The sequence below is a fragment of the Streptomyces sp. ALB3 genome, from assembly GCF_044385685.1.
GTDB lineage: Bacteria > Actinomycetota > Actinomycetes > Streptomycetales > Streptomycetaceae > Streptomyces.
On record NZ_JBISCE010000041.1, the window covers coordinates 1 to 57,671 of the forward strand.

The 57,671-nt window shown below is 72.9% G+C and carries 40 protein-coding genes and 1 tRNA gene (1 of these 41 running past the window's edge); 25 read left to right on the plus strand and 16 right to left on the minus strand.

The genetic code is table 11. The annotated features are described in order from the left end of the window. The first annotated feature begins 164 nt into the window (after positions 1 to 164). From ACHFIV_RS26560 to ACHFIV_RS26570, 3 genes are all read left to right on the plus strand, one after another. Positions 165 to 1,172, plus strand: a complete 1,008-nt coding sequence (locus ACHFIV_RS26560) for a hypothetical protein (protein WP_398973958.1) — start codon at positions 165 to 167, stop codon at positions 1,170 to 1,172. Between the two features lie 144 nt (positions 1,173 to 1,316). Next, a complete protein-coding gene (locus tag ACHFIV_RS26565) occupies positions 1,317 to 4,625 on the plus strand; it encodes a S8 family serine peptidase (protein ID WP_398973961.1) in 3,309 nt (1,102 codons plus the stop codon). 184 nt (positions 4,626 to 4,809) lie between these two features. Beyond that, a complete protein-coding gene (locus tag ACHFIV_RS26570) occupies positions 4,810 to 5,838 on the plus strand; it encodes an aspartate-semialdehyde dehydrogenase (protein WP_398973964.1) in 1,029 nt (342 codons plus the stop codon). 6 nt (positions 5,839 to 5,844) lie between these two features. On the opposite strand, the gene ACHFIV_RS26575 is transcribed toward ACHFIV_RS26570, so the two are convergent. Next, complete coding sequence (locus tag ACHFIV_RS26575) at positions 5,845 to 6,138, minus strand: hypothetical protein (protein WP_398973967.1); 294 nt, start codon at positions 6,136 to 6,138, stop codon at positions 5,845 to 5,847. Between the two features lie 25 nt (positions 6,139 to 6,163). Then, positions 6,164 to 6,667, minus strand: a complete 504-nt coding sequence (locus ACHFIV_RS26580) for a DUF1203 domain-containing protein (protein WP_398973969.1) — start codon at positions 6,665 to 6,667, stop codon at positions 6,164 to 6,166. Between the two features lie 113 nt (positions 6,668 to 6,780). Between ACHFIV_RS26580 and pepN the strand changes: the two genes are divergently transcribed. After that, positions 6,781 to 9,357: an aminopeptidase N gene (gene pepN / locus ACHFIV_RS26585; RefSeq protein ID WP_398973972.1), complete on the plus strand. Its 2,577-nt coding sequence runs from the start codon at positions 6,781 to 6,783 to the stop codon at positions 9,355 to 9,357. A gap of 82 nt (positions 9,358 to 9,439) precedes the next feature. Here pepN and alc read toward each other — a convergent pair whose 3' ends face one another. From alc to ACHFIV_RS26610, 5 genes are all read right to left on the minus strand, one after another. Continuing rightward, positions 9,440 to 10,582 (minus strand): allantoicase, encoded by a 1,143-nt coding sequence (alc, locus tag ACHFIV_RS26590; RefSeq protein ID WP_398973975.1) that lies wholly within the window; start codon positions 10,580 to 10,582, stop codon positions 9,440 to 9,442. Positions 10,583 to 10,641: 59 nt separating this feature from the next. Further along, positions 10,642 to 11,565, minus strand: coding sequence for a LysR substrate-binding domain-containing protein (locus tag ACHFIV_RS26595; protein WP_398973979.1), 924 nt, complete (start codon positions 11,563 to 11,565; stop codon positions 10,642 to 10,644). Between the two features lie 79 nt (positions 11,566 to 11,644). Beyond that, a complete protein-coding gene (locus tag ACHFIV_RS26600) occupies positions 11,645 to 11,875 on the minus strand; it encodes a hypothetical protein (protein WP_458575934.1) in 231 nt (76 codons plus the stop codon). 20 nt (positions 11,876 to 11,895) lie between these two features. Beyond that, complete coding sequence (gene malQ / locus ACHFIV_RS26605) at positions 11,896 to 14,034, minus strand: 4-alpha-glucanotransferase (RefSeq protein WP_398973982.1); 2,139 nt, start codon at positions 14,032 to 14,034, stop codon at positions 11,896 to 11,898. Beyond that, positions 14,035 to 14,367, minus strand: coding sequence for a hypothetical protein (locus ACHFIV_RS26610; protein ID WP_398973985.1), 333 nt, complete (start codon positions 14,365 to 14,367; stop codon positions 14,035 to 14,037). 305 nt (positions 14,368 to 14,672) lie between these two features. On the opposite strand from ACHFIV_RS26610, the gene ACHFIV_RS26615 reads away from it, so the two are divergent. After that, positions 14,673 to 17,681 carry a beta-N-acetylglucosaminidase domain-containing protein gene (locus ACHFIV_RS26615; protein WP_398973988.1) on the plus strand — a complete coding sequence of 1,003 codons (3,009 nt, stop codon included), beginning with the start codon at positions 14,673 to 14,675 and terminating at the stop codon, positions 17,679 to 17,681. A gap of 29 nt (positions 17,682 to 17,710) precedes the next feature. Here ACHFIV_RS26615 and ACHFIV_RS26620 read toward each other — a convergent pair whose 3' ends face one another. Then, positions 17,711 to 18,247 carry an HNH endonuclease gene (locus ACHFIV_RS26620; protein ID WP_104785722.1) on the minus strand — a complete coding sequence of 179 codons (537 nt, stop codon included), beginning with the start codon at positions 18,245 to 18,247 and terminating at the stop codon, positions 17,711 to 17,713. A 317-nt stretch (positions 18,248 to 18,564) separates the two neighbouring features. Here ACHFIV_RS26620 and ACHFIV_RS26625 point away from each other — a divergent pair, with 317 nt between their 5' ends. From ACHFIV_RS26625 to ACHFIV_RS26710, 18 genes are all read left to right on the plus strand, one after another. Further along, positions 18,565 to 19,635, plus strand: a complete 1,071-nt coding sequence (locus tag ACHFIV_RS26625) for a mechanosensitive ion channel family protein (protein ID WP_398974820.1) — start codon at positions 18,565 to 18,567, stop codon at positions 19,633 to 19,635. Between the two features lie 138 nt (positions 19,636 to 19,773). After that, positions 19,774 to 20,934: an ROK family transcriptional regulator gene (locus ACHFIV_RS26630; protein WP_398973991.1), complete on the plus strand. Its 1,161-nt coding sequence runs from the start codon at positions 19,774 to 19,776 to the stop codon at positions 20,932 to 20,934. Positions 20,935 to 21,044: 110 nt separating this feature from the next. Then, positions 21,045 to 22,385, plus strand: a complete 1,341-nt coding sequence (locus ACHFIV_RS26635) for an ABC transporter substrate-binding protein (protein ID WP_398973994.1) — start codon at positions 21,045 to 21,047, stop codon at positions 22,383 to 22,385. Positions 22,386 to 22,396: 11 nt separating this feature from the next. After that, positions 22,397 to 23,383 (plus strand): carbohydrate ABC transporter permease, encoded by a 987-nt coding sequence (locus ACHFIV_RS26640; RefSeq protein ID WP_398973997.1) that lies wholly within the window; start codon positions 22,397 to 22,399, stop codon positions 23,381 to 23,383. Position 23,384: 1 nt separating this feature from the next. Next, positions 23,385 to 24,287 (plus strand): carbohydrate ABC transporter permease, encoded by a 903-nt coding sequence (locus ACHFIV_RS26645; RefSeq protein WP_398974000.1) that lies wholly within the window; start codon positions 23,385 to 23,387, stop codon positions 24,285 to 24,287. A gap of 2 nt (positions 24,288 to 24,289) precedes the next feature. Next, a complete protein-coding gene (locus ACHFIV_RS26650) occupies positions 24,290 to 25,555 on the plus strand; it encodes a 6-phospho-beta-glucosidase (RefSeq protein ID WP_398974003.1) in 1,266 nt (421 codons plus the stop codon). Beyond that, entirely contained in the window at positions 25,546 to 26,514 is a 969-nt protein-coding gene (locus ACHFIV_RS26655; protein ID WP_398974006.1) for an N-acetylglucosamine kinase, read from the plus strand. Before ACHFIV_RS26650 ends, ACHFIV_RS26655 begins: the two co-directional genes overlap by 10 nt. 306 nt (positions 26,515 to 26,820) lie before the next feature. Beyond that, positions 26,821 to 28,209, plus strand: coding sequence for a hypothetical protein (locus ACHFIV_RS26660; RefSeq protein WP_398974009.1), 1,389 nt, complete (start codon positions 26,821 to 26,823; stop codon positions 28,207 to 28,209). A gap of 11 nt (positions 28,210 to 28,220) precedes the next feature. After that, positions 28,221 to 29,252, plus strand: a complete 1,032-nt coding sequence (locus ACHFIV_RS26665; protein WP_398974012.1) for a glutamate ABC transporter substrate-binding protein — start codon at positions 28,221 to 28,223, stop codon at positions 29,250 to 29,252. 47 nt (positions 29,253 to 29,299) lie between these two features. After that, on the plus strand, positions 29,300 to 30,637 hold the full coding sequence (locus ACHFIV_RS26670) for a hypothetical protein (RefSeq protein WP_398974019.1): 1,338 nt from the start codon (positions 29,300 to 29,302) through the stop codon (positions 30,635 to 30,637). After that, positions 30,634 to 33,372, plus strand: a complete 2,739-nt coding sequence (locus ACHFIV_RS26675; protein ID WP_398974023.1) for a serine/threonine-protein kinase — start codon at positions 30,634 to 30,636, stop codon at positions 33,370 to 33,372. Before ACHFIV_RS26670 ends, ACHFIV_RS26675 begins: the two co-directional genes overlap by 4 nt. A 2-nt stretch (positions 33,373 to 33,374) precedes the next feature. Further along, on the plus strand, positions 33,375 to 34,751 hold the full coding sequence (locus ACHFIV_RS26680) for a protein phosphatase 2C domain-containing protein (RefSeq protein ID WP_398974026.1): 1,377 nt from the start codon (positions 33,375 to 33,377) through the stop codon (positions 34,749 to 34,751). Between the two features lie 145 nt (positions 34,752 to 34,896). Continuing rightward, entirely contained in the window at positions 34,897 to 36,258 is a 1,362-nt protein-coding gene (locus ACHFIV_RS26685; protein ID WP_398974029.1) for a vWA domain-containing protein, read from the plus strand. A gap of 112 nt (positions 36,259 to 36,370) precedes the next feature. Beyond that, positions 36,371 to 37,837 (plus strand): FHA domain-containing protein, encoded by a 1,467-nt coding sequence (locus tag ACHFIV_RS26690; RefSeq protein WP_398974033.1) that lies wholly within the window; start codon positions 36,371 to 36,373, stop codon positions 37,835 to 37,837. An 84-nt stretch (positions 37,838 to 37,921) separates the two neighbouring features. Then, complete coding sequence (locus ACHFIV_RS26695) at positions 37,922 to 38,326, plus strand: globin (RefSeq protein WP_103515304.1); 405 nt, start codon at positions 37,922 to 37,924, stop codon at positions 38,324 to 38,326. Between the two features lie 149 nt (positions 38,327 to 38,475). Beyond that, complete coding sequence (locus ACHFIV_RS26700) at positions 38,476 to 41,793, plus strand: FtsX-like permease family protein (RefSeq protein ID WP_398974037.1); 3,318 nt, start codon at positions 38,476 to 38,478, stop codon at positions 41,791 to 41,793. A 1-nt stretch (position 41,794) separates the two neighbouring features. Next, a complete protein-coding gene (locus tag ACHFIV_RS26705; RefSeq protein ID WP_398974040.1) occupies positions 41,795 to 44,566 on the plus strand; it encodes an FtsX-like permease family protein in 2,772 nt (923 codons plus the stop codon). Continuing rightward, on the plus strand, positions 44,563 to 45,519 hold the full coding sequence (locus ACHFIV_RS26710) for an ABC transporter ATP-binding protein (RefSeq protein WP_398974043.1): 957 nt from the start codon (positions 44,563 to 44,565) through the stop codon (positions 45,517 to 45,519). The genes ACHFIV_RS26705 and ACHFIV_RS26710 overlap by 4 nt, the downstream gene beginning before the upstream one ends. Positions 45,520 to 45,570: 51 nt before the next feature. Here the strand turns inward: ACHFIV_RS26710 and ACHFIV_RS26715 are convergent, their stop codons facing one another. From ACHFIV_RS26715 to ACHFIV_RS26745, 7 genes are all read right to left on the minus strand, one after another. Beyond that, positions 45,571 to 46,269 carry a hypothetical protein gene (locus tag ACHFIV_RS26715; protein WP_398974046.1) on the minus strand — a complete coding sequence of 233 codons (699 nt, stop codon included), beginning with the start codon at positions 46,267 to 46,269 and terminating at the stop codon, positions 45,571 to 45,573. Beyond that, the gene (locus ACHFIV_RS26720; RefSeq protein WP_398974049.1) at positions 46,266 to 46,688 is read right to left on the minus strand and encodes an acyl-CoA thioesterase; all 423 of its coding nucleotides are present in this window, start codon (positions 46,686 to 46,688) and stop codon (positions 46,266 to 46,268) included. The genes ACHFIV_RS26715 and ACHFIV_RS26720 overlap by 4 nt, the downstream gene beginning before the upstream one ends. A gap of 5 nt (positions 46,689 to 46,693) precedes the next feature. Next, complete coding sequence (ettA, locus tag ACHFIV_RS26725; protein WP_398974052.1) at positions 46,694 to 48,358, minus strand: energy-dependent translational throttle protein EttA; 1,665 nt, start codon at positions 48,356 to 48,358, stop codon at positions 46,694 to 46,696. Positions 48,359 to 48,712: 354 nt separating this feature from the next. Beyond that, on the minus strand, positions 48,713 to 50,242 hold the full coding sequence (locus ACHFIV_RS26730; RefSeq protein WP_398974055.1) for an LAETG motif-containing sortase-dependent surface protein: 1,530 nt from the start codon (positions 50,240 to 50,242) through the stop codon (positions 48,713 to 48,715). A gap of 187 nt (positions 50,243 to 50,429) precedes the next feature. Beyond that, positions 50,430 to 50,855 carry a single-stranded DNA-binding protein gene (locus ACHFIV_RS26735; protein ID WP_398974057.1) on the minus strand — a complete coding sequence of 142 codons (426 nt, stop codon included), beginning with the start codon at positions 50,853 to 50,855 and terminating at the stop codon, positions 50,430 to 50,432. Between the two features lie 175 nt (positions 50,856 to 51,030). Beyond that, positions 51,031 to 52,989 (minus strand): YfjP family GTPase, encoded by a 1,959-nt coding sequence (locus ACHFIV_RS26740; protein WP_398974060.1) that lies wholly within the window; start codon positions 52,987 to 52,989, stop codon positions 51,031 to 51,033. Continuing rightward, a complete protein-coding gene (locus ACHFIV_RS26745; RefSeq protein WP_398974063.1) occupies positions 52,986 to 54,629 on the minus strand; it encodes a dynamin family protein in 1,644 nt (547 codons plus the stop codon). Before ACHFIV_RS26745 ends, ACHFIV_RS26740 begins: the two co-directional genes overlap by 4 nt. 318 nt (positions 54,630 to 54,947) lie before the next feature. Here ACHFIV_RS26745 and ACHFIV_RS26750 point away from each other — a divergent pair. Next, positions 54,948 to 55,020: transfer RNA gene (locus ACHFIV_RS26750), tRNA-Arg, on the plus strand. A 422-nt stretch (positions 55,021 to 55,442) separates the two neighbouring features. Here the strand turns inward: ACHFIV_RS26750 and ACHFIV_RS26755 are convergent. Then, positions 55,443 to 56,030: a hypothetical protein gene (locus tag ACHFIV_RS26755; protein ID WP_398974066.1), complete on the minus strand. Its 588-nt coding sequence runs from the start codon at positions 56,028 to 56,030 to the stop codon at positions 55,443 to 55,445. A gap of 388 nt (positions 56,031 to 56,418) precedes the next feature. On the opposite strand from ACHFIV_RS26755, the gene ACHFIV_RS26760 reads away from it, so the two are divergent. Further along, a protein-coding gene (locus tag ACHFIV_RS26760; RefSeq protein ID WP_398974069.1) for a phosphoribosyltransferase family protein crosses the window boundary here: on the plus strand, positions 56,419 to 57,671 show its 5' portion. The gene runs 49 nt beyond the window's last position; the window shows 1,253 of its 1,302 coding nt (coding positions 1–1,253); the start codon lies at positions 56,419 to 56,421; its stop codon lies beyond the right edge, outside the window.

Genomic DNA, 57,671 nt, shown 5'->3' on the forward strand with positions numbered 1-57,671 from the left:
GCGCCCCCCCCCCCCTGGGGGGGGGGGCGCACGCCGTGCATTCCCCTCCGCGCCCGCCCTTTTCGACGCTCGAACTGCTGTGCTCGAGTACGGCGTTGTCCTGGAATGGCGACGGGCGTGTAACAGGGGTTAGCGGGCCGCGGGCCTGCGGGAACCTCCCCGGCATGAACCGGAACACCCCCCTCTCCCCGCGCCCCGTCCACCAGGTGAGCCACCGCGTGCAGTCCGCCGCGCAGCTGCGGGCCCACGGAGTGACGGCCGCGCAGACCGCCGCCCAGTGCCTGCCCGGCGGCCCGTGGCAGCAGCTCCTCCCCGGTGTGTACCTCCTGCACCCGGGGCCGCCCACGAACGACGACCGGGTGCGCGGCGCCCTGCTGTACGCCGGAAGGCCTCCGGCCGGTCGGCGGCGGACCGTGCCCGCCCAGCCCGGTCCGGGCTACGGCGAGGCCATGGTCACGGGCCTGGCGGCCCTCGCCCTGTACGGCTTCACGTCCGCGCCCCCCGTGATCGCGGCGCACCGGATCGACGTGCTCGTGCCGCGTACCAGGCGGTTGCGGTCCACCCGGTTCGTCCAGGTGACCCGGGCCGCCGTCCTGCCCCGGCCGCAGTGCCGCCTCGGGATGCCGCTGGCCCCGGTGGAGCGGGCCCTGGCCGACGCGGTGGCCTCGCTCACGGACGCCTCGACGGTGCGCGGGCTCCTCCTGGAGGCGGTGCGCGGCGGCCACTGCGAACCCGCCGCCGTCGTACGGGAGCTGAGCGCCGCCGAGCTGCTCGGCCGGGCGCATGTGGTGGACGCCGTCGACGCGGTGCTCGTCGAGGGCCGGGCGGTGGAGGAGGGCCGGCTGTACGAGGCGGTGCGCGTCCACGGTCTGCCCGAGCCGCTGTGGAACGTGGAGCTGTGCCTGCCGGGCGGCGGCTTCCTGGGAGGGGTGGACGCGTACTGGCCCGAGCAGGCGGTCGCACTGGAACTGGGCACGCGCTCACCCCGGGAGGAGCACGTCGCCTTCGCCGCGGAACGGGAACACCTGGAGAGGCTCGGGGTCACCGTGGTGCGCGTGACGCCGAAGCAGGTGCGCGGGTCGGCGGCCGACCTGTCGGTGGTGCTGCGCACGGCGATGATGGCCGCCGAGGACCGGGAGCCGGCCGCGTACCTGGTGGTCCTGCCCCGGTGAGTGGCGCGATGGCACCGGTGGCGGATCTACGCCATGTCCCTTTCTCGTCCTCGCCAAGTCTCCACAAACACGGGTCTTTTACGAAAGGCTGAGCGGTCATCGGGTACCGAATTCCGGACTCTCACTTTCTTTCACAAAACAGGGATGCTGATGACCAAGGAATCCCCCAGCTCCATACCCGGGGCGAGACGCGCGGCGCGCATCGCGGCCGCAGCCGGTCTGGCGGCCGCGCTGGCCGCCTCCGGCGCCGCCCCGGTCTTCGCCGCCGACGACCCGGGCACCTCCCCGGTGAAGCCCGCCGCGGCGAGCGCGAAGGGCGACAAGCTGGGCGAGGCCGACGCCGACGTGCTGGCGAAGGCCGAGGCCAAGGGCGAGAAGAACATCACGATGATGGTCGCCACCGCCCCCGGTGCGACCGAGAAGGTCGCCGCCCAGCTGGACGCCGTCAAGGGGTCCGTGATCGGGCAGACGTACGACAAGCTCGGCTACGTCCGGGCGACCGTGCCCACCGCGACCGCCGACGCCACCATCAAGGCGGCGCAGAAGCTCTCCTCCGTCCAGGGCATCGATCTCAAGCAGGAGATCAAGCTGGACGACCCGACGCCCGCGGGCGACCGGGCCGCCGGGGCGAAGCAGCCGAAGGCCACCGGCAGTTACGCGGCGCCCGGCAGGAACACCCCCGCGAGGAACCCGTACAACCCGTCCTTCGAGACGGGTGCGGTCGACTTCGTCGAGCAGCACCCGAAGGCCGACGGACGCGGTATCACCATCGGTGTCCTGGACTCCGGTGTCGACCTCGGCCACCCCGCGCTCCAGAAGACCACCACCGGCGAGCGCAAGATCGTCGACTGGGTGACGGCGACCGACCCCGTGGGCGACGGCGACGGCACCTGGCTGCGGATGGACCAGGCCGTGTCCGGCCCGACGTTCACCAGCGGCGACACGACGTACTCCGCGCCGGAGGGCTCCTACGGCTTCCGCGTCTTCAAGGAGTCCGTCACGCGCGGCGGCGACATGGCCGGCGACCTCAACCGCGACGGTGACACCACCGACCAGTGGGGCGTGCTCTACGACCCGGTCGCCGGCACCGCACGCGTGGACCTGAACGGCAACGCGGACTTCGGCGACGACACCGCCCTGAAGCCCTACAAGGACAAGCACCAGGTCTCCTACTTCGGTACGGACGACCCGCGGACACAGGTCGTCGAGCGCATCCCGTTCGTCGTCGAGACCCGCAAGGACGTCGTCGTCGACGCGGCCGGCAACACCGCCGACTACGTCAGCATCGGGGTCATCCAGAGCGAGCACGGCACGCACGTCGCCGGCATCACCGCGGCCAACGGCCTGTTCGGCGGCAAGATGAACGGCGCGGCGCCCGGCGCCAAGGTCGTCTCCTCCCGCGCCTGCACCTGGTCCGGCGGCTGCACCAACATCGCGCTGACCGAGGGCATGATCGACCTCGTCGTCAACCGCGGTGTCGACGTCGTGAACATGTCGATCGGCGGGCTGCCGCCCCTCAACGACGGCAACAACGCCCGCGCCGAGCTCTACAAGCGGCTCATCGACATCTACGGTGTCCAGCTGGTCATCTCGGCCGGCAACGAGGGTCCCGGCGTCAACACCATCGGTGACCCCGCCCTCGCCGACCACGTCATCTCCGTCGGTGCGTCCATCTCCAAGGAGACCTGGGCCGCCAACTACGGCTCGAACGTCACCAAGAAGTACGACATGCTGCCCTTCTCCTCGCGCGGTCCGCGTGAGGACGGCGGCTTCGCGCCGATCCTGACGGCTCCGGGCGCGTCCATCAACACCACCCAGACCTGGATCCCCGGCGGTCCGGTCAAGGAGGCGGGCTACTCGCTCCCCGCCGGCTACTCCATGCTGCAGGGCACCTCGATGTCCTCGCCGCAGGCCGCCGGTGCGACGGCGCTGCTCCTGTCCGCCGCGGAGCAGAAGAACATCGAGCTGCCCCCGGCCGACCTGCGGACCGCGCTGACCAGCACCGCCACCCACATCGACGGCGTGCCCGCGCACGCCCAGGGTGCCGGTCTGATCGACATCGTCGGCGCCTGGAAGCAGATCGAGAAGAAGGGCGCCCCGGCGCACGAGTACACGGTGAAGGCCCCGGTCGACACCGCGATCGACTTCGCGCTGAAGACCCCGGGCTTCGGCACCGGCCTGTACGACCGTGAGGGCGGCCTGAAGGCCGGCCAGAAGAAGTCGTACGACGTCACCGTCACCCGCACCACCGGTCCGGACAAGGCCGTGAAGCACAAGCTGTCCTGGAGGAACAACGACGGCACCTTCAGCCTGACGGGTCCGAGCACCGTCTCGCTGCCGCTCGGCAAGCCGGTGACCGTCAAGGTCCAGGCGAAGCCCCGCGCGGCGGGCGTCCACAGCGCGATCCTGCTGGTGGACGACGCGAAGACCGTCGGTGTGGACCACCAGGTCCTCTCCACGGTGGTCGTCGCCAAGGACCTGGTGAAGCCGGGTTACGCGTTCTCGACGACCGGCTCGGTGAAGCGCAACGGCACCACGTCGTACTTCGTGAACGTCCCGGAGGGCGCCGAGACCCTCGAGGTCGCGATGAGCGCCCTGCGTTCGGGCAGCCAGACGCGGTTCATCTCCCTGCACCCGTACGGCGTGGCGGTGGAGGACAGCTCCACGATCTACTGCTACCCGAACTACGAGAACCCGGCCAACACCTGCCGCCCGGACACGCGCTCCTACAAGGACCCGCAGCCCGGCGTCTGGGAGATCGAGGTCGAGTCCCGCCGTACGTCGCCGCTGCTGGACAACCCGTACAAGCTGGACGTCTCGCTGCTCGGCGCCACCTTCGACCCGGCGGTGCAGACCATCGCCGAGGCGAAGATCGGCACCCCGGCCGCGGTGGACTGGACGGTCACCAACAACGCCGGTGACCTGGAGGGCTCCCTGAAGGGCGGCTCGCTGGGTTCGGCCGACGTCGAGCGCCCGTCGATCTCCACCGGCGGCGAGTACACCAAGGAGGTCACCATCGGTGCGGGCGTCGAGAAGCTGGACGTCGCCATCGGCAACACCTCGGACGCCAACGCGGACATCGACCTGTACGTCTACAAGGGCGACACCGAGGTCGGTGCCTCGACGACCGCGGGCTCGGAGGAGTCGGTCAGCCTGGTGAAGCCGGCGGCCGGCACGTACACCGTCGTCATCGCGGGCTACTCGGTCCCGGCCGGGACCACCGAGTACGACTACCGGGACGTGTACTACGCCCCGTCGCTCGGCGCGATCAAGGTCGACGAGTCCAAGGCCGTGAACCTGGCCAACGGCGCGTCCGCCCAGGTCGGCGCCGAGGTCCTGGTCGCCGGAGCGGCTCCCGAGGGCCGGCAGTTCTTCGGCGAGGTCCAGCTGGTGAACACCCGCGGCACCGCGGCGGGCACCGGCAGCGTCGTGATCGAGAAGGTCGCGCCGTAACCACCGCGCCCGTGTGATCCGCACGACACGCGCGGACTGTGGGGCGAGGGCTCGCAAGGGCTCCCGCCCCACAGCTCTGTCCGGACCGCGTCCGCCTGGCGGACAATGGATTGGACAAGGGAGCCGTGGACATACGCATCATGGACCGGCAATCGTGCCCGTTCGCATCCGTGAGGGAGTTCCAGTGAAGGTCGGAATCGTCGGCGCCACCGGTCAGGTCGGCACAGTCATGCGCAGCATCCTGGCCGAGCGGAAGTTCCCCGTCGCCGAGCTGCGGCTCTTCGCCTCCGCGCGCTCCGCGGGCTCCACGATCTCCTACGAGGGCACGGACATCACGGTCGAGGACGCCTCCACCGCGGACTACACCGGTCTCGACATCGTGCTGTTCTCCGCGGGCGGCGCGACCTCGAAGGCGCTGGCCGAGAAGGTCGCCGCCCAGGGCGCCGTGGTGATCGACAACTCCTCCGCCTGGCGCAAGGACCCCGAGGTACCCCTGGTGGTCTCCGAGGTCAACGCCCACGCGATCAGGAACCGCCCGAAGGGCATCATCGCCAACCCGAACTGCACCACGATGGCGGCCATGCCCGTGCTGCGCCCCCTGCACCAGGAAGCGCAGCTGGACGCGCTGACCGTCGCCACCTACCAGGCGGTGTCCGGTTCCGGTGTCGCCGGTGTCGCGGAGCTGCACGGCCAGGCGTCCAAGGTCGTCGCCGACGCGGACAAGCTGACGCACGACGGTGACGCGGTGGACTTCCCCGAGCCGGGCGTCTACAAGCGTCCGATCGCCTTCAACGTGCTGCCGCTCGCCGGCTCGATCGTGGACGACGGTTCCTTCGAGACGGACGAGGAGCAGAAGCTCCGCAACGAGTCCCGCAAGATCCTGGAGATCCCGGAGCTCAAGGTGTCCGGCACCTGCGTCCGGGTCCCGGTCTTCTCGGGCCACTCCCTCCAGATCAACGCCCGTTTCGCCCGCCCGATCAGCGTCGAGCGCGCCTACGAGCTGCTGAAGGACGCCGAGGGCGTCGAGCTCTCGGAGATCCCGACCCCGCTCCAGGCGGCCGGCAAGGACGCCTCCTACGTGGGCCGCATCCGGGCCGACGAGACCGTCGAGCACGGACTCGCGCTGTTCGTCTCCAACGACAACCTGCGCAAGGGCGCCGCGCTGAACGCGGTCCAGATCGCGGAGCTGGTGGCGGCGGAGCTCAAGGGCTGAGCCCCTTCACTCCTGTACAGGGCGGCCACCGGTTTCCGGCGGCCGCCCTTTCGCGTGCTCCTGCCCGCCTCGGAGCGCGAGGTGCCTGCGCGGGGCGGCGTCGATCTCACCCATGCGCTGACGGCACGGTGCCGACGCGCCGGAGGAACCGCTCACCTGGAAGGGATGGACCCGGGAGGTGTGGGAGGTCGGCGGCACCACCGTGACCACGCCCCGCCCGGTCCGGTCCGCCACGGCGTTCGCGCCGTCGTTCGAGACGATCACCGAGGGGCGGGCCTTGTTCGCTTCACCGCCTCGCACCGGTTCGTACTCGGCCAGGCAGATCTCACCGACCGGCCCGCACCTCGAAGTGGAAGCACCCGTACTCCACGGCCCGTACGTGCGCCAGGACCACCTCGGGGTCGGCGAAGGCCTCCGCGATCGCCTCGTCGAAGCCCCGCTCCTCGTCGGCCGGGATCACCAGAAGCCGGCCTCCGACGATCCTGCCCTCCGCGTCGTAGCGCCGGACCGTGCGCAGCGCGCCGGCCCGCGAGAACGGGTAGCCGGTCCGGTCCGCCGCCGGGCCCTCGCAGTCGTCGGCGTGGATGAAGACCGGGCCCTGTTCGTCGTACGCCCCCGGGCGTGCCCAGGTCTCCGCCGCCCAGCGGCGCAGCGGCGCGTACGACACGAGGGCGATCCTCTCCCCGGGCCGGGCGCCGCGCAGGCAGCAGCGCAGGGGGTCGCCGCCCTCCGCCGCCGTGTACGGGACGCAGGGACGTCCGGCGTCGTCGGTCGTGCGGAGATCTTCCAGCGCCTTCGGCCCGATGGGCCGTGCCTCGTAAGCGGTCATGATCCGAGGGTGGCCCGGCCGGCTCCGCCGGTCCGGCGGAAAACGGACATCGCGCTGCGCCCGCCCCACGTGGAAGGATGACCAAAAACGTCGCATATCAAGGAGATGACCGCGTGCCTGGCACGAATCTGACCCGCGAAGAGGCACAGGAGCGGGCGCGCCTGCTGACCGTGGACGCGTACGAGATCGATCTCGACCTCTCCGGCGCGCAGGAGGGCGGCACCTACCGGTCCGTCACCACCGTGCGCTTCGACTCCGCCGAAGCCGGCGCCGAGACCTTCATCGACCTGGTCGCCCCGGCCGTGCACGACGTCGTGCTGAACGGCAAGGACCTGGACATCGCCGCCGTGTTCCGGGACTCCCGGATCGCGCTGAAGCACCTCCGGGCAGGCGCCAACGAGCTGAAGGTCGTCGCCGACTGCTCGTACACCAACACCGGCGAGGGTCTGCACCGGTTCGTCGACCCGGTCGACGAGCAGGCCTACCTCTACACCCAGTTCGAGGTGCCGGACGCCCGCAGGGTCTTCGCCAGCTTCGAGCAGCCCGACCTGAAGGCGACCTTCCGGTTCACCGTGAAGGCTCCCTCCGGCTGGACGGTGATCTCCAACTCGCCGACGCCCGAGCCCGAGGGCGACGTCTGGGCCTTCGCACCGACGCCGCGCATCTCCACCTACATCACGGCCCTGATCGCGGGCCCGTACCACGCGGTGCACAGCACCTACGAGAAGGACGGCCGGTCGGTGCCGCTCGGCATCTACTGCCGGCCGTCGCTCGCCGAGTACCTCGACGCGGAGGAGATCTTCGCGGTCACCCGGCAGGGCTTCGACTGGTTCCAGGAGAAGTTCGACTACGCCTACCCCTTCGCCAAGTACGACCAGCTCTTCGTGCCGGAGTTCAACGCCGGGGCGATGGAGAACGCGGGCGCGGTCACCATCCGCGACCAGTACGTGTTCCGCTCGAAGGTGACGGACGCGGCCTACGAGACGCGCGCCGAGACCATCCTCCACGAGCTGGCCCACATGTGGTTCGGCGACCTGGTCACCATGGAGTGGTGGAACGACCTCTGGCTGAACGAGTCGTTCGCCACGTACACCTCCATCGCGTGCCAGGCGGACGCGGAGGGTTCCAGGTGGCCGCACTCCTGGACCACGTTCGCCAACTCCATGAAGACGTGGGCGTACCGGCAGGACCAGCTGCCGTCGACGCACCCGATCATGGCGGACATCCAGGACCTCGACGACGTCCTGGTGAACTTCGACGGGATCACGTACGCGAAGGGCGCCTCGGTCCTGAAGCAGCTCGTCGCCTACGTCGGCAAGGACGCGTTCTTCCAGGGCGTGCAGGCGTACTTCAAGGCGCACGCCTTCGGGAACACGCGCCTGTCGGACCTGCTGGGCGCGCTGGAGGAGACCTCCGGCCGTGACCTGAAGGCCTGGTCGAAGGCGTGGCTGGAGACAGCCGGCATCAACATCCTGCGCCCGGAGATCGAGACCGACGGCGACGGCCACGTCACCTCGTTCACCGTCCTCCAGGAGGCCCCCGCGCTCCCCGCCGGGGCGAAGGGCGAACCCACGCTGCGTCCGCACCGGATCGCCATCGGCTGCTACGACCTCGACGCCGCCGGGAAGCTGGTCCGCACGGACCGGATCGAGCTGGACGTCGACGGCGAGCGCACCACGGTGCCGTTCCCGTCCGGTACGGCGCGCCCGGCGGTCGTCCTGCTCAACGACGACGACCTCTCGTACGCGAAGGTCCGCCTCGACGAGGAGTCGCTGCGGGTCGTCACCGCGCACCTCGGTGACTTCACCGAGTCCCTGCCGCGTGCCCTGAGCTGGTCCTCGGCCTGGGACATGACGCGTGACGGCGAGCTGGCTACGCGCGACTACCTGGCGCTGGTCCTCTCCGGGATCGGCAAGGAGTCCGACATCGGCGTGGTCCAGTCGCTGCACCGCCAGGTGAAGCTGGCCCTGGACCTCTACGCCGCCCCGGAGTGGCGCGAGGCGGGCCTGAACCAGTGGACCGAGGCGACGCTGGCGCATCTGCGCGCGGCGGAGCCGTCCAGCGACCACCAGCTGGCCTGGGCCCGCGCCTTCGCCGCGACGGCGCGCAGCCCGCTCCACCTGGACGTGCTGCAGTCGCTGCTGGACGGCACCCAGGAGATCGAGGGCCTGGCCGTCGACACGGAGCTGCGCTGGGCGTTCGTGCAGCGCCTGGCCGCGACGGGTCTCATCGACGAGGAGGAGATCGCCGCCGAGTACGAGCGCGACAGGACGGCGGCGGGCGAGCGCCACGCCGCGTCGGCGCGCGCGGCCCAGCCCTCCGAGGAGGCGAAGGCCGAGGCGTGGGCGTCGGTCGTCGAGTCGGACAAGCTGCCGAACTCCCTTCAGGAGTCGGTCATCACCGGTTTCGTGCAGACCGACCAGCGTGAGCTGCTGGCTCCGTACACGGAGAGGTACTTCGCGGCGGTCAAGGAGGTCTGGGACTCGCGCAGCCACGAGATGGCCCAGCAGATCGCGGTCGGTCTGTACCCGTCCCTCCAGGTCGCGCAGGAGACCCTGGACGCCACGGACGCCTGGCTGGAGTCGGTGCAGCCGAGCGCGGCTCTGCGCCGGCTGGTGTCGGAGTCCCGGGCGGGCGTGGAGCGCGCCCTGAAGGCGCAGGCGGCTGACGCGGCGGCGGCCACCGCGTAGCCCTGACATGGGAACCGCCCGGCGGGCAGGCGCTCGGAGCGCAGCCGTCCGCCGGGCGGGAACCTGGGGTGCGGGAGCGGGGCTAGGCGGCCGACTCCTCGTAGCGGCGTGCCAGTTCGGCCGCACCCGTGTCCGTCAGCGAGCCGTGGAGGCGCATCCGGGCCACTCCCCCGTCGGGGAAGGCGTCCAGGCGTACGTGGGTCACGACCGCCTCGGTGTCGAGGACGAAGCGGTGCGGGGTGTCGGGCTGGAGCCGGGTGCGGGGGAGAATCTCGAACCATTCGCCGTCACCGTCGCGGCCGTGCAGGCCGATCCAGCCGGCCGCGTTGCCCTTGAGGTAGGCGGTGTCGATCTCCACCGCGCGTACCGCGCCCTGGGCGGGCAGCCGGAAGCGCACCCAGTCGTTCGTGTCGCGGACCCGGCGGCGCCGGTTCTCCCAGCCGTCGTCCATCTTCCGGGAGGTGCCCGGCAGGATGATCTGGGCCGGCGAGGAGTAGAAGCGGTCCGAGGCGTCCTCGTACATGCCGCCGTTCAGGATCGAGATCAGGTCGATCGTGCCCAGCGCCGCGAGCCAGGCCGGGTCCGGGACGACCTCGCCGTGGACCCGCAGCCGGGCGATGCCGCCGTCGGGGTGCTGGCATATCCGCAGATGGGTGTAGCGGCGTCCGCCCGTGACCTCGAAGCCGTTGGCGGCGTGGCCGCGTACGGGGGTCGGCGGGACGAGCTCCTCCCACTTCACGCCGTCGGCGAGCAGGTCATCCGGACCGGGGGCGCCGTCGACTGCCGTCGCCTGGACGGACACGCGCTGCGGGTAGTTGCCGCGGAAGTGGGCGGTGTCGACGACGATGCCGCGGATGATCCCGGGAGTGCCCAGCCGGACGATCGCCCAGTCGTGGTCCTCGGGGGCGGGGAAGGGGTGGCCTGCGTCCGCGCCCCGGCGTCGGCGGGTCTCCCAGCCGTCCATGATCTTGCCCTTGTGGCCGAAGCGCTCGGGGTCGAAGACGGCGGGTTCACGGATCAGGAGGTTCTCGCGCTCGGCGAAGAACTCGTCGTTGGCCGCGATCACACCCGCGCCGAGGCGCCGGTCCGCGAGGTCGACCAGGTCGGTGAAGGGGAAGTCGCCCGCGCGGTAGTCGGCGTAGGGGTCACCGCCGCCGTAAGGGGCCGCGTCGTTGGCGTGCGGGTCGGTGGAAGGGGTCTCCGTCTGGATCTTGTCGCTCGGCATGGGTCCACTGTGCCGCCATCCCACCGATCAGGTCCATCGAAAGTTTTCGTACGTTCTCTTCAGCTCGGCTTAACGGTTCCGCCTGCCACCTCCAGCAGCGCCGACAGCACCCGGGCGACCGCCGGCCCGCGTTCCGCGCCCTGCCGCACCGCTGCCACGACGTGGCGGCAGGGACGGTCCGCCTCCAGGACCCGCATCACCACACCGTCGCGAGGGCGGTCGGACGCGGAGACCATCCGGGGGATCAGCGCGACCCCCATGCCCGCACGCACCATGGCGAGGATCGCCGTCCAGCCGGAGGCGCTGTGGGCCTGCTCGGGGACGAAACCCGCGGCCTCGCACGCGGCGGTGGTGATCTGGGACCACGGGCCGGAACCGCCGAAGATCCAGGCCTCCTGGGAGAGGTCCGCCAGCCGCAGGGCGGACACCCCGGCGAGAGCGTGGCCGGCGGGCAGCGCGACGTCCAGCGGGTCGGCCAGCAGGGGCAGCAGGGTGAAGCGGGGATCCCGGGCCGTCGGGGCGTGCGCGGCCAGGGAGAGCGCCAGGTCCACCTCGCCGGCCGACAGCAGCTCGTACGCCTGGGCCGCCTCCGCCTCCCGTACGCGTACCTGGGGGCCTGGTCTTCTTCCCGCCCCCAGCAGCTGGACGGCCGGTACGACAAGGGCGGGGACGGCGGTCGAGAAGGCGCCGACCCGCACCTGGCCCGCCTCGCCCCGCAGATAGCCCGTCAGTTCGGCGTCGGCCCGCTCCAGCTGGGCGAACACGGCCTCGGCGTGGCGCAGCACGAGATGCGCCGCGTCGGTGAGCCGGACGCGGCGGCCCTGCGCCTCGAGCAGCGGCACGCCGAGCTGCCTGGCCAGGTTGGTGAGCTGCTGCGAGACGGCCGACGGGGTCATGAGAAGGGCCTCGGCCGTGGCGGTGACCGTGCCGCGGTCACGCAGGGTGCGCAGGATGCGGAGCTTCTTGACGTCCCACTCGGTCATGGCCGAAACCTACCGGGCACCCGGACATGCCGGTGCGCCGCGCGGTACGGAGTACCGGCGGCGCACCCGGGAGAACCGGCTAGGCCTGCTTCTTGGACTTGTCGAGGACCATGACGAGCCCCGCGATCACCAGGAACAGCACGATCGGAGCCGCGACGTAGAGACCGAGGGTCTCCAGCACGTTGAGGCCCGGGCCCGGGTCGTCACCGTCGTCGCGGGTGAGCGCGAGCGCCGGGGACGACATGAGCAGCATCATCAGCGTCGTACCGGCCGCGACGGCGCCGGCGCGCATAGCGTTCTTCTTGTCCACGGTGCAAACGTAGCGAACGCCTACGAGGGGCGCGCGCCCGGGGGTGCCGTACGGGCTCCGGGTCCGTCCCCCAGGACAGCCATCAGCCTGTGCAGCCGGGGCGACGCGGTGATCTCCTCGAGCGTGACGGGGTGGCCCTGCGCATCGGCGATCGGCAGGCGCCAGTTGGGGTACTGGTCCCAGGTCCCGGGGAGGTTCTGCGGGCGGCGGTCGCCCACGGTGTCCGGGAGCCAGACCCCTGCCATCCGGGCGGGGGTGCGGAGCAGGAAGCGGTGGACGGCGCGGACGGCCGCCTCCTCGTCGCCGTCGCCCTCGGGGAGCAGCCGGAGCCGGGCGAGGTAGGCGAGCCACTCGGCGGTGTCGGCGGCGTCCTCGGCCAGCTCCTGCTCCAGGTCCCGGGCGAGCAGCCCGAGGCGGTGGCGGAGCGTCACGTGCTCACCCGTCAGCCGGGCCGCGGTCGACGGCAGGTCGTGGGTGGTGGCCGTGGCCACGCAGTCCTGGCGCCACTTCTCGGGGGCGAGCGGGCGCCCGGTGCCTTCCCAGTCCCGCTCGAACCAGAGCACGGACGTGCCGAGCACCCCGCGCCGGGCGAGCGCCTCGCGCACGCCGGGCTCGACGGTCCCGAGGTCCTCCCCTATGACGACGGCACCGGCCCGGTGCGCCTCCAGGACGAGGACGGCGAGCATCGCCTCGGCGTCCTGGCTGACGTACGCGCCCTCGGTCGGCGGCCTGCCCTCGGGCACCCACCAGAGCCGGAAGAGCCCCATGACGTGGTCGATGCGCAGGGCTCCGGCATGGGCGAGGAGGCCGCGCAGGAGGTTGCGGTAGGGGGCGTAGCCGGACGCCGCGAGGGCGTCGGGACGCCACGGGGGCAGCCCCCAGTCCTGGCCGTGCGCGTTGAAGGCGTCGGGGGGCGCGCCGACGGACATCCCCTGGGCGAACGCGTCCTGCTGGGCCCAGGTGTCGGCACCGTCGGGGTGGACGCCGACCGCGAGGTCGTGGACGATCCCGACGGGCATCCCGGACTCCCGTGCGGCGCTCTGGGCGGTGGCGAGCTGGGTGTCCGTGAGCCAGGCCAGCCGGCAGTGGAAGTCGACCCGGTCCAGCAGGTCGGTGCGGGCACGGGCGCTCTGCGGGGAGCGGGGGTCGCGCAGCCCGTCGGGCCAGGCGCGCCAGCGGGGGCCGTGCACCTCGGCCAGGGCGCACCACAGGGCGTGGTCCTCCAGTGCCTGCCCCTGCTCGGCGAGGAAGTCGCAGTAGGCGGCGCGGCGGCCGGGGGTCAGGGGCACCTCGTGGATGAGCTCGAGGGCCTGCTTCTTGAGCTCCCAGACGGCGTCCCGGTCGATCAGCGCCCCCTTGTCGAGCACGGCCTCGCGCTGGGCTGCGGCCTCCTGGCGCAGGTCCTCCAGGGCCGCTCTGCCGGGCTCGGCGACATGGCCGTACTCCGGGATCGACTCGATGTGCAGGTGGACGGGGTCGGGGAAGCGGCGCGAGGACGGGCGGTACGGGGACGGGTCGGTCGGTCTGCCCGGTACGGCGGCGTGCAGCGGGTTGACCTGCACGAAACCGGTGCCGAGGGTCCGTCCGGCCCAGGCGGCGAGGTCGGCGAGGTCCGCGAGGTCGCCCATGCCCCAGGAGCGGGCGGACAGCATCGAGTAGAGCTGGACGAGGAATCCGTGCGTGCGGGCGGGCGGCTGGGGTACGCGGTCCGGAGCGACGACCAGCGTGGCCTCGGCATGGTGGTCGGGGGTGCGGACGGCCAGCCGGTGGACGCCCAGGGGCGGTTCGGTCCACCAGGGTGGCGTCACCGGTGGCTCCCCGGCGGGCGACGGGGCCGGGAGCACCCGCATGCGCAGGGGCGGGCCGGCGGTCCCCGGCTCGGGGTGGACCGTGAGGACCGTGCCCGGCGGCAGTGCGGTGAGGGCGGCCGGCAGCGGCTCCCCCGACCAGGCGACCACCGTGGGCGGAAGCAGGCGGGAGGCCGCCGCCGATTCGGCTGCGGCGAGTGAGCTCCGCACCTCCGCGGGCGTGGCGGCGTCGACGCCCAGCGCGGCGAGCACGGCCGTGACCGTGTCGTCGGGGACGGACACCGTGACATCCGCGGACGGGGAGAAGGAGGTGGCGACGCCGTGCAGTGCGGCGAGCCGGGACAAGCCCATTCAGACTCCTGGGGACTCCATGCCCCCTGCGGTGCCGGGTGCTGTCGGCTCGCTGGTCAGAGGGGCGACGGCGGCGAGCGGTGGCTCGCTCGTGAGGGGTGTGGCGTCGGCGAGCGGGGGCTCGCTGGTGAGCGGAGGCTCGCTGAGGAGCGGGGCGCTGTCGGCGAACGCGGGGTCACCGATCAGGTGGGAGACGTCGGCGAGCGGGAGCTCGCTGATCATCGGAGGGGCGGTGAGGGTCGGGGACTTCTCGCCTGCCAGCGGATCGGGACCCGCGGGACTCGGCACCTGTTTGGAGAGGGCGGAGAGCAGAAGCTGCGCGGATGCGGGCATGGTGGCCTCCTGGCCGTGGACAACAGGACACAGCAGGCCTACCCAGCGGACGCGGGAGCAGGCGTGGAAGTGACACAGGCGTTATGACAACGAGCTCAACGTGCCGTGGGTCACATCCGGTTCCCCCGTGTGCCAGGTATAGACTGTTTTCAGCCACTCGGCCCCCCTTCCCCGGAGACCCACGCGTCACGCCACGCAACACATCGGGCATTTTCGGCAAAACGGCCATGCGCATTGACACCCCCGCGCGCGGGTGGTGGGCTCGGACGTCACTGCCGGGGCGAGGTCAGAAGAAGGAGAACGGCGTGCAGCTCGGGCGCGGGGGACGTGCGACGGCCGTGGCCGTCGCTGTGATCGGCGGGCTGCTCGGCCCGTTCGTGCCGGCCGCCGTCGCGGCCCCGGTCACCCCCGTGGGCCCCGCCGCGGCCACGCCGGACCGCGTCGGTGGCACACAGCTGCCCGCCGTCTGGCCCCGGCCGCAGTCCGTCCGGGCCTCCGGGACGGCCGTCGCCCTGGGTACCGAGGTCACCCTCCTGGCCGAAGCGCAAGCCGATCCGTATGCCGTGGAGGCGCTCCGGACGCTGCTGCGCGAGCAGGGCGTACGCACGGTGCACGACACCCTGCCCGGCGGCGGACCGGTGATCCGGCTCGGCGGCGCGGAGGCGGGCCGTGCCCTGCGGGAGCTGCGCGCACCCGAGCGCGCGGATCTGCCCTCGGGGGGTTACCGCCTCGCCGTCGGCAGGGCCGGGGGCCGTCCCACGGTCGCCCTGGACGGCGTCGGCGAGGACGGCCTGTTCCACGGCGTCCAGACCCTGCGCCAGCTCGTGCGGAAGGGCGTGGTCGCCGGAGCCGTGGTCCGCGACTGGCCGGGTACGGCCGTGCGCGGGACGACCGAGGGCTTCTACGGGCAGCCGTGGACCCACGAGGAGCGGCTCGCCCAGCTCGGCTTCATGGGGCGTACGAAGCAGAACCGCTACCTCTACGCGGCCGGCGACGACCCCTACCGGCAGGCCCGGTGGCGTGAGCCCTACCCCGCCGGTGAGCGCGCCGGCTTCCGCGCGCTGGCGGCGAAGGCCCGGGCCGAGCACGTGACGCTCGGCTGGGCCGTCTCCCCCGGCCAGGCGATGTGCATGGCGTCGGACGCGGACGTGCGGGCGCTGACCCGCAAGATCGACGCGATGTGGGCGCTGGGGGTGCGGGCCTTCCAGCTGCAGTTCCAGGACGTCAGCTACAGCGAGTGGCACTGCGACCGGGACGCGGACACGTTCGGCAGCGGGCCCGAGGCGGCGGCCAGGGCCCAGGCCCGCGTCGCGAGCGCGGTCGCCCGGCACCTCGCGGACCGCCACCCGGAGGCGGAGCCGCTCTCGGTGATGCCGACCGAGTACTACCAGGACGGCGCCACCGCCTACCGATCGGCGCTGGCCGCGGAACTGGACGACCGGGTGCAGGTGGCGTGGACCGGTGTGGGCGTCGTTCCGAAGACGATCACCGGGCGCGAGCTGGCGGGTGCGAGGGCGGCCTTCCGGCACCCCCTGGTCACCATGGACAACTACCCGGTCAACGACTACGCGCAGGACCGCATCTTCCTGGGCCCCTACACCGGCCGCGACCCCGCCGTGGCCGGCGGGTCCGCCGCGCTGCTCGCCAACGCCATGGAGCAGCCCTCGGCGTCCCGGATCCCCCTCTTCACGGCCGCCGACTTCGCCTGGAACCCGAAGGGGTACCGGCCGCAGGAGTCCTGGCAGGCCGCGCTGGACGACCTGGCGGGCGGTGACGCCACCGCCAGGGCCGCCCTGGGGGCCCTGGCGGGCAACAGCGCCACCTCGCTGCTGGGCGGGGACGAGTCCGCGTACCTCAGGCCGCTGCTGAGCGCCTTCTGGTCGTCACGTCCGGCCGCGGACCCGGCGGACGCGCCGGCCCGCGACAGGGCGGCCCGTGAACTGCGTGCCGCCTTCGGTGTGATGCGACAGGCCCCGGAGCGGCTGAGGACGACCGCGAGCGGCAGGCTCCAGGGCGAGGTGCGGCCGTGGACCGGGCAGCTGGCCCGGTACGGCGAGGCGGGCGAACTCGCCGTCGACCTGCTGCGGGCGCAGGAGCGCGGCGACGGGGCGGCGGCGTGGAAGGCCCAGCTGGCGCTCGAGTCGCTGCGCGAGGAGATCGGGGCGAGCACGGCCACGGTCGGCCGAGGCGTCCTGGACCCGTTCCTGGACCGGGTCGTCGAGGAGGCCGACGCCTGGAACGGCACCGACCGCGACGCGGGCACGGTGAGCCGGGACGCGCACGGCTACACCCTCCGGTTCGACCGCGCCCGCCCGCTGGAGGCCGTCACCGCGCTGACCCGGCCGGGCGGCGCCTCGGCGGACACCCTCATCGAGGCCCACGTACCGGGCCGGGGATGGCGCGCCCTGGGCTCCTTGTCGGAGGCGGGCTGGACGCACACGGCGGCGAAGGGCCTGCGGGCGGACGCGGTGCGGGTGGCCGCCCGGTCCGCCCGCCCGGCCCTGCTGAGCCCCCTGGCCCCCGGGGGCCCCGGCACCGCCCCGGCCGCGGACTCCCCCGGCGTGCGGGCGCTCGTCCCCTGGTTCGGTGACGAGCCGGCGGCCCGGCTCGCTCTCGTCCACGACCGGACGGACGCCGTGATCGGCGGCGGTACGCACCGGGTCGAGGCGCGGCTGGCCGGCGGGCGGCCGGGTGCGGTGAAGGGGAAGCTCACGGCGAAGGCGCCCAAGGGCATCGAGGTGAAGCTGCCCGGGCAGACGACGGTGACACGCGGCTCGCGCACCGACGTCCCCGTGGACATCACGGTGCCCGACGGCACCCCGGCCGGCGAGTACGAGGTGCCGCTGCGCTTCGGTGGCGAGGAGAGGACGCTGACCGTCCGGGCCTTCCCGCGCACGGCCGGGCCCGATCTGGTGCGTGCGGCCAAGGCGTCCTCGTCCGGCGACGAGACCCCTGACTTCCCGGCGGGGGCGGCCTCCGACGGCGACCCGGAGACCCGCTGGTCGTCCCCCGTCGAGGACGGTGCCTGGTGGCAGGCCGAGCTTCCCGAGCCGGTCCGCCTGGGCCAGGTCGTCCTGCGGTGGCAGGACGCCTACGCCTCCCGCTACCGCGTGCAGGTCTCCTCGGACGGACGTACCTGGCGTACGGCGGCCACCGTGCCGGAGGGCCGGGGCGGGCGCGAGTCGGTCCGGATGGACGCCGGGGACACCCGCTTCATCCGGGTGCAGGGTGACGCACGGGCCACGCAGTACGGCTACTCGCTCTGGTCGGTCGAGGCCTACGCCGTCGCCGCGGAGGACCAGGACGCCCCCTGAGGCCCCGGGGACGCCGAAGGCCCGGTACCTCAGGCGGAGACGCCGTCGATCCGGGCCATCACGTCGTCCGCGCCGAACGGCTGGAGGTAGGGCAGCCAGCGCGGATCCCGGTGCCCGGTCCCGATGATCCGCCAGGCGAGACCGCTGGGCGGTGCCGGCTGGTGGCGCAGCCGCCATCCCAGCTCGGGCAGATGCCGGTCCGCCTTGACGTGGTTGCAGCGGCGGCAGGCCGCCACCACGTTGTCCCAGGCGTGCTGCCCGCCCCGGCTGCGCGGGATGACGTGGTCGACGCTGGTCGCGGCGGCCCCGCAGTACATGCAGCGCCCGCCGTCCCTCGCGAAGAGGGCCCGGCGGGTGAGTGGGACGGGCCCCCGGTAGGGGACCCGTACGAACCGCTTGAGACGGACCACGCTGGGCGCCGGCACGGCACGGGTGGCACTGTGCATGAAGGCGCCGGACTCCTCGAGGCAGATGGCCTTGTTCTCGAGGACGAGGACGAGCGCGCGGCGGAGCGGTACGACGCCGAGCGGCTCGTACGAAGCGTTGAGAACCAGGACGTGCGGCACGGTGGATGCCTCCTTGTACGCCGGCGACGCGTGGCTCGCGCCGGGACGATCCGATCTCAGTCTCTCCTCATGCCTGCTCCGAGCGCCACCACGTGGGGGTAACGGGCCGGAGGGATTTTTCTCACGGACCGGGCGCCCGCGGGCCCTTGCCCACCGGAAGGGGCGCCCCAGCAGGGCGGCCGGTCCCGCTGTGGGACCGGCCACACGCCGGGGGCAGCCGGGTGAGACGTGTCTCTCCCCCGCCGACGGCAACGAACCACACCCCCCGCTTCGTTACTGTGGTTGGTCTGCTGTCGTCCCACCTGGAGGTCCCCGCCGTGTCCCTGTCCGCCCTTCTGGCCGCGGCTCCGTCACCCGGGGCCGCAGGCTCGCTGGACGAAGCCGCCGAACGGGCCGGGAACGCCGCAGGCTGGGTCGAGGAGAACTGGTCCACCTGGCTGAACACCGGTCTCCGTATCGTCCTCATCGCGGCCATCGCGATCGTGCTGCGCTACCTGATCCGGCGTGCCCTGACCAACCTCATCGACCGGATGAACCGCAGCGCCCAGGCGGTGGAGGGCACGGCCCTCGGCGGCCTGCTGGTCAACGCGGAACGCCGCCGCCAGCGCTCCGAGGCCATCGGGTCCGTGCTCCGCTCGGTCACCTCGTTCCTGATCCTCGGCACCGCGGCCCTGATGATCCTGGGCGCCTTCCAGATCAATCTGGCGCCCCTGCTCGCCTCGGCGGGGGTGGCAGGTGTGGCCCTCGGGTTCGGTGCGCGCAACCTCGTCACCGACTTCCTGTCCGGCGTCTTCATGATCCTGGAGGACCAGTACGGCGTCGGCGACACCGTCGACGCGGGTGTGGCCTCGGGCGAGGTCATCGAGGTGGGCCTGCGGGTCACCAAGCTGCGCGGTGACAACGGCGAGATCTGGTACGTCCGCAACGGCGAGGTGAAGCGCATCGGCAACCTCAGCCAGGGCTGGTCCACGGCCGGGGTCGACGTCACGGTCCGTCCGACGGAGGACCTGGAACTGGTCCGCAAGGCGATCACCGAGGCGGGCGAGACGATGACCAAGGAGGAGCCGTGGTCCGAGCGGCTGTGGGGACCGGTGGAGGTCCTCGGCCTCGACGCGGTGCTGCTCGACTCCATGACCGTACGGGTCACCGCGAAGACCATGCCCGGCAAGTCGCTGGGAGTCGAGCGCGAGCTGCGCTGGCGCGTCAAGCAGGCACTGGACGCGGCCGGCATCCGGATGATCGGCACACTCCCCCTCCAGGCCGACGGGGAGTCCACCGCCGACCCGACGGCGGCGATGGCCGCGCCCTCTGCGTACGCGTCGGCGACGTCACCGCAGTCGCTGGCGGCCACCCCGATAGCACCGCCTCCGGCCAATCTGTCGAAGTGACGCCGGACGCCCGCACACAGCGCCCCCGCAGGTAACGCTTTGGTTGCCTCGGGGGCGCTTCCCATTGACGGCCTCATGCCGTCGCCCTACCGTCCTCATCGATAGGAAAGTTTCCTAACAGAAGGCGGTACGTCGCTCATGGCCGGAAACACCCCCGGTACCCCCCGCGTGCTGCGCGCCATGAACGACCGGGCGGCGCTCGATCTCCTGGTCACCCAGGGGCCCCTGACCCGCACGCGGATCGGCGAGCTGACCGGACTCTCCAAGCCCACGGCCTCCCAGCTGCTGGCGCGCCTGGAGGACGCGGGGCTGGTCCGCTCCACGGGCAGCCAGGGCGGGCGCCCCGGACCCAACGCCGTGCTCTACGAGATCGAACCGGCCTCCGGCCATGTCGCCGCGCTCTCCGTCGGGCCCACCGGCATCGACGCGGTGGTCGCCGACATCACCGGCGCGGTGGTCGGCTCCTGCCGCGTGGAGGCCGAGGCCGTCGCACAGGACGTACGCCACCGGACCGCGCAGCTCGTCGCCGAGGCCGTGGACGGCGCCCTGCGGCCGACCGGTCTCGGCCACGAGGACCTCGCGGCCGTGGTGGTGGGCACTCCGGGCGCCATCGACCCGCACACCGGGCAGCTGCGCTACGCGCCCCACCTGCCGGGCTGGCACTCACGCACCCTGCTCGCCGACCTCGCCGAGGTGGTCGGCAGGCCGGTCGTCATAGAGAACGACGTGAACCTCGCCGCCGTCGCCGAGCAGTACGAGGGCGCCGCGCAGGACCACGACCACTTCGTGCTCGCCTGGCTCGACGAGGGTGTCGGAGCCGCGATCGTGCTGGGCGGCACCCTCCTGCGCGGCGCCACCGGCGGCGCCGGGGAGATCGGCTACATGCCACTGCCCGGTGCCCCGCTCGCCCGCGGCGGCGCGGCCGACTGGGCGGGTCCGGACGCGGGAGGCGGCTTCCAGAGCCAGGTGTCCGGCCCCGCCGTGCGCGGCCTGGCCGGAGGCCGGCCGCTGGCCGAAGCCCTCGCCGACGAGTCGGTGCGCGCCGAGGTCGCCCGCAGGCTGGCCGTCGGGCTCGCCTCCGTGGTCGCCGTGGTCGACCCCGAACTGGTCGTGCTCTCCGGCCTCGTCGCCCAGGCCGGCGGGGAGGAACTCCGCAAGCGGGTCGAGGCCGAGATGACCGGTCTCGCCCTGCCGAGGCCGTTGCTCCGCATCAGCGACATCGACGGCGATCCGATCCTGACCGGCGCGTTGCGGACCGCCCTCTCCCAGGCGCGCGACAGCGTCTTCGACACGGCCTGACCACGCACACCCGCCCCCGTGCCGCCCGTCCGTGGCGGTGCGTACGGCACCCCCATGCCCCGTCGGGGCCGCCCCCGCACCCCGCCCCCTCCTCGCGAAGGAAGTCCGCCATGGCGCTCCGGCGCATTCGTACCCGCGTGCCCCTGGCGCTCGGCGCAGCCGCGCTGCTGCTGTCCGGCTGCGCCAATCCGAGTACCGGCAGCAACACCGACGACCCCACGGAACCGGTCACGCTGAAGTTCTGGCACGGCTGGTCGGCGCCCGGTGAGGTCGAGGCGATCGACGAGAACATCGCCCGGTTCGAGAAGCTCCACCCGAACATCGACGTCGTCTCCACCGGCAACGTGAGCGACGAGACGATCAACCAGGCCCTGCGCGCCGGTGGCGGCGACGCACCCGACGTCGTCACCTCGTTCACTACCAACAACGTCGGCCAGTACTGCTCCTCCGGCATGTGGGCCGACCTCGACCCGTTCATGGAGAAGAGCGGGATCGACAAGACGAAGGTCTTCCCGAAGACCCTGCTGGACTACACCCGGTACGAAGGCGTGCAGTGCGCGACGCCCCTGCTCGCCGACGCGTTCGGCATGTACTACAACAAGGACGCCTTCGAGGAGGCGGGGATCACCCGGCCCCCGCGCACCATGTCCGAGCTGGAGGCGGCCGCTGCCCGGCTGACCCGGAAGAAGAAGGACGGCTCCATCGAACGCGCCGGCTTCATGCCGAACTTCCAGCTCTACCAGAACGCCCCCGACCGGATGTTCGCGCAGTGGGGCCCGCAGTACTTCGACGACGAGGGCAAGGCGAGGCTCGCCGACGAGCCCGAGACCGAACAGTTCTTCACGACCATGCGCGGTCTGGCCGACGCGCAGGGCGGCTACCAGGCCCTGGAAAGGCTCCGGTCCGGCTTCGGTGACGAGATGTCGTCCCAGAACGGCTTCCTCACCGGCAGGCTGGCCATGCACCTGGACGGTGAGTGGCGCGGGCTGATGCTCGACGAGGCCGGTGCGGAGTTCGACTGGGGGGTCGCCCCGCTGCCGGTCCCGGACGACCAGGCGGAGACGTACGGGCGCGGCTACCTGACAGGCACCGTCGCCGGTATCGCGCACAGCAGCCGGCACCAGAACGCCGCGTGGGAGCTGGTGAAGTACCTGACGGTCGAGACCGAACCGGTCGTCCGCTTCGCCAACGCGATCCACAACGTGCCGTCCACCTTCGCCGCGCTCAAATCCCCCGGCCTGGACGCCGACCCCGCCTTCCGCGCCTTCATCGAGATCGCCCGGAATCCGCACAGCCAGGCGGTCCCGCCCTCGAACAACGGCGGTCAGTACATCACTTCGTTCGGCGACTTCTCGCACTCCGTGGAGGCGGGCAGGACCAAGGACCTGCACCGCGCCCTGAAGGAGCTCGACGAGCAGATCGACGCCGACAACGTCCAGTCGCAGAACTGAGGAGCCGGGTCATGGCGCTTTCCCTCTTCACCTCGGCGGACCCCACCGGAGGGGCCGCCCGCAACACCCCCCTGCGGCGCAAGCGCAACCGCGAGCGGCTGCGCACCCTGGGCTTCCTCTCGCCCTGGCTGGTCGGGTTCTCGGTCTTCTTCGGTTACCCGCTGATCGCCACCGTCTACTTCTCGTTCATGCACTACAACCAGATCAAGGAGCCGACCTTCGTCGGGCTCCGGAACTGGCGGTACGTGCTGGAGCAGATGCCGCTCTTCGGCCCCGCCCTGTGGAACACCCTGTGGCTGGTCGTCGTCATGGTCGCGCTCCGCGTGGTCTTCGGCCTCGGCATCGGCCTGCTGATCACGAAGGTCAAAACGGGGGTCGGGCTGTTCCGGACCGCCTTCTACATCCCGTACCTGGCACCCCCGGTCGCGGCGACCGTCGCCTTCGTCTTCCTCCTCAACCCCTCCACCGGGCCGGTCAACGAGATGCTGTCGTGGATCGGTGTACGGGGCCCGGGCTGGTTCAACGACCCGGCCTGGTCGAAGCCCTCGCTGGTGATGCTCTCCCTGTGGGGCATCGGCGACCTGATGGTCATCTTCATGGCCTCGCTGCTGGACGTGCCGAAGGAGCAGTACGAGGCAGCCGAGCTGGACGGCGCGGGCGCCTGGACGAAGTTCCGCTACGTCACCTGGCCCGCCATCACCCCGATCGTGCTGTTCGCGGTCGTCACCGGCGTCGTGCAGACGATGCAGTACTACACGCAGGCACTCGTCGCGGGGAAGCTCGCCTCGGGCGTCTCGATCGGTCCCGGCACGGTGATCCAGCCCGGCTACCCGGACCACTCCACCCTGACGGTGCCGCAGCTCGTGTACTCGATGGGGTTCCAGAACTTCAACACCGGTGCCGCGTGCGTGCTCTCCCTCGTGCTCTTCGCCATTGCCATGACCGTCACCCTTCTGCTGATGCGCAAGAGCGTCGGCCTCATCCCGGCGGAGGACTGAGTTGACCACCACCACCCTGACCAGGCCGGACACCGCCGTGCCGAGCCGCGCGAGCGGCTCCGACGCGGCCGGACACCGCCGTAGGCGCCTCCTGCACTGGATCGCGGTCCACTCCGTGGCCGTCGCGCTCGCGCTGTTCTTCGTCCTGCCGTTCGTCTTCGTCTTCCTCACCTCGGTGATGAGCGACGGGCAGGCGATGAGCGGCGACCTGTGGCCCGCCTCCTGGAACTGGTCGAACTACGCGACCGTGTTCCACACCCCCGGTTTCCTCGACTGGTGGCGCAACTCGCTGATGTACGCGCTGCTGGGCACCGTGTTCACCGTGTGCTCGTCGGTGCCGGTCGCCTACGCGCTGGCCAAGTTCCGCTTCCGCGGGCGGCGTACGGCGATGATCCTCGTCATCTCCACGATGATGCTGCCGCCGCAGGTCGTCATCATCCCGATGTACCTGGTGTGGGCACAGCAGTTCCACCTCTCGGGCTCGCTGTGGCCGCTGATCATCCCCATGGCGTTCGGCGACGCCTACTCGATCTTCCTCCTGCGGCAGTTCCTGCTCACCATCCCGCAGGAGTACATCGAGTCGGCGAAGGTGGACGGGTGCGGCGAGTTCCGCACCCTCCTCAAGATCGTCGTACCGATGGCCAGGCCCGGCATCGCGGCCGTCGCGCTCTTCCAGTTCTTCTACTGCTGGAACGACTACTTCGGCCCGCAGATCTACGCCGCGCAGAACCCCGGGGCCTGGACACTGAGTTACGGCCTGGAATCCTTCAAGAGCGCCCACTCGGTCAACTGGAACCTGACCATGGCCGCGACGCTGCTCGTCATGGCGCCGGTCATCATCGTGTTCTTCTTCGCACAGAAGGCCTTCGTAGAAGGCGTCACCCTCACCGGAGTAAAGGGCTGAGAATGAAGCTCGCAGTAGTTGGTGGCGGGTCCACCTACACCCCCGAACTGATCGACGGCTTCGCGCGGCTGCGGGACACCCTGCCGGTCGAGGAGCTGGTGCTCGTCGACCCGGCGGCCGACCGGCTGGAGCTGGTCGGCGGCCTGGCACGGCGGATCTTCGCCAAGCAGGGCCACCCGGGAAGGATCGTCACCACCTCCGACCTGGACGCCGGGATCGCGGACGCCGACGCGGTTCTCCTCCAGCTCCGCGTCGGCGGGCAGGCCGCCCGCGACCAGGACGAGACCTGGCCACTCGAATGCGGCTGCGTCGGCCAGGAGACCACCGGCGCGGGCGGTCTCGCCAAGGCGCTGCGGACGGTCCCGGTCGTCCTCGACATCGCCGAGCGGGTGCGCCGCACCAATCCCGACGCGTGGATCATCGACTTCACCAACCCCGTCGGGATCGTCACCCGGGCGCTGCTCCAGGCCGGGCACAAGGCCGTCGGCCTGTGCAACGTGGCCATCGGCTTCCAGCGCAAGTTCGCCACGCTGCTGGGTGTGACGCCCTCCGAGGTGCACCTCGACCACGTGGGGCTCAACCACCTCACGTGGGAGCTCGGCGTCCGCCTGGGCGGCCCGGACGGTGAGGACGTCCTGCCGAAGCTGCTCGCCGAGCACGGCGACGCCGTCGCCGGCGACCTGCGCATGCCCCGGCAGATCGTCGACCGCCTCGGCGTGGTCCCCTCCTACTACCTGCGGTACTTCTACGCGCACGACGAGGTCGTGAGGGAACTCGGCACGAAGCCCTCCCGAGCCGCCGAGGTCGCCGCGATGGAGAAGCAACTCCTGGAGATGTACGGGGACCCGGCCCTGGACGAGAAGCCCGCGCTGCTGGGCAAGCGCGGCGGCGCCTTCTACTCGGAGGCGGCCGTGGACCTGGCGTCCTCGCTGCTCGGCGCGGGCGGTCCCCCGGTGCAGGTCGTCAACACGTACAACAGGGGGACGCTGCCCTTCCTGCCGGACGACGCGGTGATCGAGGTCCAGGCCCGGGTCGACGGCACGGGCGCCACGCCGCTGGCCGTGCCCGCGCTGGATCCCCTGTTCGCCGGGCTGATCGGACATGTCACCGCCTACGAGGACCTGGCCCTGGAAGCCGCGCTGCGCGGCGGCAGGGACCGGGTGTTCAAGGCGCTGTTGGCGCATCCGCTCGTCGGCCAGTTCGAGTACGCCGAGGCGCTCACGGACAGGCTGATCGCGCACAACCGGGAGCACCTGGCGTGGGCCTGACCGCACATGTGCTCGCGATCGACGCGGGCAACAGCAAGACCGACGTGGCCGTGATCGGTGCCGACGGCTCGGTCCTCGGCGCGGCGCGTGGCGGGGGTTTCCAGCCGCCGGTCGTCGGCGTCGACGCGGCCGTGGACGGGCTGGCGGAGGCGGTCGCCCCCGCCCTCGCGCGGGCCGGGGTGGACGGTGTCGACCACGTCTCGGCCTGTCTGGCCAACGCCGACCTCCCGGTGGAGGAGCGGGAGTTGGCCGAGGCGCTGGATGCCAGGGGCTGGGGCCGCACCGTCGAGGTGCGCAACGACACCTTCGCGATACTGCGTGCGGGGGTCGACGAGCCCCGGGGTGTGGCCGTGGTGTGCGGCGCCGGCATCAACTGCGTCGGCATGCGGCCGGACGGCGCCACCGCCCGCTTTCCGGCGATCGGCCGGATGTCCGGTGACTGGGGCGGTGGTTCGGGGCTCGCGGAGGAGGCGATGTGGTTCGCCGCGCGGGCCGAGGACGGCCGCGGTGAGCCGACCGAGCTCGCGCGCACCCTGCCGGGGCACTTCGGACTGGACTCGATGTACGCGCTGATCGAGGCGCTGCACCTGGGGCACATCCCGTACGCCCGCCGCCACGAGCTGACGCCCGTACTGTTCTCGACCGGCGCGGCCGGCGACCCCGTCGCGCGTGGTCTGGTGGACCGGCTCGGCGGCGAGATCGTGGCGATGGCCTCGGTGTCGCTGGCCAGGCTCGGCCTGCTGGAGGAGGAGGTGCCGGTGGTGCTGGGCGGCAGCGTGCTGGCGGCCCGCCACCCCGCGCTCGACGGCCGGATCGCGGAACTCCTCGCCGTCCGGGCCCCGAAGGCGGTGGTCAAGGTCGTCTCGGCGCCCCCGGTCCTGGGCGCCGCGCTGCTGGGGCTGGACCACACGGGGGCCGCCCCCGGGGCGCACGACAGGCTGCGGGCCCAGTACGCCTGAGGGCCGGCGGTCGAGGGGCGTCCCGTGGCGGTACCGCCACGGGACGCCTCTCGTGTCAGGGAACCGTGCGGGCGCCCCGGACGTGTTCATGGTGGGGGGACAGTTCACTTCCGGGGGTGGCCTCGTGACGCGTCCGGCCTATCGCCTTGATCGCCCGCGCTCGTACTGATCGAATACGGGAGAACGACGCGGGATCCGGGCATTCCTGGTGGATGGTGGTTCCGGGGGCCATACTTCTGGCCAGGACCAGTCGTCCCCGGCCGGCCGGGGGATCCGGCCGTCGTCAGTGACCGAGGGGGAGGTCAAGTGACATACCCGCCGAGCGGGTCCGCGCTGCGGGAGCCGGAGCCGGATCAGTCGTCCGTGCCCCTGGTCGTACCCCCGCAGCGCCGTGGCGTGCCGTCCGTGGCCGTCGAGCGGCTGCGCGCCGCCGCGACGACCGAGCCGGGCAGGCTGCAGATCATCGGCGCGGCACTGGCCCTGCTGGTGGTGGTGTTCGGAGCGGTCACCTACCTGGAGATCTCCGCGCGGGCCTCGGCCGCCCACGACGTGGTGAAGCGGAGCCAGCCCCTGAGCGCGGACGCCGCGAGCATCTACCGTTCGCTGGCCGACGCCGACACCATGGCCGCGAGCGGCTTCCTGGCGGGGGCCGAGGAGCCCGCGGACGTGCACGCCCGGTACGAGGCGGACATCGACGAGGCCTCGCGCCTCCTGGTGAAGGCCGCGGCGAGCACCGACGCCTCGTCCTCGTCGTACCAGGAGATCACCACGCTGGGCGAGTTGCTCCCCGAGTACACGGGGCTGGTCGAGCGGGCCAGGGCCAACAACCGGCAGGGGCTGCCGCTCGGCGGCGCCTACCTCCGGTACGCCAACCAGAAGATGACCACCGAACTCCTCCCGGCTGCCGAGCGGTTGTACACGGCGGAGACCGGCCGGCTCCGCACCGACTCGGCCGACGCGCGGCAGTGGCCCTTCTTCTCGCTCGCCGCCGGGCTCCTGGCGCTGGCGGCGCTGGCGTGGACGCAACGGCGCAACTACCGCAGGACGAACCGTGTCCTCAACCGCGGGCTGGTCGCAGCGACCGCCGCGGCCACGGTCGTGCTGCTGTGGCTGGCCGTGGGGCACACGGTCGCCAGGGCCGAGCTGCACGGCGCGATGGCGCACGGGCAGTCGTCGCTCGACGTCCTCAACAAGGCCCGGATCAACTCCCTGAAGGCACGGGCCAATGAGAACCTCACCCTGGTCGCCCGAGGCGCGGTCCTCACCCCGGACGGCACACGGGACCAGTACGAGACCGACTACGGCAAGGGTATGAAGGCTCTGGGCGCTCAGCTCGAGAGCGCGGAGGAGCTCGCCGACGACGACACCGGGAGCAAGCCGGTGGCGGTCGCGATCGACACCGTGTCCGAGTGGCAGGAGCGCCACAGGAAGGCCAGGGCGACGGACGACCGGGGCGAGTACGACAGTGCTCTGCGGCAGATCATCGGCGCGGAGGACTCCACGGGTGAGTCGTTCGAGAAGGTCGACGACGCGCTGGAGCAGGCACTCGCCCTCGAACAGGACGACTTCGACGGGGCGGCCGAGGACGGACGCAGGGCACTGGGCGGGCTGCCGCCCGGCGCCGCCGTCCTGGCCGTGCTGGGAGCGGTCGCCGCGATCGTCGGGGTCAACCGCAGGCTCTCGGAGTACCGGTGAGGGGACGAGGGATGACCAGGGCGAAAGGGGCGGCGCGCGGCAGGCTGCGCGGCTGGGGCGGTGTGACGGGCATGGCGGTGGCCTGTGCCGTCACGGCCTCGCTCACCCTGCTGCCGCTCGCACACGGCGACGGGACGTTCGGCGGTCGGAGCGCGGGCCACGGCGCCGCCCCGGCGGTGCCCGCCACGGCGGAGGAGTGCGAGGACCCGGAGGCCAGCGTGCCGGCGTCGGACGCCGACGGCCCGAGCGTCCAAAGGATCAGGGAGCGCGGCAAGCTGATCGCCGGGGTCGACCAGAACAGCTTCCAGTGGGGCTACCGGAACCCGGAGAGCGGTGCGCTCGAGGGCTTCGACATCGATCTCGTGCGCGCTGTCGCACAGGACATCCTCGGTGACCGCGACGCGGTGATCTTCCGGGCCATTCCGACGAACCAGCGCGTCGCCGCACTGGAGCACGACAAGGTCGACGTCGTCGTGCGCACCATGACGATCAACTGCAAGCGCATCGGCCAGGTCGCGTTCTCCACGGCCTACTTCCAGGCGGGGCAGCAGGTCCTGGCCCCCAAGGCGTCGGACATCAGCGGGTACGACGCGTCGCTGAAGGGCAAGCGGGTCTGCACGGCGGAGGGCTCGACGGCGTACGACGCGCTCGACGAGCAGTCCTTCGGGGCGGTCTACAAGGACGAGCACGACGGGACCGAGCTGGACGAGGACCGGCTGACCGTCCCCAACCAGCTGGACTGCCTGGTCCGGCTGCAGCTCGGTGAGGTCGACGCGGTGGTCACGGACAACGCCCTGGCGGCAGGCCAGGCGGCCCAGGACCCGGCGGTGGAACTCAAGGGCGACAAGCCGTTCACCACCGAGTACTACGGCGTCGCGGCGAAGCTCGGGGCCGACGACCTGGTGGCCCGCGTCAACCACGTGCTGGACGACTACCGCCGGGGCGGCGACGCCAGTCCCTGGATGACGTCGTACCGCACGTGGCTGTCGGAGGGGCTGCCCGGCATCAAGGGCCCGCCGGCGCCGAAGTACCGGAGCAACTGACGCGGTCCGGGCCCCCGGGTCCGGCGGCACGAACGGAGAGGTGATCGATGGGCGTGGCGGGATCCTTCCCCGGCTTCGCGGGGAGGCCCCCCGGCCCGGTCATGGACCGGGACGAGGCGGACCGTGCGCTGGCCCGGCTCGGTGCGGAGCACGAGGCCATCGAGACCTCGCTCCTCGCGCTCCAGGACCACGCGGGCCGCCGGCTCCTGGAGGGCGCCGACCTGACCGGTGTGACCAAGGAACGCTGGGCGGTCGCCGATCAGTCGATCACACTGCTGTGGGGGTACTTCGACGCCTACGCGGGGGCGCTCACACGGGCCCGGGAGATCAGGGCCAGGCGCCGCTACCCCGGCAGGGACGACCTGGTGGCCCTGACCGACCTGCTGCGCGGCGACAGTGTGACCGTCGCCGACCCGGGAGCGGCCGGCGCGGGGTCCTCCGCCGGCGGCCCGGCCAGGCTCTCCGAGCGGTTCACGCTGGAGGGACTGGTCGCCCGGATGAACGACCTGTACGCCCGCTCGCTGGACATGGTCGTCGCCGCCGACTCCGTGTGGTCGGCGCTGCCCGCCCGGATAGACCTGCTCGCCGCCGAGCTGCGCCGCACACGCTCGCTGGCGCACTCCGTCGGTGTGCGGCCCGGGGAGCACCCGGCCGGGGACGACCTGGAGTCGATCACCCACGAGCTGACCACCCTTCGGGTGCAGGTGATCTCCGACCCCCTGGCGTTCTGGCTCCCGGTCCCGGGCAGCGCGGCTCCCGGCGGCGGACGGCCCGACACGGCACGCTACGACCGGGCGGCCCGCGCCCTGGAGGACGTGCGCCGGGAGATCGAGGCGGTCCTCGCGGTCCGGCAGGACGCCGAGCAGCGCCTGGTCCGGCTGCGTGACGTCCTGTCCCGCGCGGACCGTACGCTCTCGGAGGCCCGCTCCGCGCGCGGTGAGGTGCTGGCGAAGATCGCCGCCTCCGAGGTGCCCGCCGTCAGCGGGCCTCCGACCGCGCTGCAGGAGCGGCTGGCCGCCGCGTCCGAGTACCGCAGGAACGCCCAGTGGAACCGGCTCTCGCCGTTGCTCGACTCGCTGGAGCGGGAGGCCGAGGACGAACTGCTGCGCGCCCGGGAGTCGCTGACGTCCGTCACCGCGCCGCTCGCCGTCCGGGCCGAGCTGCGCGGCAGGCTGGACGCCTACAAGGCGAAGGTGGCCCGCCACGGCCTGGCCGAGGACCCGCTCCTGATCGAGCGGTACGACGCCGCCCGCCGGATGCTGTGGAGCGCACCGTGCGATCTGCGCGTCGCCGGGCAGGCGGTGCTGCGCTACCAGCAGGCCGCCGCCGACCTGCTGACACCGCGCCGTCCGGACGACCACGACGGACAGGGGGAGACACCATGAGTACGGAGTGCCAGCGCCCCTCGTGCGAGGGCGGGTACGAGGACATGGGCGGCGGGGAGCTGTACTGCGACACCTGCGGCCTGGCCCCGGTCGTGTCGCCGACGGGCATGGTGAGTTCGCCGCCCACCGGCATCGCCGGCGGCGGCAGGGCGGCCGCCGGCCGCGGGAGCGGCAGCACCTCGCGGCGGACCGGTTCCCAGGCGTCCGCGCGCTCCTCGTCCCGCTCGTCGACCTCCCGGCGTTCGGTCTCCGGGCGGCTCTCCCGCTCGCTGTCCGGAGGCTCCGCTTCCCGTTCGGTGTCGGTGCGCTCCTCCGGCGTCTCGACGAGCTCCGCCTCCGGCCGCGGGAGGCTGGGCGCGGGCCTCGTCCTCGTCCCCGACGTGCCGCGGCCCGATCCGTACACCGCGGTCATGGAGAAGCCCGAGGTGCCCGAGCGGAAGCGGTTCTGCTCGCGTTCCGACTGCGGCGCGCCGGTGGGCCGGTCGCGCGGTGAACGGCCGGGCCGCACCGAGGGGTTCTGCACCAAGTGCGGTCACCCGTACTCCTTCGTGCCCAAGCTGCGCGGTGGTGACATCGTGCACGGGCAGTACGAGGTGGCGGGCTGCCTGGCGCACGGCGGGCTCGGCTGGGTCTATCTCGCGGTCGACCGCGCGGTCTCCGACCGCTGGGTGGTCCTCAAGGGCCTGCTGGACACCGGGGACCAGGACGCCATGGCGGCGGCCATCTCCGAGCGCCGCTTCCTCGCGGAGATCGAGCACTCCAACATCGTCCGCATCTACAACTTCGTCGAGCACCTGGACCAGCGCACGGGTTCGCTCGACGGTTACATCGTGATGGAGTACGTCGGCGGGAAGTCGCTCAAGGAGATCGCCAACGAGCGCCGTACACCGGCCGGGAGGCGGGACCCGCTGCCGGTCGAGCAGGCCTGTGCCTACGGGATCGAGGCACTGGAGGCCCTCGGCCACCTGCACAGCCGCAACCTGCTGTACTGCGACTTCAAGGTCGACAACGCGATCCAGACCGAGGACCAGCTCAAGCTCATCGACATGGGCGCGGTGCGCCGGATGGACGACGACCAGTCGGCCATCTACGGCACCGTCGGCTACCAGGCGCCCGAGGTGGCCGAGGCCGGCCCCTCCGTGGCCTCCGACCTCTACACGGTCGCGCGGACGCTCGCGGTGCTCACCTTCGACTTCCAGGGGTACACGAACGTCTTCGTGGACTCGCTGCCCGATCCGGACCACATCGACGTGTTCCGGAGGTACGAGTCGTTCTACCGGCTGCTCGTGCGGGCCACGGACCCGGATCCGGCCCGCAGGTTCTCCTCGGCCACGGAGATGGCGGAGCAGCTGACGGGTGTGCTGCGCGAGGTGGTCGCCCTGCAGACGGGGCGTCCGCGACCGGCGCTCTCGACGCTGTTCGGCGTGGAGACGCGGGTGACGGACACGGAGTTGTTCGCGGAGCTGACCGACGAGGTGTCGCTGCTCGGCGTCCGGACGGATCCTTCCGGGGGCACGCGACGCTTCGGACGCCGCCGTGCGGCGGCCCTCCCGGCGGCCCCCCTTCCCGCACCGGCCCCGGCGGCCACCCCCGCCCCGCCTGCCGTGCCGGCCGGCGCCGCGCCCCTGTACGCGCCGGACACCCATGTCCGGGGCGGTACGGGAGGCGGGGCAGCCGGCGGAGCGCCGGCCCACGTGCGGCCCCTGCCCCCGGTCCCGGCTCCTCGCGCGGAGGTCCGGGCCCCGGCGGCCGGCCCGGCCGTGTACCCGGGCACAGGTCCCCGGCTCGCGGCGTTCGACGCGCGGGCGACCTCGCTGGCGCTGCCGGTCCCACGGGTGGACCCGAACGATCCGAACGCCGGATTCCTCGCCGGGGTGATGGGGTCGGCGCCCGCCGAGCTGATCGCCGCCCTGCACTCCGTGCCCGCCGCCTCGCCGGAGACACGGCTGCGTGAACTCCGGGCCCGCCTGGAGACGGACGAGACCGGCTCCGCGGTGCGGGTGCTGACGGCGGTGGAGGCGGAGCACCCCGATGACTGGCGGGTCGTCTGGTACCGCGGGATCACCTCGCTGGTGACCGGGGAGCACGAGATCGCCGCGCTGTCCTTCGACGCGGTCTACGACGCCTTCCCCGGTGAGCCCGCGCCGAAGCTCGCGCTGGGTGTCTGCGCGGAGGTGCTGGGGCAGCTCGACAACGCCGCGGAGTACTACCGCCTGGTGTGGGCGACGGACCCGGGCTTCGTCAGTTCGGCGTTCGGGCTGGCCCGGGTGCAGATCGCGGCCGGGGACCGGGAGGCCGCGGTACGCACCCTGGAGTCGGTGCCCGAGTCGTCGATCCACTACACGGCGGCCCGGGTGGCCGCGGTGCGGGCCCGGCTCCGTGAGCGTGCCCCGCAGGAGCCTCTGATCGACGATCTGGTCGCCGCCGCCGCGCAGGTGACGGCACTGCAGGGGTACGGCCTGGACGCGGTCAGACGTGAGCGGTTGTCGACCGAGGTTCTGGGGAGGGCACTTGACTGGGTACTCTCCGGTAGTCCCACGGCTCAGCCGGTGGCTCCGCCCTCCCCCGCGCCCGTGGGGCCGGGGACGGTGCTGGGCAGTGAGCTGGACGAGCGGGGCCTCAGGTTCGGTCTCGAACGCTCGTACCGGATGCTCGCCCGGCTCGCGCAGCGGGGCGACGAGAGGATCGAACTGGTGGAGCGGGCCAACCGTCTCCGCCCCCGGACCTGGGTGTGAAGATGTCACAGAGCCACCAGCGGGCCTCCTTGCCGGGGTGCCCCAGCTGCGAGGAACCGCTGGAGCCGGGAGACCGGTTCTGCGGAGCGTGCGGGTACGACCTCTCGGCCGTGCCGGCGCCGCCCGGCGACCGCCCCACGGTCGCCATCACGGTGCCCGCGCAGAGCCCGGGGACACCTGCCGCCGCCCCGGTGGAGTGGCCGCCCGCCTCGGAGACGGACAGCACCGACCGGCCGGCACCCACGCACCGCCCGGCCGACCTCCCGGGAGTCGACTCGGGCGGCAGGCCCCTGTCCACGGCGGACCGGACGGCGGTCCGCTTCGACGAGCCGGACGCTCCCCGGGCCGCCGCGCCGGCCGCTCCGGCCGCTCCGGACGGGGCCTCGGGCGACTTCGAACTGGCCGCACCCGATCCCCGTACGGCGGAGCACGCCACCGCCGGTGCCCCGGCCGCGGGCGTGAAGGTCTGTGTGGCCTGCCGCTCGGGCCATGTGGACACCGACGGTTACTGCGAGAACTGCGGCCACGCCCAGCCCCGTGAGCGCGACCACATGGAGCAGGAGCTCGGCGGGGTGGCGGCGGTCAGCGACCGGGGCCTGCGTCACCACCGCAACGAGGACGCGTTCGCGGTGTCCTGCACAGCCCTGCCGGACGGCTCGCCGGCGGTCGTCGCGATCGTGTGCGACGGCGTCTCGTCGGCGAGCCGCCCCGACGAGGCGTCGGCCGCTGCGGCGAGCGCCGCCAACGAGTCGCTGCTGGAGTCGCTGCCCCGGGGCGCTCACCCGCAGCAGGCGATGCACGAGGCGATCCTGGCCGCCTCCGAGGCCGTCAACGCGCTGGCGCAGGAGCCCCGGCAGGCACTGGAGCACGATCAGCACCGCCAGGAGAACGCCCCGGCCTGCACCCTGGTGGGCGCCGTCATGGCGGGCGGTCTGCTGGTCGTCGGCTGGGTGGGCGACAGCCGCGTCTACTGGGTCCCGGAGGACCGGTCCAACCCGCCGGCCCGGCTCACCGAGGACGATTCCTGGGCCGCCCAGATGGTGGCGGCGGGCCTGATGAGCGAGGCCGAGGCGTACGCCGACGAGCGCGCCCACGCCATCACGGGCTGGCTGGGTGCGGACGCCTACGAACTGGAGCCGCACACCGCTTCGTTCAAGCCGGACAGGCCCGGCCTGGTCGTGGTGTGCACCGACGGCCTGTGGAACTACGCGGAGGCGGCTGCGGAGATGGCGGCGGCGGTGCCGGCCGACGCCTGTGAACGGCCGTTGCACGGCGCCCAGGTGCTGGTCGGTCACGCACTGGACGGCGGGGGCCACGACAACGTAACAGTGGCGCTGCTGCCGTTCGCCGTGGCCGCGCGAGGGGCAGGATCGGCCTGAGCCGCACCCGGTCCGCCGGCGCCCGGCCGGTGTTCCGCCCCGTCCTCGCGCCTTCCCCGCTCCCGCGTCCCGCGCCTTCCGTCCCGCACCCCGACCGCACCTCTGTCTTCGTCTGACTTTCGTGGAGCCTCAAGGAGCCGATCAGATGGCCAACTTCTCCAAGTCCAACGTGCCGCAGTTCTCCGTCGAGGTCTACCAGAACGAGTTCCTGCCCGAGGGCGGCCGGGACGTCAACGCGATCGTGACCGTCACGTCGACGGGCGGGGGAACGACCGGCGGTGTGCCGCTGGCCGGCGGAGCCCCGGCGTCCGGGCGCGTCCCGGGGCAGGCCCCGGATGCCGCCGTGGTGCTCATGGTCGACTGTTCGGGCTCGATGGACTACCCCCCGACGAAGATGCGCAACGCGCGCGACGCGACGGCGGCGGCGATCGACACCCTGCGGGACGGCACACGGTTCGCCGTGGTCGCGGGAACGCATGTGGCCAAGGACGTGTACCCCGGCAACGGGCGGCTGGCGACGGCCGACCCCCGGACCAAGCCCCAGGCGAAGGAGGCCCTGCGCCGGCTGAGCGCGGGCGGGGGCACCGCGATCGGTACCTGGCTGCGGCTGGCCGACCGGCTGCTCGGAGCCGCGGAGGTGGACATCCGCCACGGCATCGTCCTCACCGACGGGCGCAACGAGCACGAGTCCCCGGAGGACCTGCGGGCCGCCCTGGACTCCTGCGCGGGCCGGTTCACCTGTGACGCACGGGGTGTCGGCACCGACTGGGAGGTGAAGGAGGTCACAGCGATCGCCTCGGCCCTGCTCGGCACGGCGGACATCGTCGCCGATCCGGCGGGCCTGGCCGCGGACTTCACGCGGATGATGGAGAACGCGATGGGCAAGGAGGTCGCGGACGTGGCCCTGCGGCTCTGGACACCCGTCGGGGTCGAGATCGTGTTCGTCAAGCAGGTGGCCCCCACGGTCGCCGAGCTGACCGGCCGCCGCACGGTGGCGGGACCGCGGGCGGGGGACTATCCGACCGGATCCTGGGGCGACGAGTCCCGGGACTACCACGTGTGCGTGAGGGTCCCGGAGGCCGGGATCGGCCAGGAGATGCTGGCGGCCCGGGTCTCGCTGATCCTGCCGGCCGCGTCGGAGGGCGGTACGCCGCAGACGCTCTCCCAGGGCCTCGTGCGTGCCGTGTGGACGGACGACATGGCGGCGTCCACCTCGATCAACCCGCAGGTGGCTCACTACACGGGACAGGCGGAACTGGCTCAGGTCATCCAGCAGGGACTGGATGCGCGCAAATCGGGAGACTTCGACGGTGCGACGGCGAAACTGGGCCGTGCCGTGCAGCTCGCGTCGGCCTCCGGGAACGCGGATACTGCGAAACTGCTTTCGAAGGTGGTCGACGTCGTCGACGCGGCGACCGGTACTGTGCGACTGAAAGCGAGGGTCGCGGAAGCGGACGAGATGACACTCGAAACGCGCTCGACCAAGACGGTTCGCGTCAAGAAATAGCGACACGGACGACAACCACACAACCGTACGGAGAGCCGCCCAGGCCGACCGGACGGTGCACCGACGAGCATGGCGGCCTCCGGGCCGGACGAGGAGAGGGGGAAGCGCCGACATGCCGACCTGCCCGAACGGACACCAGTCGGGTTCCGAGGACTGGTGCGAGGTCTGCGGACATCGCATGGCCGGGACGGGCGCGCCCTCGGGCGCGGCCCCGCCGCCTCCGCCTCCCGCACCCGGTTACGGATATCCGCAGGTGCCCGGCGCCGGGGAGCCGACCGCACAGGCCGAGCTCTGCCCGCAGTGCCGCACCCCGCGTGAGGCGATGGCGCCGTACTGCGAGGAGTGCCGCTGGAACTTCCTCACGAACACGGCGACGTCCTACACCCCGCTGGCTCCGCAGGGCCTGAACCTGCCGCCCGGCTTCCAGGCGCAGCAGGGACCGCCGCCGCAGCAGCAGCGGGACCCGTTCGAGTACCAGAGCTCCAGGCCGTCGCAGATGAACCGGCCGGCCGAGCCGCTCTCGCCGGAGGAAGGCGGCCGCCCGGGTCCGCCGCCCCCGCCCTCCTTCCAGCAGGGACCGCCTCCGCCGCCGTCGTTCCAGCAGCAGTCGCCGTCGCCTTTCGAGGCGCAGGGACAGCAGGGACAGGCGCAGGGCCCTCCGTCGCCGTTCGATCCGCAGGGGAGGCCCGGCCAGCAGGTCCCCGGCCAGCAGGGTCCGCAGGGCCCCGGGCCGCAGGGCCAGCACGGTCCCGGGTCGCAGGGCCAGCACGGCCCCGGGCCGCAGGGCCAGGGTCCGCAGGGCCAGGGTCCGCAGGGCACCGGTCCGCACAGGCAGGGACCGCAGGGCCAGCACGGCCCGGGTCCGCAGGGCCAGCACGGCCCCGGTCCCCAGGGTGGCTCTCCGTCGCCGTTCGAGCCGCAGCGGCAGGGCCCGCCTCCCCCGCCGTCGTTCCAGCAGCAGTCCGCTCCTCCGGCGCCTCAGCGGCCGCAGGCGCCGCAGACCGGTGGGGGCGACGACTGGATGCTGCCGCCGCCCTCCCAGCAGCAGCCTCCGCAGGCCTTCCAGCAGGGTCCGCAGACGCCCCAGGCTCCGCAGGCCTCTCAGGCGCCTCAGCCCCCGCAGCAGCAGTTCCCCGGTCAGGGCCCCGCCCAGGGCGGACGGGACCAGGGGCCCGGCAGCTGGACGGCCGTCATCGCCCCGGACCGCGACTACTTCCTGGCGATGATGCAGCGCAGCGGTCCCGAGGCGACCGGGCTCAACCTGCCGGCGTACTCCCCTGAGCAGCATCTTCCGCTCACCGGCGGCCAGATCACCATCGGCCGCCGTCGGCACAGCACGGGTGAGTCCCCCGACATCGATCTGGCCGTACCGCCGGAGGACCCCGGTGTCTCGCACCAGCACGCCGTGCTGGTGCAGCAGCCGGACGGCAGCTGGGCCGTCGTCGACCAGAACTCCACGAACGGCACGACGCTCAACGGCGCCGAGGACCCGATCCAGCCCTATGTCCCCGTCCCCCTCCAGGACGGTGACCAGGTGCACGTCGGGGCCTGGACGACGATCACGGTGCGCCGCGCCTGATCCGAGGGGGCCGCGGTGCCCGCCGGTACGGACCGGGGTCCTAGGACCCCGGTCCTCGGCCGGGACGTCTGCGACGATGGACGGGTGACAGAGATTCCGCGCGACACGCTTCAGGAGCAGACCTTCTACGAGCAGGTCGGCGGCGAGGAGACCTTCCGGCGCCTGGTCCACCGCTTCTACCAGGGCGTCGCGGAGGACCCCCTGCTGCGGCCGATGTACCCGGAAGCGGACCTGGGCCCGGCCGAGGAACGGTTCGCCCTGTTCCTCATGCAGTACTGGGGCGGCCCGCGCACCTACAGCGACCAGCGGGGACATCCCCGGCTGCGGATGCGGCACGCCCCGTTCCAGGTGGACCGGGCGGCGCACGACGCCTGGCTCGGCCACATGCGGGTCGCCCTCGACGAGCTCGGTCTGCCGCCCGAGCAGGAGCGCCAGTTGTGGGACTACCTCACCTACGCCGCCGCCTCGATGGTCAACACCGCTGGCTGACCCGTGCGCGGAATGCGACGCTCCGTGGCCGCATAACGGTCACGATCCCATCAAGGTGCGTCCACAAGCGGTTACCAGGAGCCCGTGCACTCTGAAAGCATCCGGTACGCGCCACGGGGCGTGCGGCTGTTCGGGGTGCGGGGGATCAGGTGACGGGGTTCGTCTTTCTGCGGGTGCGGGCGCACAGGCTCCTGCTCTCCGCGGCCGTCCTCGCCGTGCTGCTCACCACCTGTGTGCTGGCGGCGCTCACGGCGTTCTCCGGTTCCATGGGGGACGCGGCGCTGCGTCACACGCTCACCCATCGCTCCGCCGAGCGGGCTGCCCTCTTCGTCTCCGCCGACGTCGACCGTGAGCGGCGGGACGAGGCCGACGCCACTGTGCGACAGGGGGCCCGGGCCACCTTCGACGGGTTGCCGGTGACCGTGCGGAAGCTGGAGAGCTCGGGCACGTACGCCCTGCCGCGCAGCCTCCAGGCGCCGTCCGCACGGCGCGGTGAGCCCGACCTGACGCATCTCGCCTCGCTCGACCGCAGCCGTGTCCGCCTCGTCGCCGGCCGCATGCCGGACGCGGGGGCGGGCGGTCCCGGGGAGCCCGTGGGGGTGGCACTGCCGCGTGCCGCGGCCGAGGCGCTGGAGCTGGAGCCGGGATCCCGCTTCCCGCTCACCGACCGGATGACCGGCAAGCCGCTGCCGGTCGAGATCACCGGCCTGTACGAGGCGTCCGATCTGGCGGACCCGTACTGGCGGCTGGACCCCCTCGGCGGGCGAGGCGCCCGCAAGGTGGTCTTCACCACGTACGGCCCGCTGCTGGCGGATCCCGCCGTGCTCGCGTCCGCGCGGATCAGCGCCGGTCCGGTGTCCTGGCTCGCCTCCGCCGACTTCGGTGCGGTGACGACCGGCAGGACCGAGGCGCTGCGCCGGGCGTCGGCCGACGGGCCGAAGAAGCTGTCCGCGGTGCTCGGGGACGGCGCCACGGTGCGGACCGCTCTGCCGACCGTCATCGGCCAGATCGAGCGGGCCCTGCTGGTGTCCCGGTCCACGATCATGATCGTCGCCGTGCAGCTGGTCCTGCTCGCCGGCTACGCCCTGCTGCTCGTCGCACGGCTGCTGAGCAGTGAGCGGGCCGGCGAGACCGAGCTGCTGCGGGCCCGGGGCGGCTCCAGGGGCCGGATCGCTTCGTCGGCCGCGATCGAGGCGCTGCTGCTCGCGGTGCCGGCCGCGGTCGTCGCGCCGCTGCTCGCCGGGCCGCTGACCCGGCTGCTGGCGGACCGGAGCGAGCTGGGCCGCATCGGGCTGCGGCTCGACGGCGGGGCGGACGGCACGGTCTGGCTGGTGGCGGGCGGTGTCGCGCTGACGTGTGCGCTCGCCGTGGTCGCCCCCGCCCTGGCAGCGGGCGGGGGCGGGCGCCGGGGGTCTCGCGCCGGCGCCCTGCCCGCCCCGGTGCGCGCGGGCGCCGACATCGGGCTGCTGCTGATCGCGGGGGTGGCGTACTGGCAGCTGGACCGGCAGACGGGTGCGTCCGGCAGCGGGGCGCTCAGCGGTGACCGGGACGGTGAGCTGGGCATCGATCCGCTGCTCGTCGCCGCTCCGGCGCTGGCCCTGCTCGCGGGTACGGTCCTGACTCTGCGTCTGCTCCCGCCGGCCGCCCGGCTCGCCGAGCGGCGGGCCGCGGGGGGCCGCGGGCTGTCGGCGGCCCTGGCGGGCTGGCAGTTCAGCAGGCGGCCGCTGCGCGGCGCGGGCCCGGTGCTGCTGCTGGTCCTGTCGGTCGCGATGGGCATGCTGGCCATCGGTCAGAGCGCGTCCTGGGACCGGTCGCAGCGTGACCAGGCGGACTTCAGGTCCGGCGCGTCGGTGCGGGTGGTGGGCACGCAGTCCGGCGACCCCGCGAAGGCCGCCGCCTACACGGGCCTGCCGGGCGTCCGGGAGGCGGCTCCCGCGTTCCGTACGACGGCTGATCTGTCCGGCGGGCGGACGGCCGAGGTGCTCGCCCTGGACACCGCGCACGCGGACGAGCGGATGCTGATGCGCGGTGACCTCTCCGGCACGTCGGCGCAGGGGCTGTTCGACGCGATCGCGCCGCCCCCGGCGGCACGGACCGGGGTGGTGCTCCCCGAGGGCGGACGGGTGCTGTTCGACCTGCGGGTCAGTGACACCTCGGCGCCCGGCGGGAAGTCCCCCACCGGCTCCACGGCACTGGTCAGCGTGCTGCTGGAGGACCGTTACGGCATCGGCTACCGGGTCGGGGCGGGCTCCGTCCCCGTCGACGGCCGCGCGCACGCCCTGTCGTTCCCCGTGTCGGCGTCGGGCGGGCTGGCGGTGACCGGCTTCGAACTGGACGGTGACGTGCCCGCTGTCCGCCCGGAGGAACGGCTGGTGTCCGTGACCGGCCTCCGGACCCTGGGCGCGGACGGGAAGGAACGCCCGGCGCCCGCCTCGCAGGGGGTGCGCTGGCGTGCCGCGGCGACCGTGTCCGAGGGGAGCGAGACCGGCCCCGGCGAGACGGTCCGGGAGGTGACCGGCTCGGGCGCCGCCCCGTCCTTCCTGTACGGCAGCGGGGCCACCCCGCCGGACGACTCGTTCTTCGGCAGCGGGGCCGCGGTCGGCACCCTGCGGATCACCGCGTCCCGTCCGGCGGCCCCCGCGCTGAAGGCCGTGGCCACCGACGCGTATCTGACGTACGCGGGGGCGGAGCCCGGCCAGGAGATCGACCTCACGCTGGCGGGTCACACGGTCCGGGTCACTCTGGTGGAGTCGGTGCGGCAACTACCGACGACGGGCCCGGCCGCCGGTGCTCCGGAGGGCGGTGCGCCGGACTCGGCCGTGAAGGCGGGCGGCAGCCTGCTGCTGGACCTCAGGGCGGTGTCGGAGGTGCTCGCGCACCGGCCGGGGGCCACCCTCGCGCCGACCGAGTGGTGGCTGAGCACCGCACCAGGCGACGGCGCGGAGGTGGCGGCCGGGCTGCGGGCGCTGCCCGGCACCGATCCCGCGCAGGTGCGGGTGCGCGACGAGGTGGCACGGGAACTGACGGACGACCCGCTGGGGGCGGGACCGCAGGCCGCGCTGCTCGCCGTCGCCGTGGTGGCAGCCGCGCTGGCCGCGGTCGGTTTCGCCGTCGGCCTCGTGGGCTCGCAGCGCGAACGGGCCGCCGAGTTCGCCGTGCTGCGGGCTCTGGGCGCGCCCCGTCGCCGGCTTGCCCGGCTGATGGCCGCCGAGCAGGGCGTGCTGGTCTGCCTGGCCCTGCTGATCGGCCTCGTCCTCGGGGCGGTGCTCACCCGGGCCGTGGTGCCGCTCGTGGTGCTGACCGGGCAGGCCACCAGGCCTGTGCCGGACGTGCTGGTGATGCTGCCGGCCGGCCAGGTCGCGGTCCTGCTCGCCGCGGTCGCCGCCCTGCCGCTGCTCTTCGTCGCCGCGCTCACGCTGCGCCGCGGCGACCCGGCGGTCTCGCTGCGCCACCAGGGGGACAACTGACATGAACGCCGCCAAGATCCCCGCTGCCTGCGCCCCCTGGGTGCGTACCAGGCTGCGCACCGCTCCCGGTGTCTCCGCCGCCCTCGCGGTCCTCGTGTTCCTGACCGCCTTCCTCGCCGCCGCCTTCCCGCGTTCCGTGGACGCGTACGAGACGGAGGCACTGCGCCACGGCGTCACGGCCGCCCCGCCCGGGCAGAGTGTCCTCGAGGTGACGACGCTGCCGCCGCCGCTCGGCCAGGCGCCCTCGGTCCGTGAGAGCGCGATGCGGGAGAAGGCGCTGGCGGCGGCCGACGGGGCGCTGGCAGAGGCGCTCCCGGACCCGGTACGCGCCGATGCGCCCCGCTCCTCCTACGGGGTCCACACCACGAAGCCCCTGGTCGCCGATGAGGCATGGCTGCCCCGGCCCAACGCCCTGCCGCCCCGGTTCACGTACGCGTCCCCGTCTGCGCTGCCCGGCCACAGCACCCTGCGGTCGGGGCGCTGGCCCATGGCGCGTGACGTGGTGACGCTGGGGACCCGCGAGGTGGAGGCCGCCGTCACCGAGGAGACGGCGGCGGAGCTGGGGATGAAGCCGGGCTCGGCCATCGCGGTACCCACCCAGGGCGGTGGGCCGCTCACCGTGCGGATCACCGGCATCGTCACGCCGCTGCGGCCCGGGAGCGGCTACTGGGCGGTCGACCCGTTGTTCCGCGCCCCGTCCCTGGTCAGGGATCCCGGCTCCCCGACGCCTGTCTACTACTGGCGGGCGACCCTGCTGCTGGCCCCGGACACCGGTCCGGCACTGCTCGCCACCACGGGTGAGCCGGAGCTGTACTGGCGCTTCGCCCCCGACGCCTCGGGGCTGACGACGGCCGACGTCCCCGGGCTCGTGGCCGGTGTCGCGGCGGTGGAGAACGGGCCCGGGCTGCTGGAGTTGCGCGACATCGCCGGGCCGAACACCACGCTCACCACCGACCTGGACGCGATCCTCGGTGCCTACGCGTCGACGCGCGCCGCCATCGGGCCCGTCGTCACCGTCGCCGCGGTCGGTATCGGGGCGGTCGCCGCCGTCGTCCTGCTCATGACGGGCGGGCTGATCAGCGCCCGCCGCCACCACGAACTCGCCCTGCTGCGCTCGCGCGGTGGGTCGCTCACGGGCATCGGCGGGCGGCTGCTGGCCGAGACGGCGGTAGCCGTGCTGCCGGCGGCGGCGCTCGGGCTGCTGACGGCCGTCCTGCTGGTCGGTGAGGCCCGGTTCCTCCCGGCCCTCGCCGGTGCCGCCGCTGTCGCCGTCCTCGTCTGCGGGGTGCTCCCGCTCCGGATGGCCCTGCGGCACCGCCGGCCGTCGCTGCACGGAGCCCGCGACGATCTGACGAGCGCCCGCCCCGGCAAGGGCCGCACGGTGGCCGAACTGACCCTGTTCGTCCTCGCGGCCGGCGCGGTGGCGGCGTTGCGCCGCCGCGGTACGACGACGGGGTCGGGCGCCGACCTGCTGGTCAGCTCCGCGCCCGTCCTGGTGGGGCTGATCGCCGCCCTCGTCCTCGTACGGCTGTACCCGCTGCCGCTGCGGCTGGCGGCCCGCCCCGTGGCACGGCTGCGGGGAGCGGTCGGCTTCCTGGCGCTGGCCCGCGCGGGCCGGGCCTCGTCGAGCGGCACGCTGCCCCTGCTGGCCCTGCTGATCGCACTGACCACCGCGGCGTTCGGCGGCTCCGTACTCGCCGGGGTCGCGGACGCCCGCGCCGACGCCGCCCTGCGCGCCGTCGGCGCGGACGCCAGGATCAGCGGGGAGGGCGCGCTCTCCCCGGTCTCCGACGGCCTGATCCGCCAGGTGCGGGCGGTGGACGGCGTCCAGGACGTCGCGGCCGTACGCATCGAGTACGGGACCCCCCTGGCCTCGGCCCGGGACGCCAGGTCGGACACGAGGCGCGCGACCCTGATGGGCGTGGAACCGAAGTCCTACGCACGGCTGGCCCGCGGCGGCGGGCTCCCGGACTTCCCCGCCGCCGCGCTGGAACGGGGGCCGGGAGACGGCCGGGTGCTCCCCGCCGTCGTCTCGCCCGCGCTCGCGGAGCGGCTCGGTGGCCGGCCGCACACCATCCGGTCCGAGGCCGGTGACATCACGGTGCGGGTAGCCGGGGTGCTCTCGCGCACCTCCGCGGTGAGCGGTTCGGATTACCTGATCGTCGACGCGGAGGGGCTCGCCCTCCCGGATCCCACGACGCTGCTGATCACCGGGGTCTCACTCGACGAGAAGCAGCTCCGGGCCGCCGCACGCGACGCCGGACCGGGGTACGGGTTGCGGCTGCGGACGGCTGAGCGCGCGAAGTTCGTGGACACCCCGATGCAGTCGGGCGCCGAACGGATCTACGGGGCCGCGGTCGTGGCGGGCGCCGGGTACGCGCTGCTCGCCGTGCTCCTCTCCCTGCTGCAGACGGCGCCGGAGCGCACCACGCTGCTGGCCCGGCTGCGCACCATGGGGCTCACCACCCGTCAGGGACGGCGGCTGCTCGCGTTCGAGGCGATGCCGCAGGCACTGCTGGCCGCGTGTGGCGGGCTGCTCGTCGGCTGGGCGACCATCGCCCTGCTGGCACCCGGCGTCGATCTGGGCACGCTGGCACTGGCCGGCGGCGACCCCTCGACGCCCGGCGCCGCTTCCCTGCGGGCCGACGTCCGGTCGCTGGTGCTCCCGGCGGCCGGCGTGGTCCTCCTCGCCGCCGCCGTGGCCGGTGTCCAGGCGTGGTGGGCGGGCCGCCGTGGATCGATCAAGGAACTCAGGGCAGGAGACACCCGGTGACATCGTCGACAGAGACCACGCTGGCGGAACTCGAACAGCGGGCCGCCGCCCGCCGTGACCGGCCGTCGTACGGGCATGACGCCCTGATCGCCTGCGACCGGCTGGTGCGCGTCTTCTCCACGGACGGTGTGGAGGTGCAGGCGTTGCAGGGGCTCGACCTCCTGGTCGCCGAGGGAGAGCTGATGGCGCTGGTCGGCGCCTCGGGCAGTGGCAAGTCGACCCTGATGAACATCCTCGCGGGCCTCGACGTCCCCACCGCGGGGTCTGCGAAGGTGGCGGGCTGCGACCTGCTGGCGATGGGGCAGAAGGAACGGCTGCGCTACCGCCGTGACATCGTCGGCTTCGTCTGGCAGCAGACCTCCCGCAACCTGCTGTCGTATCTGACCGCCGCGCAGAACGTCACGCTGCCCATGCAGCTGCGCGGCGGCGGCCGCAACCGTGAACGGGCCGCGCGGGCCGACGCGTTGCTGGACATGCTGGACGTCACGGACTGCCGGGACCGCCGCCCCGCCCAGATGTCCGGCGGACAGCAGCAGCGGGTGGCGATCGCGGTGGCCCTGGCCAACAACCCCTCGGTGCTGCTCGCCGACGAGCCGACCGGTGAGCTGGACTCCGCGACCGGCGAGCAGGTGTTCGCCGCGTTCCGCCGTGCCAACGAGGAACTCGGTACGACGATCGTCATCGTCACGCACGACCAGGCGGTGGCGGACGAGGTGCGCCGTACGGTCGCGATCCGCGACGGCCGCACGTCCTCCGAGGTGCTGCGGCGTACCGAGGTGGACGCCGCGACGGGACAGGAGTCCCAGGTGGCCCGGGAGTACGCGATGCTCGACCGGGCGGGCCGGCTCCAGCTGCCCGCCGAGTACACGGAGGCGCTGGGAATGGAGCACCGGGTGATGCTGGAGCTGGAGCAGGACCACATCGGGGTGTGGCCGGACGCGTCGAAGGAGTAGGCGCGGCGAGGAATCCGCGGCGGACGTGCCGCAGGCCCGGGCCCGCTGTCCTCAGGCGGTCCCGACGGTCACGGCGAGCGAGCCGAGCCCGCTGCCGCCCGCGCCCCGCAGGGCGATCGAGCCGAACGGCGTGCGCAGCCGCAGCCAGGAACCGGCGGCGAGCAGCGCGACGGGGAAGCCGGGCGCGGGCCGCAGGAAGCCGAGGGACTGCGCGGCGTGCACGGCGCGCAGCGGGAGGTCCGTGTCCCCGACCGTACGGGACCAGATGTCCCGGCCGATCAGGTCGCGTTCCGCCCGGTTGCGCCGGTCCTCGGGCAGCGCCGCGTCGCGGGCACGGAATTCGGCCACGGCGTCGGCGAGCTCGTTCCGCAGGTCGACGGCGCCCGGCAGCCCGGGGCGCTCCTGCCATCCGCCGCGCGGCGGCAGCATCCCGGCCCACGGGGGCCCGGTGACGGGTGCCGGCAGGGCGCTCACGCCGGCCTCTTCGTCGCCCGCGTCCGTGTCGAGGGCTTCGAGGAGTTCACCGGCCGAGACCGTGACGTCGAAGTCGTGGACCCCGGCCAGCCGGACCGTCCGGATCGCGAGGACCTCGAACGACGGCGGCCGGCCGAAGACGGCCAGCGCGCCGCCGCCCGCCTGGAGGCGGACGGCGGCGGCTCGGTCGTAGTGCAGCAGCCGGCCGAGGAAGGCGGCGAGATCCGCCGCCTCCCTTCCGTCGGCGAACCGCGGCGACCGTACGGGCACTGTCATACGACGGCGGGCTCCTGGTCGAGGTACTCCTGGAGGAAGAGCTTCTCCTCGGCGGTGATCCGCCGGGGCCGCTCCTCGGCCAGGTTGTAGGGCACGACGACCGTCGACGCCCGTACGTAGACCTGCCCGGGGTCCTTGACCTCGTAGGCGATGGTCAGCGACGCGGCCGTTATCTTCGTGACCCAGGACTCGATGGTCACCGGCGCGTGCCGGTGGACGAGCGGGCGCACGTAGTCGATCTCGTGCCGTGCCACGACGGAGCCGCCCGAGAAGGACGGCGAGCCGTCCCCCGGCGCCAGCCGGAACATGAAGTCGATGCGCGCCTCCTCCAGGTAGCGGAGGAAGACCACGTTGTTCACGTGGCCGAAGGCGTCCATGTCCGACCAGCGCAGCGGGCAGCTGTAGATGTGACGGGCCAAGTCGATCAGCCTCGCGTGAGCTTCTTGTACGTGGCACGGTGCGGGCGCGCCGCGTCCGCGCCGAGGCGCTCGATCTTGTTCTTCTCGTAGGACTCGAAGTTGCCCTCGAACCAGTACCACTTGGAGTCGCCCTCGTACGCCAGGATGTGCGTGGCGACGCGGTCCAGGAACCAGCGGTCGTGGGAGATGACCACAGCGGCCCCGGGGAACTCCAGCAGCGCGTTCTCGAGCGAGGACAGGGTCTCGACGTCGAGGTCGTTGGTGGGCTCGTCGAGGAGCAGCAGGTTGCCGCCCTCCTTGAGCGTCAGCGCCAGGTTGAGGCGGTTGCGCTCACCGCCGGACAGGACGCCGGCCGGCTTCTGCTGGTCCGGGCCCTTGAAGCCGAACGCGGAGACGTACGCCCGCGAGGGCATCTCGACCTGGCCGACGTTGATGTAGTCCAGCTCGTCCGACACGACGGCCCAGAGGGTCTTCTTCGGGTCGATGTTGGCGCGGGACTGGTCGACGTACGAGATCTTGACCGTGTCGCCGACCTTGATGGCGCCGGAGTCCGGCGTCTCCAGGCCCTGGATCATCTTGAACAGCGTGGTCTTGCCCGCGCCGTTCGGGCCGATGACACCGACGATGCCGTTGCGCGGGAGCGTGAACGACAGGTCGTCGATGAGGACCTTGTCGCCGAAGGCCTTGGAGAGGTGCTCGACCTCGACGACGATGGAACCGAGTCGCGGGCCCGGCGGGATCTGGATCTCCTCGAAGTCCAGCTTCCGCATCTTGTCCGCCTCGGCCGCCATCTCCTCGTACCGGGCGAGGCGGGCCTTGGACTTGGTCTGGCGGCCCTTGGCGTTGGAGCGGACCCACTCCAGCTCTTCCTTGAGCCGCTTGGCGCGCTTCTCGTCCTTGCGGCCCTCGACCTTGAGGCGTGTCGCCTTCTTGTCGAGGTAGGTGGAGTAGTTGCCCTCGTAGGGCAGGGCACGGCCGCGGTCGAGTTCGAGGATCCACTCGGCGACGTTGTTCAGGAAGTACCGGTCGTGCGTGACGGCGACGACGGCGCCCGGGTACTTCGAGAGGTGCTGCTCCAGCCAGTTGACCGACTCGGCGTCGAGGTGGTTGGTGGGCTCGTCGAGGAGGAGGAGGTCAGGGGCCTCGATGAGCAGCTTGCAGAGCGCCACACGGCGCTTCTCGCCGCCGGAGAGGTTGTTGACGGGCCAGTCGCCGGGCGGGCAGCCCAGGGCGTCCATGGCCTGCTCCAGCTGGGCGTCGAGGTCCCAGGCGTTGGCGTGGTCCAGGTCCTCCTGGAGCTTGCCCATCTCGTCCATGAGCGCGTCGGAGTAGTCCGTCGCCATGAGCTCGGCGACCTCGTTGAAGCGCTTGAGCTTGCCCATGATCTCGGCGGCACCGTCCTGGACGTTCTCCAGCACGGTCTTGCTCTCGTCGAGCTTCGGCTCCTGCATGAGGATGCCGACGCTGAACCCGGGCGACAGGAAGGCGTCACCGTTGGACGGCTGCTCCAGGCCCGCCATGATCTTCAGCACCGTGGACTTACCGGCGCCGTTGGGCCCCACGACACCGATCTTCGCGCCGGGCAGGAAGTTCAGATTGACGTCATCGAGAATCACCTTGTCGCCGTGCGCCTTGCGCGTCTTGCGCATGGTGTAGATGTACTCAGCCAAGAGAAACCGTCCGGCAGCAATAGAGGTGTGGGCAGATACACCCATCTTGCCTGACGTCCGCGCCCGGACGGAAACCCGTCCGGCCCCCGGTACCGTCCCCGCACCACCGTCCGGCCGCGTGGACGGGCCCCGGACGGCTCCGCGAGCGGTCCCGGAACGGCCTCGTGGCGGCCCTGGAGACGGTCCGCGAACGGCCCCGGGGCAACCGGCGGGAACAGCCCGGGGCCGGTCCGGTACAGCTCCGGGCCGAGCCCGGGCGGTGCGGTTCCGGGACGCCGGTACGCGAAGGGCCCGGCACGGAGGTCGTCCGTACCGGGCCCTTCACCGGCGCGTTCCCGCCGCGCCCGTGCTCACTCACTCACCGCTGTCCTGCGGCTTCTTCCGGCGGAGCAGGAAGACCGCGCCGCCGCCGAGGACGACGAGGGCGATGGCGACACCCGCGATGACCGGAGTGGCGCTGGAGCCGCCGGTCTCCGCGAGGTCGCCCTCGGCTCCGGTGGAGCTGGTGCCCATCCGGGCGGGCACGGGCTCGGAGCCGCTCTGGGTGACGATGTCGTCACCGGCGTCGGGTGCGCCCGCCGTCGCGCAGTCCAGGACGCCCCTGAAGTTCTTGCTGAATCCGCCGGGCCCGGTGATGGTGAAGTCGTACGCCTGGTCCTCGGCGACCGGGATCGTCACCGTGCGGGTCTCACCCGCCGCGATGGTGTGCTCGGTGCCGGCCAGCTCGAAGGTGAACGCCTCGTCGCCCTTGTTACCGGCCGTGATGTCCACGCCGCCCTTGGCGCAGTTCTTCCGCGCGGTGAGCGCGGGCACCGCGCCCTTCTCCGCCCAGGTGGCGCTCGCCGTCGCGGTGACCGTGGACTCGCTGGAGCCGGCGAGGATCATGGTCTGGCTCTTGGTCAGACCGGCGAAGACCCGGCCGACGGGCACCGACGTGGTGGCCTGCACGGTCATCGCCGCGGAGCCGTCCGCGGCGCCCTCTGGGATGTCGAAGTAGAGGCCGGTGCCGTCAGCGGCCTCGGTGACGGGCCTGCCGTCCTTGTCGGTGACCTTGACCCCGCCCGCGGCGGCGTCGGCGGGCGGGGTCACGGAGACCTGGCCCGCGTCGGTACGGACGGTGACGGGGCCGACCCGCTCGCCGGCCTTGCCCGAGACCGCGGCGGGCTCCAGCGCCACGGACGCCTTCGGCTCCGCGACGCTCTTCGCCTTCTTCTCCAGCCAGTCGGCCAGCTTCTCCGCCTGCGCGTCCTTGGCCTCGACGTCCGCCTCGTCGGAGAACCGCCAGATCGCGACCTGGGTGCCCGCCGCCGCCGTCCTGGCGGTCAGGGGCCCGGTGCCGGCCTCGTCGGAGAGCTCGGCGAGGTCGTCGACCTGCGGGTACGAGTGCTGCAGGATCCAGCGGATCTTGCCTGCGTTCCCGTTGGCGCCGAGCGAGGTCTGGTCCCAGGGGGTCTCCAGGTACTTCGCGCGGTCCTGGGTGGGGTTGTGGATGTCGATGCAGTACGTCTTCAGCTGGCCGCCGCCGTCGACGTCCAGTTCGAAGAGGCCGGCGGGCAGCTCCTGGGTCGTGCCCGCCTCGCCGTCCTCGCCTCCGGTCCGGAGTACGGCACTGTCGTAGGTCTTCAGCCCGTCCAGCACGGCGGTCGCCCCGCCCTGGTGCTGACCTGCCTCGTCCGCCGTCGCCGCCGTCGCGGTCGTGGCTCCGACGAGGGTTCCCGCGGCGACCAGTCCGCCCGCCAGCATCGCGGCTGCCGTTCTGACGAGGCCACGGCCCCGGCCGTCGCCGGCGGGCTCCTGGCCGGGCCGCCTGTTTCCGCTCCGGCTCCGGCTCCCCGGGGAGCCCTCCGTCGACGACGAAGTGGACGCTGAAGACACAGAAAACACAGAATTCCCCTCCGGGCGAGACCTCACGCATGATGCGCGTGTGGGAGGTGTCCCGCCAGCAGACTCAAGTGCCGCATGAGTACTGGGGAATCGTAAGGAGCGAGCGAAGAGGATTCCCCCGCCTTACCGTCAGACAACCATTCCGACTCATAATCGTTATGGCCCTGTTGGGCGCGCCCCCTCCCCTTCAGGACAGCGATGCCATTTCCGTGGCCGGTTTCTGACGATGCGTAGGCGCCGTCAGTGCGGGATCGCCTCTGACCACCCGCCGGAACGCGGCCGTCCCCCTCGTGAGGTCGTGTCCCACCGCGAGGGCGTCGATGTCCACGGAGGTCTTCCACGCCCCGTCCCGCTCCTCCTCGCGGACCTTCAGCCGGCCGTGCACGACGAGTGGCTCTCCGACCGATACCGAGCCGGAGAGATTGGCCGCGAGTGTCCGCCGCGCCCACACCGTGTAGAAACTGGTGCGTCCGTCCGCCCAGACCTGCTGCTCCCGGTCCCACCTCCGGGGCGTCACCGCCAATCGGAATCGCGCCGTCGATCCCGTCGCGGTCTCCCGGAAGTCGACCGCGGTCGCGGCGTTTCCCACGAGTGTCACCAAGGTCTCGTTCATTTCCCGTCGCCCCCGATTCCTGCCGCATTCCGTCCGCTTTCCGTACCGCTGTCCGCCCTGCACCGATGCGGTGCGAGGACGCGCGACGCGTGCGCGACGTGCGATGCGGTGTGTGTCCGTCATCCGCTGCGCACCATGCTGGACGGGAACCGGGAACGTCGCTCGGGCCTGTGGACTACCCACCGGTTGTGGAGAACTCCGTCACCGCCACATACCGCTCCCGCACCTCGCGGTAGCGCGCCAGTTCCGCCGCCACCGGGTCGAGGACCCTGGCCCTCCCGCAGCCGGCCGCGGCCTCGCGGAGCCGCCGCTCCGCCTCCTGCCCGTACCGGCGTGCGGGCCCCCGCGCCGCGGCCGCGCACGACCACTCGACGAGCGGCCCGCCGACCACCCCGGCGAGCATGAGGAGGGCCGGAGTGAGCAGTCCCGGCTCGATGACGCCCACGATCTGGCCGAGCAGCCACAGGCCCCCGAAGATCTGGAGCAACGTCATCGAGGCCTGGGCGAGCACGGCGGCGGGCCACCACGCCGGGCGCGGCGGCCTGGCACCACGGCCGCCCGGACCTCCCGCGACGGGCCGGCCCACGGAACCGGACCCCCGCTCCGCCCGGCCTCCCGACGTGCTCCGCACGCCCCGTCCCGTGTCCGTACGCCCGCCCGGGCCCACGGGGGTGGCCCCGGTGTCCCGGCTCCCTCCACGGTTCCGGCCCCCCGCCTGCGCGTTCCGAGTCAGCTCGTCCAGCGCCTCGGGCAGCCCCTTCGCCCCGGCCACCGCCGCCTCGCGCACGGCCTGCGCCCACGGTGCGGGCAGCCCGTCCACCGCGTCGTCCGCGAGTCTGCGCACGGCCTGCTCCACGCGCTGCCGGGCGGTGAGCTCCTCCTCGGGCGGCGCGAGCGCCTGCGCCATCAGGTCGAGGCCGCCCAGCTGCCGGGTGGACTCGTACCAGCGCCACAGCCGCAGCCAGGGCGTGCCGCAGGCCCGGCCGGCGTTCCTGCGCCACTCCCGTTCCGCCGCCTCCCCCGCCGTCGCCGCGCCCACGGCGTCCGCGAGCCGGTCGGTGAACTCCTCGCGGGCCCGCTCGCCGAGCCCCGGCCGCCCCTCGGCGACGTACACCGGACGGAGCCGCGCGGCGGCCGCGTCCACGTCGGCGGACAGCCTGCGTGCCGCCGCCGTACGGTCCTGGACGAACCTGCCGAGCAGCTCACGCAGGTCGCCCACCCCGGCCCCGGTGAGCGCGGAGAGGGACATGACGGTGGCGCCCGGCTCGCCGTGCTCCCCCACCGCCATCCCGTCCTCGTCGAGCAGCCGGCGCAGATCGTCCAGGACCAGGTCGGCGGCCTCGGCGGAGAGCCGGTCGATCTGGTTGAGCACGACGAACGAGACCTCGGCGTGTCCGGCGAGCGGACGCAGATAGCGTTCGTGCAGGGCCGCGTCGGCGTACTTCTCGGGGTCGACGACCCAGATCACCGCGTCGACCAGTGCCAGCACCCGGTCGACCTGCTCCCGGTGGCCGGTCGCCGCCGAGTCGTGGTCGGGCAGATCGACCAGCACGAGCCCTTGCAGCGCCTCGTCGGTGGCCGTGCAGCCCTGTACGGGCCTGCGCCGGAGCCGGCCCGGGACGGCCAGCCGGTCGAGCAGCCCGGCGGCGCCGTCGGTCCAGCTGCACGCGATCGGAGCCGAGGTGGTCGGCCGGCGCAGCCCGGTGTCGGAGATCTGGACGCCCGCGAGCGCGTTGAAAAGGGTGGACTTCCCGCTGCCGGTGGCCCCCGCGACGGCGACGACCGTGTGCCGGGAGGAGAGCCGCTGGCGGGCCGACGCCTCGTCGAGGACGCGTCCGGCCTCGGCGAGGGTGACACCGTCGAGGCGGGCGCGGGAGAGCCCGACCAGTTCGCGCAGGGCGTCCAGCCGCGGCCGCAGGGGGCTTCCCGGCAGGCCGTACGCCTCGACCTGGGGCTCCGGACCGTCCTGGCCGGCCGCAACCGGCCCCGCCTCGGACCCCGCCTGTGCGGCGTCGGCGGCGCGGCGCGCGATGAGCCCGTCGTCCCAGTGCCGTACGTCGTCCCCCCGGCCGTCCCGCGTGCCCTCGCTCTCCGGTCCCTGCCCGTGGTCCCGGCCCTCAGTGACGGCAGTCATCGCTGCCACCTCTCCTTCTGCAGTACGGACAGCGCGGCGATCAGTTCGGCCTGCGGTTCGGGGGCGACTTCGAGCGCGTCCAGCGGGGCGAGCCGCCGGTCGCGTTCACCGTGCATGACCTGGTCCAGGCACTCGGTGAGCAGGGCCCCGCCCTTGTCGCGCAGACGCAGCGCCCCCTGGGCACCGATCCGTTCGGCGAGCTGCTCCCCGGCGCCCCTGGCGCGGCGTCCGCCGAGGAGTGCGGCGGCCAGCAGCGCCGCCACCGTCTCGGCGTCGGGCGCGGCACTGCGGTCGAGGAGCCGGGCCTCCTCCTCGGCCAGTTCCTCGAGCACCCGCCGCCAGCGCCGCACGGCCATGCCGATCCGGCCCTGGATGTCCTCGGCGGGCCCCCACCCGCCCGCCTCCCGGTCGGCGTCCTCGAACCGGAAGTCCCCGGCGGCGGGCTCACGCTGCCAGACCGCGCGGATCTGCTCGTCCGAGGCGGCGACGGCACACTGCAACAGAGCCGCCAGGCTCTCCACGAGTGCGTCCAGCAGCTCGCCCGCGGTGCTGTACAGCGGATACCCGCGCCACCGGGTGCGGGCGCCGCCGGAGAGCACGGCCCCGTCGCGGAGCCGCCGCCGCACGCGCGCGAGCTCCTTGCCGTACGCCTCCTCGACCACACCGGTCAGCCGTACGGCCGCGGCGTACTGGGCGGCCACCGCCCCGGCCAGCTCGGGCATCCGTACGTCGAGCGAGTCGATGACGCCGGACGCCGTGCGCCCCACCGCCTGCTGACGGGCCGCCGGGTCCTGCGCCCGGTGGGTGAGCCACGCGCGCAGGGGTGCGACGGCGGTGGTCGGCAGCAGCCCGCTGCCGCCGCCCGCGGACTCGGGCAGTTCGGGGATGGTGAAGCGGGGGACCTCACCCAGGCCGGCCCGGGTGAGCAGTGCCCCGTACTGCCGGGAGACCTCGGCGATCACCTGGTGCGGCACCCGGTCCAGCACGATGACCAGGGAGACGTCGTACTCCTTGGCGGTGCGCAGCAGGTGCCACGGCACGGCGTCCGCGTACCGGGACGCGGTGGTCACCATGACCCACACGTCGGCCGCGCAGATGAGCTCGGCGGCCAGGACACGGTTCCGTACGACGAGTGAGTCGATGTCGGGGGCGTCCAGGAGGGCCAGCCCCCGGGGCAGGGTCGCCGTGGTCTCCACCCGCAGCACCGTGTCGTCCCGGTCGCCGTCGGCCCCGAAGTGGTCGAGCCCGTCCGGGTCGGGGACCTGCCCGGGAGGCAGCCACACCCGGGTCAGCTGCGGCAGCACCCGCACGCCGGCGAACCAGTGGTGGTCGTCGGGGTGGCAGACGAGTACGGGGGTGCGCGTGGTCGGGCGCAGCACGCCTGCCTCACTGACCCGGCAGCCCACCAGCGAGTTGACCAGCGTCGACTTGCCCGCGCCGGTGGATCCCCCGATCACCGCGAGCAGCGGTGCCTCGGGGTCCTTGAGACGTGGTACGAGGTAGTCGTCCAGCTGGGCGAGCAGTTCGGTCCGCGTCTGCCGGGCGCGCGGGGCACCCGGCAGCGGAAGTGGAAGACGCACGGCAGCGACACGGTCGCGCAGGGCGGAAAGTGCGTCGATGAGCTGGGGCCGTACGTCCATGGTTACCACATGTGAAGAATGCCCAATTTTGACGCCTTTTTGAAGCGTATAAGCCCCTCTGCGCGGCGGATCCACCCCGGGGGACAGAGGGGACGAGTGGGGCGCAGGCATAACGAGTGCACAACACCCGGGGCGCGAGGCGCCAAAAGCGATGCATGAATCGCACCTACCTGCGATTATCGGTTCGCTTCACCGAACCTCCACATCGTGCCACGCAGGTGAAGCAACCGGGACGAGGCGATCTGAGCCCTATCCTTGTCCCCGCAAGGTCGCGGATGGCTTGAACCAGTGCCTTCCGGGACACCAGGCCGTCACCTGGCCCCCGTAGCTCAGTGGATAGAGCAGGCGCCTTCTAAGCGCTTGGCCGCAGGTTCGAGTCCTGCCGGGGGCGCACATCGCGCACCACTGTGAGGCCCTCCACCCCGGAGGGCCTTTTCGCTGGTCGGGCACATTACCGAGCGATGCGTAGCGGGAACGTAAGCGCCGGGCCGCCCCCGTGTGACCACCAGAACGGTCCGGCACTGTCCGGCTGTCACCGGGCTTCCGCGGGTGGCTACGGACAATCCACGGAGACGTGCGCCGCGCTTCTCATCACTCCATGTGGGGCAGCGCGCGATCACGACCCTCACGACCCGGGCGGCCCCTGGAGCACGCGTGAGCGCCGGACCGGCTCCGGTGGCGGGAGGGCGGTCCGGCGCTGTCTGCCGCAGGTCGTACACACGCGTGCCCGGGTATGGGGCGAGCTCATCGGGGGTGGCCGGGGGTTCGCCCTGTCCGCGCTTCCCCCGGCTTCTTCCAGGGGCGGTCAGCGACTCACTTCCGCTTCACCGGCGGGCACGTGCCCGTGTCCTCACCGATGGAGTTGATCTCGGCGTTCGAGCGGGAGTCCTCCGCGTAGTCGATCTGGTCCGTGCACTTCGCATCCGGGTCCTTCGGGGTACCCGACGCCTCGCCCGGCTTCCGCACCGGCGGGCACGTGCCCGTGTCCTCGCCGATGCTGTTGATCTCGGCGTTCGAGCGGGAGTCGCCCGCGTAGTCGATCTGGTCCGTGCACTTCGCGCCCGGGTCCTTCGGGGTACCCGACGCCTCGCCCGGCTTCCGCACCGGCGGGCACGTGCCCGTGTCCTCGCCGATGCTGTTGATCTCGGCGTTCGAGCGGGAGTCGCCCGCGTAGTCGATCTGGTCGGTGCACTTCGTGCCGGACTCGCCGGACCTGGCGGGCGTGCCGGACGACCCGCCCTCCGCGGTGCCGGGCCCCGGGGTACTCGCGGCCGTCGCCGTCGCCGATGAACTGCGCGCGGACGAGGACGCGTTGTCGCCGCCGTCGTTGTTGCATGCCGTCAGCGCCAGGCCGAGGGCCACCGCCGTCATGGTCAGTACCGAGATCTTCCGAGTGCGCATACCGGTGTCAGTCCTTCGCGTGTGCTGCGCTCCTGGGGAGCGGGCGAGTGAGCCGGGCGGCTGTTCGCCCGTGTGGTTTCCGCTGTGCCAGATGGCCGGTGCGGTTGCCCGAGTTGCTTCTTGATCGCCTTCAGGACACTTTCGTGACATGACGGTGGTCGCGTCGTGAAGTCGGCAGCGGGCGTGTGACGCCACTGCGGGCGCCCCGCCCCGTTGTGCGGGTGCTCGCCTCCACCCGCGAACGCGCCGTGCCCCCGGATCAGGGCCGCACCGGTTCGCTCCGTGCGACGGCCGTCCCCGACTTGCCGAACCGGTGCACATGGGATTGTTTCGGAGGTGGGGGTGCGCACGCGTGTCCGGCTCTGCCCCCTGTTGGAGGTGAACCACCGTGCTGTTCACCGATCGCACGGATGCCGGGCGGCGGCTCGGGGCGGCACTGACGCACCTGGGACGGCACGACCCCGTCGTCCTGGGACTGCCGCGTGGCGGGGTCCCCGTGGCGTACGAGGTGGCGCAGGCCCTCCGCGCTCCGCTCGATGTGATCGTCGTCCGCAAGCTCGGGGTGCCGTACCACCCGGAACTCGGTTTCGGTGCCATCGGCGAGGGCGGAGTGCGGGTCATCAGCGACGAGATCGTCCGCCACGCCGGGGTGCGGGAGAAGGACCTCGTCGCCGTCGAGCGCGCCGAGGAGGCGGAGCTCGCGCGGCGGGCCCACGCCTACCGAGAGGGCAGGCCGCGCCGGCCCCTGAAGGGGCGCGCGGTGGTCGTGGTGGACGACGGGGTCGCCACCGGAGCGACCGCGAGGGCTGCCTGTCAGGTGGTGCGGGCGCAGGGCGCCGCCCATGTCGTCCTTGCCGTGCCGGTCGCCTCGCCGGATGTCGCCGCCAGGCTGCGCGAGGACGTCGACGAGGTCGTGTGCCTCTCTACACCGAGCCCCTTCTCCGCCGTGGGTGAGTGGTACCGGGACTTCTCCCAGACCTCCGACGAGGAGGTCGTCGCCCTGCTGGCCCGGGGTTCCGGAGGCGTCGTCACGGCCGAGGAGGTCGAGATCGACGCGGGCGGCGTCACGCTCCCCGGGGATCTCGCCGTCCCGGGGGACGCCGGGGCGGTCGTGGTGTTCGCCCACGGCTCCGGCAGCAGCCGCCGCAGCCCGCGCAACCGTTCCGTGGCCTCGGCGCTCCACCGCGCCGGCCTGGGCACCCTGCTCTTCGACCTGCTGACTCGCGGGGAGGAGGCCCACCGCGACAACGTCTTCGACATCGGCCTGCTGGCCGGGCGGCTCGCGGACACCACCAGCTGGCTCAGGGGACGTGCGGGGCTTCCGGTGGGCTCCTTCGGAGCGAGCACGGGTGCGGCGGCGGCGCTGAGGGCCGCCGCCGCGGACCCGGACGCGGGGGTCGGCGCCGTGGTGTCCCGGGGCGGGCGTCCCGATCTGGCCGGGGCCGATCTGGCCGGGGTACGCGCACCCACCCTGCTCATCGTGGGCGGTGACGACACCACGGTGATCGACCTCAACCGGCAGGCACAGGCGTCCCTGCGGTGCGAGAACCGGCTGGAGATCGTCCCCGGCGCCTCGCATCTGTTCGAGGAGCCGGGCGCCCTGGACCGGGTCGCCGACCTGGCGGGGAACTGGTTCGGCGA

Excerpts from the sequence above, each read along its gene's own strand:
- alc (WP_398973975.1), bottom strand. The coding sequence starts at position 10,582 with ATGCCGAGCGACAAGATCCAGACGGAGACCCCTTCCACCGACCCGCAC.
- ACHFIV_RS26560 (WP_398973958.1), top strand. The coding sequence starts at position 165 with ATGAACCGGAACACCCCCCTCTCCCCGCGCCCCGTCCACCAGGTGAGC.
- ACHFIV_RS26580 (WP_398973969.1), bottom strand. The coding sequence starts at position 6,667 with ATGACCGCTTACGAGGCACGGCCCATCGGGCCGAAGGCGCTGGAAGAT.
- ACHFIV_RS26635 (WP_398973994.1), top strand. The coding sequence starts at position 21,045 with ATGGCGCTCCGGCGCATTCGTACCCGCGTGCCCCTGGCGCTCGGCGCA.
- ACHFIV_RS26745 (WP_398974063.1), bottom strand. The coding sequence starts at position 54,629 with ATGGACGTACGGCCCCAGCTCATCGACGCACTTTCCGCCCTGCGCGAC.
- ACHFIV_RS26565 (WP_398973961.1), top strand. The coding sequence starts at position 1,317 with ATGCTGATGACCAAGGAATCCCCCAGCTCCATACCCGGGGCGAGACGC.
- ACHFIV_RS26705 (WP_398974040.1), top strand. The coding sequence starts at position 41,795 with ATGAACGCCGCCAAGATCCCCGCTGCCTGCGCCCCCTGGGTGCGTACC.
- ACHFIV_RS26685 (WP_398974029.1), top strand. The coding sequence starts at position 34,897 with ATGGCCAACTTCTCCAAGTCCAACGTGCCGCAGTTCTCCGTCGAGGTC.
- ACHFIV_RS26715 (WP_398974046.1), bottom strand. The coding sequence starts at position 46,269 with ATGACAGTGCCCGTACGGTCGCCGCGGTTCGCCGACGGAAGGGAGGCG.
- ACHFIV_RS26740 (WP_398974060.1), bottom strand. The coding sequence starts at position 52,989 with ATGACTGCCGTCACTGAGGGCCGGGACCACGGGCAGGGACCGGAGAGC.
- ACHFIV_RS26670 (WP_398974019.1), top strand. The coding sequence starts at position 29,300 with ATGGGCGTGGCGGGATCCTTCCCCGGCTTCGCGGGGAGGCCCCCCGGC.
- ACHFIV_RS26690 (WP_398974033.1), top strand. The coding sequence starts at position 36,371 with ATGCCGACCTGCCCGAACGGACACCAGTCGGGTTCCGAGGACTGGTGC.
- ACHFIV_RS26595 (WP_398973979.1), bottom strand. The coding sequence starts at position 11,565 with ATGACCGAGTGGGACGTCAAGAAGCTCCGCATCCTGCGCACCCTGCGT.
- ACHFIV_RS26610 (WP_398973985.1), bottom strand. The coding sequence starts at position 14,367 with ATGCCCGCATCCGCGCAGCTTCTGCTCTCCGCCCTCTCCAAACAGGTG.
- ACHFIV_RS26665 (WP_398974012.1), top strand. The coding sequence starts at position 28,221 with ATGACCAGGGCGAAAGGGGCGGCGCGCGGCAGGCTGCGCGGCTGGGGC.
- ACHFIV_RS26680 (WP_398974026.1), top strand. The coding sequence starts at position 33,375 with ATGTCACAGAGCCACCAGCGGGCCTCCTTGCCGGGGTGCCCCAGCTGC.
- ACHFIV_RS26650 (WP_398974003.1), top strand. The coding sequence starts at position 24,290 with ATGAAGCTCGCAGTAGTTGGTGGCGGGTCCACCTACACCCCCGAACTG.
- ACHFIV_RS26735 (WP_398974057.1), bottom strand. The coding sequence starts at position 50,855 with ATGAACGAGACCTTGGTGACACTCGTGGGAAACGCCGCGACCGCGGTC.
- malQ (WP_398973982.1), bottom strand. The coding sequence starts at position 14,034 with ATGGGCTTGTCCCGGCTCGCCGCACTGCACGGCGTCGCCACCTCCTTC.
- ACHFIV_RS26630 (WP_398973991.1), top strand. The coding sequence starts at position 19,774 with ATGGCCGGAAACACCCCCGGTACCCCCCGCGTGCTGCGCGCCATGAAC.
- ACHFIV_RS26755 (WP_398974066.1), bottom strand. The coding sequence starts at position 56,030 with ATGCGCACTCGGAAGATCTCGGTACTGACCATGACGGCGGTGGCCCTC.
- ACHFIV_RS26640 (WP_398973997.1), top strand. The coding sequence starts at position 22,397 with ATGGCGCTTTCCCTCTTCACCTCGGCGGACCCCACCGGAGGGGCCGCC.
- ACHFIV_RS26675 (WP_398974023.1), top strand. The coding sequence starts at position 30,634 with ATGAGTACGGAGTGCCAGCGCCCCTCGTGCGAGGGCGGGTACGAGGAC.